Here is a 56,342-nt window from a genome sequence, read left to right as displayed (position 1 = left end):
ACTGCCGGCCTGGATCGAACAGCAACCTCGTGGGCTGTTGTTGGCGTTGGTCGCGGGTAAACCGGTGGTGGCTACCACTGCCTGCGGCCTTGGTACGGATGCTGGCTCATGGCGCTGCGTGCAGGCTGGCGACTACGCGGCGTTGCGCGTACAGATGCGGTTGGCGTTGCAGGGCGGTAGCTGAGCAGCGCCTTGCCGATTCAGTACAAATCCTGTGGGTCTACGTCCAGCGACCAGCGTACTCGCCGTGCCTGGGGTAGTGCATGGATTGTCGGCACGGTCGCATCCAGCAGGTGATGCAGTGCGCGCCGGGTACTCGCCGAGAGTAGGAGTTGGGTGCGTTGGAAACCCGCGCGGCGCGGCATTGGCGCCGGCATTGGGCCGAAGCGCTGTACCTGATCGTGCGCCGGCAGCAGCGCGCGCACTGCGGCGAGAAAAGCGTTGGCGTGTTCGACCTGCTTAGCCTCGGCGCGCAGCAGCGCCAGATGCGCGAATGGCGGGAAGCCAGCGGCTTCGCGCTGCGCCAGTTCCGCTGCGGCGAAGGCGTGGTAGCCGCCATGCACCAGAATTTCCAGTAGCGGATGACCAGGATGGTGAGTCTGCAACCAGACGTCACCGGGGCGCGTGGCGCGACCGGCACGGCCGGCGACTTGGATCAACTGTTGCGCCAGTTTCTCGCTGGCGCGAAAGTCGGCTGAAAACAGACCTTCGTCGATGCCCACCACCACGACTCTGCTCAGTTGCGGCAGATCGTGACCCTTCGCCAGGATCTGCGTGCCGACCAGGATCCCGGGGACGTTGCCGAGTGTGGCTAGTTGTGTTTCCAGCGCATCGCGGCGCTGGGTGGTGCTGCGGTCGATGCGCAGCACTGGCACCTCCGGAAAGGCCTGCACCAAACGTTCTTCCAGGCGCTCTGTGCCGATGCCCTGCGGTTGTAGCGCTAGGCTGCCGCAGTCCGGGCAGGCCAGTGGTGCTGGTTGCCGCGCACCGCAGTGGTGGCATTGCAATCGCCGGCCGCCGGCATGCACGGTCATTGGCGTGGTGTGTAGTGGTGTGCTGCAGCGTTGGCAAGGCGCGGTCCAGCCGCAGTCATGGCATAGCAGCACTGGCGCGTAGCCACGGCGGTTCTTGAACACCAAGATCTGGCCGCCCTCGGCGAGGGTGGTACCGATGCCGGCCAGCACCTCCGGCGACAGCCCGTCCTGCAGGGGGCGCTTGCGCACGTCGAGTACGCGTACCGTCGGTGGCCGCGCCTCGCCGGCGCGACGGGTCAGACGCAGGTGTACGTAGCGGCCGCTGTTGGCGTTGTGCAGGCTCTCCAGCGACGGTGTGGCGCTGCCTAGCAGCACGGGCACGTCCAGCGCCTTGGCGCGGATCAGGGCGAAATCGCGGGCGTGGTAGCGGATGCCGTCTTGCTGCTTGTAACTGCCATCGTGTTCCTCGTCGATCACGATCAGCCCAGCCTGCGGCAATGGCAAAAACACCGCCGAGCGGGTGCCGACCACCACGCGTGCTTCGCCGCGCCAAGCGGCGGTCCAGACCCGCGCGCGTTCGTTGTCGGTGAGCCCGGAATGCAGCGCATGCACCGGCACCCCCAGGCGTGCGCGGAACCGCGCCAGGGTTTGCGGAGTCAGGCCGATTTCCGGCACCAGCACCAACGCTTGGCGGCCGCGCGCTAGACAGGCGGTGATTGCCTGTAAGTAGACCTCGGTCTTGCCACTGCCGGTGACGCCGTCGAGCAGGAATGCGGAGAAGCCCGGCGCGGCGAGGAGGGCGTCGATCGCGGCTTGCTGCTCTGGGTTCGCCATCGGTCCGGTTTGCGGCTGCGGCGCGCTGGTGTCGGCCGCTACCGTGATCCGTTCGGCGTGATTGCGCTTGGCCAAGGTCCGCGCGGCGCCGCGCCAGTCGTGCATTGCCTGATCCAACTGCTCCTCGTGCAGTGGTCCGGTCGCGAGCAATTGGGCGAAGCGATGCGGGCGGGTACCGGGGCGGGTGCGGTGACCGGCGCCGGCTTCGGTCAGGCGCCAGGCCCAGGCATGGGTGTCGGGCAGCGGTTCGCCGCGGCGCAGGGTCACTGGTAGCGCGGTCGCCAATACCTCGCCCAGCGGCGCGTGGCTGTAGCGGGCCAGCCAGCGCAGCGAGTCGGCCAGTTCGCCGTGCAGCAGCGGTACCGGGTCCAGCCAAGCCAGCGCTGCACGCAGACCGGGGCTTTCCTCTGCCTCGCCAAGCGCAGCCACCACGCCGCTCATCTGGCGATTGCCGAACGGCACCTGCACGCGACGGCCGATATCGCCTTGAGTGAGGGCGCTACCCTGCGGAGGCAGGTAGTCGAACAACTGTGGCAACGGCAGTGGCAGAGCGACGCGGAGTGTGACGGCGGGAGCAGGCATCGGCCTAGTCTAGCGGTCGGCGTCGGCCGTGACGGCCCGCGCGCGTCGCCCACGATCCCTGCCAGCAAAGCGCTAAACAGGTCGTAAATAGCCGCCGTCACTAGAGAATCAAATTTATCCACACGCACTGTGGATAAGGCTGTGCATGAGCACGATGCTCCACGCTGTGAAGACGGACTCACAAGCCTCGGCAACGAGTTGGACAAAAAAGCGCCATTCGCATTTATGTCTTCAAAAACAATAACTTATCCGTGAAACATGGATGCAACACAGTGTTGCCGGGTCTTGACAAGGGAGGAGATGGCCGATTTGGGGTGCTGTGTACAACCCGCCGCTGCGATTGTGACCGGAGCACTGATTTGTGGTCCGCTGTCAAGCGCGCGGTCTGACGCGCGTCTCGCTATCATCACATCGATGATGGAGTTCCGATGACCGTTGTTTTCCCCTCTGGCGGCGCGGCTGCGCCGGCTGCGCTGTCGGCGTTCTTGCGCGGTATCGAACGCCGCGTCGCGGTTCTGGCTGAACTGCAGGGCGGCAGTCTGGAAGCCGTTGCCCCTGCGCTGGCCGCAGCGATGCGTGCCTTCGGCCGTCATGCCGCGACCCTGCCCATGACCGATTGGCCGCTGCATTTTTGGAAGTTGCTTGCGGCGGTGCCGATGCTACGCCAAGTCACTGTGACGACCGCTGGTGTCTGGCCGGTGCCGTTTGCACATCTGGCGAGGTTACAGCCAGCAGACCGCCTGGCATTGCTGTTGCGTATCGTGGCCGGGCTAGATGAGCCGCTTGCCGCACAGGTGCTGCAATTGTCCATCTCGGATTACCAGCAGGCACTGGCGCGTGCGTGTCCGCGCGATGAGGGCGGTCATCCAGATGCCGCCGCGTGGCGCGCATTGGCCGAGGCTGCGCAGCAGCATCTGCGTGATCTGCCGTCTGCAAGGCTGCAGACGCTGGCGCAACTGCGCGACGCGGCGATTGCCGAAACTACCTCGCCTGTGCGTGTTCCGCCTGTAGCCTTGCCAGCGCCGCCTGTGCGGCGCGCCGGCAAGCGTGGTGCTAGCCGCGCGCGCCTGGTTGTCGCAGTGATCGTGGTGGTCGCGGTGGGGCTGGTCGGAACCCTGTGCTGGGACCATCTGCCGACGCGACATGCCGTTGCCACAGTGGGCGACAATCTGCACCAGATGCTGGGCGATATTGGCCCGGTTCGGGTGGAGGCTTTATCGCCGGAATCGGACACCGCCACCGCCCCGCCGCTGCCGGTTGCGCAGCCTGCTGCATTGCCGGAACCGGCGGTTTACGATCTGGATTTCTACGCGTGGTATGCCGCCAGCGCCCCTGCGCCGCGGATCGAACGCAGTCCTCCCACTGCCGCCGATCTTGCCGATGCCGCAACTGCTACAGTCCTCGCGCCTGCAGTGATTGCCCCATCCTCCACGCCGTCGTCTGCATTGACCCCCGCGCAAGTTCACGAGCGTCAGCTTGCATGGCAGGCATTGGAGCCAGCCACGCAGGTGCGTCTGCGTCAGGCAGTCACCACGTTCGCCGCATTGCCAGTGGAGCAGCAGCACGCATTACGTGCGCAGTTCGCCGAGATGGACGCCATCGAGCGCCGCGGTTGGTTACTCGGCCCGGAGTTGGGCGCGGAGTTCTGGACGCTGCAACCGCTGTTCGGTTACGTGCCCGACGCCCAGCGCCAGACACTGTTGAGTCTGTTGCGTCGTATGCCGGCTGAGCAGCGCGCTCATCTGATGCTGCTCTCGCAACGTACTCCGCCGCAGGACCGGGCTGGGCTACTCAAGGATTTGCTGGCGCAGAGCAACGACAGCCGCGAAACCTGGTTGCATCAACGCGTGGTGCGTTGACCGGTCTGCGGGAAGTCCGGTCAATGCTCTGGTGCTTGCACCTTGCGTAACCCGTGTTGCGCATTTTTGAAATAATACATTTCCGTTGCGGGTAAAATGCGCTTACTCCGCCACCCGATACCGACGCTCTCCGCGTGGTCGCAGTGGTGGGATCGCTAGAGTCTTGCAATGGTTTTATCTTCCAACACGGTGGCGGTCCGTGGCAACGAGCTGCGCAGTACCGCACAGCTCGCCCTGCCGCTGGTTTTGGGTCATGTTTCCACGGGCTTGATCAGCTTTGTCGACAACGTGATCGCCGGTCATCATGGCACCCACACGTTGGCCTCGGTGACGGTCGGCACCGCCTTGCTATGGCTGCCGATGATGATTCCGATCGGTACCCTGATCGCTTTGACGGCGTTGGTGTCGCAACTGGACGGCGGTAAGCGCCATGAGCAGATCGGGCCGCTGTTCCGTCAGGCGCTGTGGTTGTCGCTGGGCATGGGAGCGTTGATGTTCGCATTCCTGAGCGTGCTGCCGATGGCGCTGCCGCGAATGGGCATCGATATCGGAATCGTATCGGGCGCGCACGATTTTCTATATGCGATCCGCTGGGGTGTGCCGGCGCTGGTGTTGTACTTCTGCATGCGCTATCTGAGCGAAGGCATGCAATGGACGTTACCGACGATGTTGCTTGGCTTCGGTGGTCTGCTGTTGCTGGCGCCGCTGGGCTACGTGTTGACCTTTGGCTTGTTCGGTCTGCCCGCGCGCGGCGCCGGTGGCCTGGGAATGGCGTCGGCGATCATGATGTGGGCGCAGGCGCTGTGCTTTGCTATCTATCTGGCGCGGGCCAAGCGTTTCGCCTCGTTACGCCTGTTCGCGCGCTGCGAGGCACCGGATCCGCGCGTGATCGTTGGATTGCTCAAGACCGGGGTGCCGATCGGCGTCACCATCCTGATGGAAGGGGGGCTGTTCATTGCCACCGCGCTGTTAATCGCGCGGCTCGGCGCGGTGCCGGCAGCCGCGCACCAGATTGCGATCAACGTGGCGCAGTTGTGCTTCATGCTGCCGATGGGCGTGGCTGAGGCGACCACGGTGCGGGTGGGGCGTGCGGCAGGTGCCGGCGATGCGGTCGGCGTGCGTGGCGCGGCCTGGGCTGGTTACGTCATCGTGCTCGGCACCCAGGCGCTGTCAGCGCTTGTGTTGCTGTTGGGTCACGATGCCATCGTCGGCATCTACACGCGCGACATCTCTGTGGCGACGCTGGCGTCCGCGTTGCTGCTGTATGCGGCCGCCTTCCAGTTCCCCGATGGTGTGCAGGTGCTGTCGGCTGGCGCACTGCGTGGACTCAAGGATACCCGTGTGCCGATGTTGCTGGCGCTGTGTGCCTACTGGGGCCTGGGCATGCCGCTCGGTGCCGGCCTGGGGTTGTGGCTGGGTTGGGGGCCGCAGGGCATGTGGATTGGTCTGATTCTTGGCCTGACGGCGGCGGCAGTGATGATGGCCGCGCGTTTGCGTTGGAGCAGTGCGCGCCTGTTCGCGGCACCTGTCACCCCCTGACTTCAGACGGATGTGCGGCGCTTGACGTAGCCGGTATGCTGCGCAGGCGCAAGACGCATTCCTTATCGGAGCTTTCCATGAACCAACCTGTGCGTCGCAGCCCCATCGTCAGCTTCTTCGTCGGCCTGTGGGATGTGATGAACTTTACCCGTCGGCTGATCTTGAACCTGGTGTTCTTCGGCTTCTTGCTCGTGCTGCTGCTGTTGGTGGTGGTCGCGATGGCGCGCGGCGATGGTGCCAAGGCCTTGCGCGACCGCACCACGCTGTTGATCGCGCCGGAGGGCAAGCTCGTTGAGCAGTTCAGCGCCGATCCGGTCAGTCGCGCGCTGGCCAAGGCGATGAACGACAAGGGCGCGCAGGAGATCCAGTTGCGCGATCTGGTGCGGGCGATTGAAGCGGCCAAGACCGACCCGAAGATCGAGCGGGTAGCACTGCGTCTGGACAAGCTGCAGCCGGGCGGCTTCGCCTCGATGCGCGAAGTGGTTGCGGCGCTGCAGGATCTGCGCAGTTCGGGCAAACAGATCGTGGCCTATAGCGACTCGCTGAATCAATCGCAGTATCTGCTGGCTGCGCAGGCCAACGAAGTCTATCTGGACCCGATGGGTTCGATGATGCTGGAAGGCTTGGGCCGCTATCGCCAGTATTTCCGCCAGGGCTTGCAGGACAAGCTCGGCGTGGATGTCCACCTGTTCAAGGTTGGCGAGTACAAGTCCGCTGCTGAACCTTACGTGCTCGACGCGGCGTCGCCTGCGGCCAAGGAAGCCGACCTGTTCTGGATGAACGATGTGTGGCAGCGCTACGTGGCCGATATCGCCAAGGCGCGCAAGTTGGTACCAGCGCAGATCAGTGCCGGCATCGACAGCATGCCCGATGGTATTGCGGCGGCGGGTGGCGATATGGCCAAGTTCGCCTTGCAGCAGAAGTTGGTGGATGGGTTGAAGACTCGCGATGAGGTCGAACACCTGCTGGCCAAGCGTGGCGTTGCCGATGCCGATACCGTCTTCCGCAACGTCGATCTGGACGGCTATCTGCAGCAATTGGAGCTACGCCGCTCGCCGATGGATGCGCGGCCGCAGGTGGCGGTGGTGGTGGCAGCGGGCGAGATCAGCGCCGGCGAACAGCCTGCCGGTCGGATTGGCGGCGAATCGACGGCGCAACTCCTGCACCAGGCGCGCGACGACGATGCGGTGAAGGCGGTGGTGCTGCGGGTGGATTCGCCAGGTGGCGAGGTGTTCGCCTCCGAGCAGATCCGCCGCGAGGTGGTGGCGCTGAAAGCCGCTGGCAAGCCGGTCGTGGTGTCGATGGGCGACTATGCCGCCTCCGGCGGCTACTGGATCAGCATGAATGCCGATCGCATCTACGCCGATCCATCGACGATCACCGGCTCGATCGGCATCTTTGGCATGGTTCCCAACATCGCCCGTGCGCTGGACAAGATTGGCGTGCATACCGATGGCGTCGGCACGACCCGCTATGCCGGTGCCTTCGATATCTCGCGGCCGATGGATCCGGTGGTGGGACAGGTGATCCAGTCGGTCATCAACAAGGGCTATGCCGACTTTACCGGCAAGGTGGCGCAGGCGCGTGGTAAGTCGGTCGAGGCCATCGATCAGGTCGCGCGGGGCCGTGTCTGGAGCGGCGCGCAGGCCAAGGAACGTGGGCTGGTCGACACGCTCGGCAGCTTCAAAGACGCGGTGGCCGACGCCGCTGCGCGCGCCAAGCTTGGCGGCCAAGACAAGTACCGAGTGCGTTACATCGAAAAGCCCGCTTCGCCATTTGCACAGTTCGTCAACGGTTTCGCCGGTAGCCGCATGGGTGCCTGGATGCTGGGTGACTCCGCGCTGGGACACGCACTGTTGGTGCGCAGCCTGCCGGAATTGGACACGCAGTTGCACTTCGTCCAGGACGCGGCCGCTAAGCGTCCGGGCGCGCCGGTGAAGGCGCTGGCCTACTGCTTCTGCGGCTTATGATCTAGCACGCAAGCGCTTCGGCGCGCCCGTGATGGGCGCGTCGTGCGAGGTTTTAACGCCGGCCGTCGTGGCCGGCGTTTTTCATTGCGCGGTGGCGTCGTCGATTGCGGCGTTCTGCGCTGCGGCGGCGCGTTCGACCGTTGCCTGCGCCTGCTTGGCACGCTCCAGTGGCTGTGCGACGGTCGCGCGCAGTGCGCTGGCCTGCGGTGCTGGCGGTGCGTCGACCGGCTTGGGCGGTTCTGGCTTGCATGCCGCCAGCATGGCCGACAGTGGCAGTGCCAACATCACCCAGCGCAGTGGTGTGGACATGGCAGCGACCTCATCGAAGGTGGGGGGTATCATCCTACGCCTCCTCCGTAGCCAAGCAGATAGGATGATGACGCAGCACCGTTGGCGCCTGGACGGACAGACCGCATTGATCACCGGTGCCAGTGCCGGCATCGGCCTGGCCATCGCACGCGAATTGCTCGGTTTTGGTGCCGACCTGTTGCTGGTGGCGCGCGATCTTGATGCGCTTGCCGCTGTCCGCGATGAACTGAGCGATGCTTTTCCAAAGCGCCGCATCTTGGCCTTGGCCGCCGACGTGTCCGACGATGAGGACCGTCGTGAGATTCTGGACTGGGTCGAGGATCATGCCGATGGCCTGCACCTGCTCATCAATAATGCCGGCGGTAACGTCAGTAAGGCCGCGGTGGATTACACCGAGGACGAGTGGCGCGGCATCTTCGAAACCAACGTGTTCTCCGCTTTCGAGCTATCGCGTTACGCTTATCCGCTCCTCGCGCAACATACCGCCTCTGCGATCGTCAATGTCGGCAGTGTGTCCGGGCTGACCCATGTACGCAGTGGCGCGCCCTATGGCATGACCAAGGCGGCATTGCATCAACTCACCCGCAACCTTGCTGCCGAGTGGGCCGAGGATGGCATCCGGGTCAACGCGGTGGCGCCATGGTATATCCGCACCCGTCGGACCTCCGGCCCACTCTCCGATCCGGACTACTACGAGCAGGTGATCGAGCGCACGCCGATGCGCCGGATCGGCGAGCCGGACGAGGTGGCCGCCGCAGTGGGCTTTTTATGTTTGCCGGCGGCCAGCTACATCACCGGCGAATGTATCGCGGTGGATGGCGGTTTCTTGCGCTACGGGTTCTAGGCTTTCCTGTCGTGGTTATGTTTGGCTGGCCTGGCGTTGTTTCGCGAGTCCTTTGCCGCGGTTGCCGTCTTTCGCGCGAGCCGGCCATGCCTGGTTTGCGTCGGCACCGGGCGAGGATGGAAGGTGCTGGGACAGCGTCGGATCGTGCGTTACGGCGACGTGGCGCAGTTGCTCGCTTCCAAAAGTTGCTGGCGGCGCTGGAACTCTTCCCGTAGTGCCTGGGCATGTTCCGGGATGGCAAAACGCCAGTGGGTTTCGGCTTCGGCTACGTAGGCCTGCCATGCTGCGCATAGCCCATCGCTGGGCACTGCCTGACATTGGTCGTGGACGACCTCGCAGGCGCTGCCGCCGGCGCGGTCGGGACTGCCGTCCAGGCTCTGGGTGGGCAAGGGGATGCAGCGTGGTGGTGGCTCGGCCACTTCACTGGTGTAACACTGCTGCTCGCGTGTTGTGCAGCTGTACAGCGCAGGCGGCGGTGGGCTTGGCGCCGCTACTGGTGCCGGTTCTGTGGTGGCGGTTGGCGACGCGGTCGCTGCAGCTGGCGGTGTTACGGCGGATGCTGATGGCTGTGGCTGTGGCTGTGGCTGCTGTGGCTTGGCCGGTTCGGTGGGTAGTGGAGCGGTGCTGACACCTTGCATGATCTTCTTTTGTTGGCGCATGCCTTTGGGGCAGGGCTGGTTCTGCACGGTCAGGTTGTCCTGCGCGTCGGTGCAGCGATAGAACACGACCGGCTCGGCGTGTGCCAACCCTGCCAAGCCCAGCAATGCGATCAAATACCTTGTGTGACGCATCAGTTGCCGCCGCAGTCCCTAGCCAAGCGCGCATCGATGCCGCGCTGTTCGGTTTCCATCGCGCGGCGCTCGCTCTGTAGCGCGCTGTTGTAGCGGCGGATCAATTCCCAGCGGCGGTCGGTCAAGCGCGCGCAGACCTCTTGTTGTGGCAGCGCGGTGCAGGTGTCGCGAACTAGGGTGCTGCCAGCCGGTACGATCACGCCAGCGCCTGGATAGACCACATGCGGTGGTGGAGGCGGTCCAGATGGGCGCGAGGCGCCGGGTGGAGGCGGTCCGGGTGGTGGGCGCTCGTCCGGGCCGCGTCCGCGTCGCCGTCCGTCCTGGCTGTCTGCGTAGCCGAATGCCCACAGCGGGATCCAGCGCGGATTGCCGGCATTGTCGTCGCTGGTATAGCGCTCGCCTTCGCTGGTGACGCACTCGTACATCGGTTGTGGCGGTTGCACGCTGACGATGCGGATCTCGCGCTGCGGTAGCGGCGCTGGGGCCGCTGCGTCACGCGCTGGATCGGTGCTGAGCGTTGTGGTCGGGCGTGTCAGCGGATCGCGCGGTCGCTGCATGTCCATCACCTGTTGCTGGCGCCCGCTTTCGCACGGAATGCTCTGTAGGCTGGTCGTGCCGGAGGTGGTGATGCAGCGGTAGATACGCACGTCGCCATCGCGGCTGTTGCTGCGCACGCTCTGCGCCCAGACGTTGCCGGTCGAGGGCAACAGGCTCAGCAACAGCAGCAAGCGTGTCAGGGTGGACATGAGCGCATCTTGCGCGCCTTCTTCGGCCGGGGAAAGAGCGGATGCGCCATCGCATCCGATCGATGCGGTCAGGATGCGACCAGGGCAAATGGTCTCAAGCCCGCAGAATCTCGCCGCTGATCGCGTCGCGGATCGGGGTCGGTTGGGCCAGACCACCCGTTTCGCCGTGGATCAGGCCGTCGAGTTCGGCCAGCAACTGCGGATCCAGTTCCTCGCGTTGCCGTGCCGGTGGTTCGCCGCCGCGGTTGGCACTGGTGGAGACTAGAGCGCCTGCCCAGTTGCGGCACAGTTCGGCCACCAGTGGATGTGCGCTGATGCGCACGGCGATGCCGTTGTGCGTGCCGGTGATCCAGGGCGGGGCCTGTGCGGCGGCGGGAAGGATCCAGGTATGTGGGCCTGGCCAAGTGGCCAATACCGTAGCGAGCCGCTCGGGCGGCAGCGCCGACAGGTCGAGCAGTGGACGCAGCGCATCGAGTTCGGCGGCGACCACGATCAGGCCCTTTTCCACTGGGCGCTGCTTGATCCGCAGCAGGCGGTTCACTGCCGTCGCGTCGTATGGATCGCAGCCCAGGCCCCAGACGGCTTCGGTGGGATAGGCAATAACGCCGCCCTGGCGCAGGACGGTGATGGCTTGGCTCAGTGACAGGTCGGTCATGTGTGCATCATGCGGTACGTGCTGGTGTTCGAACAATGCGCGCGTCTGCAGTGTGAGTGGATCTTGTGGCCGACATCGTGCCGTAACGCATGAGCATGCCTCATGGCGCGCGTGCCGACGCCCTTGCGACTGGAATCAGGCTTCTTTTTTGGCTTTGGCGACGGTCTTTTTGGCTACTTTTTTCGCTGCTTTCTTGACGGTTTTCTTCGTCGCTTTCTTGGCCGCCTTCTTCGCAGCTGGCTTGGCTGGTGTATCGGCGACGGTCTTCTTGGCCGGGCTCTTCTTCGGTGCGGCTTCCTTCTTGGCAGCGACCTTCTTGGCGCCGAATCCGCGGCGCACGGGCTTACCCGTCTCCTCCAGTAGCTTCTGTACCTCGTCCAGGGTCAGACTGGAGGGTTCGCGGTCCTTGGGGATCTTGCCGTTGAGCTTGCCATCGCTGATGTACGGGCCGAAACGGCCGTTGAGCACCTGAATATCGCTGTCGGGGAATTGCTTGATGATGCGGTTGCGCGCGATTTCTTCCTTCTCCTCGATCAGGAAGACGGCGCGGGCCAGATCAATGGTGTAGGGATCGTCTTCTTTTTTCAGCGAGGCGTAGACGCTGCCACGCTTGGCGAACGGGCCGAAGCGGCCGATACCGACACTGACGTCCTCGCCCTTGTCCTGGCCGAGCTGGCGCGGCATCAGGAACAGCTCCAACGCCTCCTCCAGGGTGATCGTGTGCATGCTCTGCCCTGGACGCAGCGAGGCGAACTTGGGCTTGTCCTCGGCGTCCTCGGCGGTGCTGCCGATCGCCGCATACGGCCCGAACCGGCCCAGGCGCACGCTGACCGGTTTGCCGGTCTTGGGGTCGGTGCCGAGCTCGCGCGCGCCGGTGGCCTCGGAGCGGTCCACCGATTCCTTTTTCTCCTCGACCAGTTCCTTGAACGGACCCCAGAACTTCTCCATCAACGGCCGCCACTCTTCTTCGCCGCGCGACACCGCGTCCAGGTCGTCTTCGAGCTTGGCGGTGAAGTCGTAGTCGACATAGCGGGTGAAGTGGCCGGACAGGAACTTGCTCACCGCACGGCCGACGTCGGTCGGGCGGAAGCGGCGCGCGTCCAGTTCCACGTACTTGCGGAATGTCAGGGTCTGGATGATCGAGGCGTAGGTCGAGGGCCGGCCGATGCCGTATTCCTCCAGCGTCTTGACCAGCGAGGCTTCGGAGTAGCGCGGCGGTGGCTCGGTGAAGTGCTGGTCGGCGTGAATACGGTCCAGCGGGATGCGGTCGCCAGGCTTCATCGCCGGCAGCTTACGGCCTTCGTCCTCGTCCTCGGCGGCCTTCTGGTCCTTGCCTTCCTCGTACACCGCCAGGAAGCCCGGGTCGATCACCGTGGTGCCGCTGGCACGGAAGCTATGCTCGCTGCCGGCAGCCAGTTCCACGGTGACGGTGTTCATCGTCGCTGGCACCATCTGGCAGGCCACGGCGCGTTTCCAGATCAGTTCGTACAGGCGGCGGCCATCGTCGTCCAGGTACTTGGCCATCTGCGCTGGTGTGCGCAGTGCGCTGGTCGGGCGGATCGCCTCGTGTGCTTCTTGCGCGTTCTTGGACTTGGTCTGGTAGGTGTTGGGCTTGTCCGGTAATGCGCTGGTGCCGAAGTCGCGCGCGATCACGTCGCGGATTTCCACCAGCGCGTCCTGCGACAGGTTCACCGAGTCGGTACGCATGTAGCTGATCAGGCCGACGGTTCCCTCGTCGCCGACGGTCACACCTTCGTACAGTTTCTGCGCCACGCGCATGGTGCGGCTGGTGGTGAAGCCGAGCTTGCGCGAGGCTTCCTGCTGCAGTGTGGACGTGGTGAACGGTGGCGCCGGACGGCGCTTGCGTTCCTTGCTGGTCACGTCGGTGACGTGCAGCGCGCCTTGTGCGGCCTTCTGCAGACGCATCCGCGCGTCTTCGGCGGTGGTGCCGTCGGTGATGGTGAATTGTTCGAATTTCTGCCCGTCGAGCTTGACCAGTTTGGCGGCGAACGGTTGCGACGGATGCGCGCATTCGGCGCCGATGCTCCAGTACTCACGCGCGAGGAAGGCTTCGATTTCCTCCTCGCGCTCGACGATCATGCGCAACGCTGGCGACTGCACACGACCGGCGGACAGGCCGCGCTGCACTTTGCGCCACAGCACCGGCGAGAGGTTGAAGCCGACCAGGTAATCCAGTGCGCGCCGCGCTTGTTGCGCATCGACCAAGTCGCCGGCGATCTGCCGCGGATGCGCCATGGCTTCCTTGATCGCGCGTGGGGTGATCTCGGTGAACACCACGCGGTGCAGCGGCTTGCCCTTGAGTAGGCCGCGCTCTTGCAGAATTTCGGCGATGTGCCAACTGATCGCCTCGCCCTCGCGGTCCGGGTCGGTCGCCAGATAGATGTCGTCGGCCGCTTTTGCGGCCTTGGCAATGGCGTCGACGTGTTTCTCGTTCTTGTCGATCAGCGCGTAGCGCATCGCAAAGCCGTCGTCCGGATCGACCGCGCCTTCTTTGGGAATCAGGTCGCGCACGTGCCCATACGAGGCCAGGACATGGAAATCCTTGCCGAGGTATTTGTTGATCGTCTTTGCCTTGGCGGGCGATTCGACGATGAGCAGGTGTTTGGACATGGGGCGTCGGGCTTCGATGGACGGGGGCGGTGGATGCCCCGGGGCGGTAGGGTGGCGCAATTGCTCCGGTTAGTGAAGCGCTGCGGTGTCGCATGGATGCCTTTACCCGGGGCAGATACCCCGAGCGTTCAGCTAGGTTGCTTATTTATTAGTGCCCATGTCTGGCGTCTGCTGTCAAGCTGGGACCGTTGCGCCATGCGGTCGGGTGCCCCGTTTTGTTGGCGTTGTTGTCACAGCGCAGAGCGCTCAGTGCAATTTGCCCTGGAAGGCTATTCTGATCAACAACAGCGCTATCACCAGTACCACCGCCGATATCAGGATGCCGAACAGCGTCAGGGTCACCACCGTGGCCGTGCCGAGCTTGCGTTGCTGCCGCTCTGGATGGTCGGTGTAGGCCCATTTGTCCACGACCAGGGTATCGCAGAGCATGTCGTGCAGGGCCTGCTTGCGCTCGGTGAAGGCGGCCATCAGGAAGCCGAGGCCGATAGTCACGCTGCTCAGCATGAAGCCGAAGTAGCGACCGATGGCCCGGGCAAAGCTGATGCGGCTGCCATCGCCGCGGACCACCTTGATGCCGATTACCATCTTGCCCAGCGTTGCCTGCTTGGTGGAGCTGTGGCACAGGCCGTAGTAGAGCGTCAAGATTGTCAGTTGCAGTAGGTATATCGCCAGCAGCATGGTGATGCCGCTGGCGGTCGAAGGATTAGGAGGATTGCGGAAGCCGTGAGCGCCAAAGAAGGCGAGCATGATCACAAACTGGATCACATTGGCGACGGTGCTGATCAGCGTGGCGTCGATCAGATAGGCGGCGACGCGCTTCCAAAAGCCGGCTTGCACCACCTCGCCGCACGAGTCACTGTCTGACCATGCGCTGGGGATCGCATAGGTGGATTGCGCCCCAACAGGTCTGGCTACTTTCCAGGCATCGGGTAGCGTCTGGTCTGACTGCGGAGCCGTTGTCGGGGTGTCTGCCATCGTGCGCGCTGGTGGCTGAGTCAGGTCGAGTTCGTCGGCGCACTCGGCCAGCTTGCGCCACTCGCTGAGGCCATCCCGCCAAACCAGAGTGGACAGGTTGATCTCGCCGCGTTGGAAGCACTGTTGCAAGTCGGTGGCTGGCATCGGTCCATGTTGCTGCTGCGCCGCATCGGCGTAGTACCACTCACGCATGTGTATCCCCGGATTGTTGTTGAAAAAAGTGTGCTGTTCACTGGCCGTGGCACTGAGTAGGCAGGTCACGGTGGTTTAGGCTGGTGCCTTGGCACTGAGCAGGCAGGTCGTGTTGGTTTAGGCTGGAGCTGCAGTGCCACGTGGAGCTTCGCGCATCGTAGTCCAGCCACAGTGCTTTGCCATCGAGCCTGGTGCGGTTGGGTGTGCGCAGTGTGGCTTCCAGGCCGCAGTGGCCGTTGTCGAGGCGGCCGATGCGGATCTGGCCGATCAAAGGCATGGTGTCGTGTTGTGACATGCCGAAATCAATATCGCTATTCGTTGCGCAACGCGGATGTTGTGTAGCGAACTTGGCGATTTCGGTCTGTAGTGGTGTCAGGCTGCCCAGTGCCAGGATGACCTGTGAGCGCGCCAGATAGCTTTGATAAAGCGGTATGGCGATGGCGGCGAGAATGGCCAGTACCGGTATCAGTGCGACGCTCGCACCGACTGCGACGATGGCGGCGATAGCGCAACCGGGCAAACCACGGTGCCGTGCAGGTGCCTTCGTCGTTGGGCTGGATGCGCGTGCATCCAGCGGCGGCAATGGTGGTGGTGTCGCCGGGAGGCGTAGCTCAAGCTCTAAAGCGACGGTATGCAGTGGCTGCCACGAGGTCATGCCCTCGCGCCAGACCAAGTTGTCGCGAGTTAGTAAGCCTTCGTCCAGGCGTGTGCGCAGCGTTTGTGCACTCAGCGGGCCGTGCCGCTCGCGTGCTGCGTCTATGTAATGCCAGAGAATGTTGGCGTCTTTTGTGTGCATCCGTGCAATCGCCGTCTAGTGTCTCAGTGCAGTGGCTCGGGTTCGTCGACGAACATCTGCGTCTCCATCCATGCGTAGGCTGCCTCGGCGCCGGGCTGGTTGAACAGAACCATCAGCACCACCCATTTCAGGTCGTCCAGATCCAGTTCGTCCTGGTCCAGTGCCATGGCGCGGTCCAGCACCAACTCGCGCTGGTCGCTGTCCAGGATGCCGTGTTGTTCCAGGAACAGCAGAAAACCGCGGCATTCCACATCCAGCTTATCCAGCTCCGGTCCGTGATAGAGCCGGATCGGGCCGTCGATACGCGGTTGCGCTACCGCCGGGCGCTGATCTGCCAGGGCATCGAGCCAGTCGAACGCCTTGCTGATTTCGGTGGGGCTGAAACCTGCCTGGATCAGGCCATTCTGGAGGGAGTCGCGATCACGAACCGGGTCCGCGTCTTCGCTGAAATAGTGTTCGAACAGGTACAGCAATACATCCAGAATGCTCTCTTTCATTGCCCCTCGGCCTGCGTCGGCAGACGCTGTGGAGGTGAAGAAACTAGGTTTTGCGGGTGTAACGACCGCGTTCAACCGCCACGTAGCCATCCAGTTCCATGGTCAGCAGCATGGAGGACACCGCTGCAGCCGTCAATCCGCTGCGTATGATCAGCGAATCCATACAGATGGGGTCATGTCCCAACGCCTGCCACAAGCGCTGGTAGTCGGGGTCGGGGAAGTCTGGCGTGGCACGGTGGTCGCTGCCATTTCCTTTTCCTTGGATGGGGGTGGACAGGCGTCCACGCAAGGCGTCTGCCAGTTCGGCGGCTAATGGCGCGATACCGGTCAGGACCTCCTCGGCGCTTTCCACCAGCCCGGCGCCATCGCGAATCAGGCGATGGCAGCCGCGTGCCAGGGGGTTGTGGATCGAGCCGGGAAGTGCGAAGACCTCGCGCCCGGCTTCGCTGGACAAGCGCGCGGTGATTAGTGCGCCCGAGCGTGTGGCGGCCTCGATGACGACGGTTGCCAGGCTCAGCCCGGCGATGATGCGGTTGCGGGCCGGGAAGTGGCCGGCTCTTGGTGGTGTGCCGGGCGGATATTCGCTGATCACCGCGCCATGTGCCGCAATGCGCTCGCGCAGTTCCGCGTTTTGGCGCGGGTAGGCTAGATCAGGGCCGGTGCCGACCACGGCGAGGGTGAGGCCGCCCTGGTGCGATAGTACGGCGGTGTGTGCGGCGGCATCGATTCCGGCAGCCATGCCGCTTGTCACCGCGATTCCTGCTGTCGCTAGCGCTAGGGCGAAGCATGCGGCATTGTCGCGCCCGCCTGCGCTGGGAGCGCGGCTGCCAACGATAGCCACTGCCGGGTGCCACATGACGGAGGGGTCGCCGTCCACGTACAGCGCTAATGGTGGGTTCGGTATGCGCAGCAGCAGTGCCGGGTAATCCGGGTCGTGGCAGCCGAGCAGGTGTCGGCGTGGCCCGGCCAGCCAACGTTGTGCGGTATCGAGTGCGTCTTGATCGGGCTGGCGCAGCGCTGCGATCTGTGCCGGTTCTAGGCCGGCAGCGCGCCAGGCGATGGGTCCCGCATCCAGGGCGGCTGCAGGACTGCCGTGGTGCTGTAGCAAGTGCCGGCGTGGGGCGCAGGCACCGCCTGCCAGCGATAGTGCCAGCAATGCGGCATTCTCGTCGTCCGGGTGTGGAGATTGGGGTGCGTGGGACATGCACCCAGACTGGGCCGCGAAGGCAGGCGGCGCACTCGGGCGCAGCCTGTTTCTATCGTAGGACTACTCCGCGTGCGCGGCTCAGTGTGCGTCCGGATGCTTGGCGTCGTAGCCGATGCGAGTGGGTTTGATGCCGTCCATCACCAGCGCATAGCTGACCTTGTCGAAGGTGCGGAACACCATGGCATGGGCGGCGTATTCGTCCGGCAGCGCCACGCTGCCGCTACCGCCGGTGAATCCGTCGTTGGCGCGCGAGGTGTTGGGGCGAGCTAGGCGGTCGTTGACTCGCGTGCCATGACGCCACAGCGAGACCACGCTGCCGTTGTCGATGCCCTCGCGGCGGCCACCGGACAGGGCGATTACATCGCGTGGGCCGGCTACGCTGAACGCGTCAGCCACCGCCAGCACGCGAATTCCGGCCGCCAGTGCCTGCTCGGATGCTGGATGCGGTACGAATTGCAGATCGTATGGATGTGCCTCGACCGCGATCAAACGGTCGCCGGCGCGCACTTCGCGCGCGCTGTCCTGCAACAACAGGGTGGTGGCCTGGTTGTCGTTGCCTGACGCGTGCGTGACAGTGCCAATGTTGACCTGGGCCAGTTCGTAGCCCAGTGATTCACGGCGCTTGTCCGGTGGCACGAAGTTCTGCCAGAGGTTGCCGCTGCCCGGGATGCTGTGGCCTGTGCTGTCGAGGTCGTCGCTGAGCTTGGGCAGGACGTAGCGCACGGTCGGGCGCACGATGGCATAGCGCTGTCCGACCTGGGACGTCCCCAGCCCGACGGCGTAGACCAGTTGTCCGGTGGTGGCGCGCATGCGGTTGTCTTCAAGGCCGACCACATAGGGCAGGCCGTCGATGCGGTCGACCACGCGCAGATTCTTCAGGAACGGTTCGACCTGGGAGAGTGGGATCGCATCGATCGGTGCCTCCTGGCGTGGCCCTGGTTTGATCTCGGCGTGGGCGACCCGATCCAGATAAGCCAGGCTGAGAACGTCGCCGGGGTAGATCAGATGCGGATTGCGTACCTGGGGGTTGGCCTGCCAGATTTCCGGCCACAACCATGGTTTGCCTAGGAAGCGCCCGGCAATGTCCCAAAGGGTGTCGCCTTTGCGCACCACATAGGTATCTGGATGCTCGGCGGCGATGCTCGCGGAAGCGGCGTAGATCGCCACGGTGAACATCGCGACGGCGACGACCGTGCGGAGTCGATTTAACATAAGGACGGAGCCTGATTCCCCAACAGGTTGGCGCACTATAGTCCAGAATCATGGGCGCGGCGCAAGCGCCCAGCTCAGAAACGGGTAGAATCTGCGAGGTCTTGCCGAATTGTCCGGCGCCCCCATCTTGGGTACCGCTATGGCCCTGCTTCCTATTCTCGAGTTTCCAGATTCGCGCCTGCGTACCAAGGCCGAGCCCGTCGATCCTGCCCAAGTCACCAGTGCGGCCTTCCAGCATTTGCTCGACGACATGTTCGACACCATGTACGACGCGCCCGGTATCGGCCTGGCGGCCAGCCAGGTGGACGTGCACAAGCGCTTCATGGTGATCGATGTGAGCGAGGAGAAGAATGCCCCGCAGGTGTTCGTCAATCCGCAGATCGTGCAGCGCGAAGGCGAGCAGGTGCACCAAGAGGGCTGTCTGTCGGTGCCTGGGATCTACGCCGATGTGACCCGCTCCGAGTCCATCACCGTGCGCTACCTCGACCGTCAGGGCCAGCCACAGGAGTTGACCACCGACGGCCTGCTGGCAGTGTGCGTGCAGCACGAGATGGATCACCTCGACGGTAAGTTGTTTGTCGACTACCTGTCCCCGCTCAAGCGGGAAATGGTGCGCAAGAAGCTGGCGAAAGCACGCAAGCACGTGGCCTGAGAGCTTGGCAGTGCCCAGTCTCGTGTGGGCGCGGTAGCGCCGCTGTTGGGTTGGGCACGGTCTGCCCTGGCGCATTTCTCTTTTCCTTTTTCGACATCCTTTGCCAATGAGAATCGTCTTTGCCGGTACGCCGGATTTCGCCGTGCCGTCGTTGCGTGCGGCCGCGCAGCGCCATGAGGTCGTCGCGGTCTATACCCAGCCGGACCGGCCTGCTGGTCGTGGTCGTGGTGTGACCCCCTCGCCGGTCAAGTTGGAAGCGGTGGCACGCGGTATTCCGGTGTTGCAACCGAAGACCCTGCGTGCGCCGGAGTCGCTGCAGGCTCTGCGCGCGCTGCGGCCGGACCTGATGGTGGTGGTCGCCTATGGCCTGATCCTGCCCAAGGCGGTGTTGGCCATTCCGACTCACGGCTGCTGGAATGTGCATGCCTCGCTACTCCCGCGTTGGCGTGGCGCCGCGCCGATCCAGCGCGCGATCGAGGCCGGGGATGCCGAGACCGGTGTGTGTCTGATGCAGATGGACGTCAGCCTGGACACCGGTCCGGTGCTGCTCTCGCAGCGCACTCCGATCGACGAAGCGGAGACCGGCGGGCAATTGCATGATCGCCTGGCTGTACTCGGTGCGCAGGTGTTGTCCGATGGTCTGGGACTGCTGCGTGCGGGATTGCGCCCGGTGGCGCAGCCGCAGCCAAAGACGGGTGTCACCTACGCGCACAAGCTGGACAAGGCGCAGGCGCGGTTGGATTGGCAGCAATCGGCAGCGCATCTGGCGCGGCAGGTGCGTGCCTTCACCCCGTGGCCGGTCGCTGAAGTTGTGCTGGCTGGCGAGCGGGTGCGAATACACGGCGCAATCGCCCTCGATCTGGCGCATAAGCAGCAGCCTGGCACCTTACTGACCGCGTCCAAGCAGGGCATCGACATCGCGTGTGGTCAGGGGGCGTTGCGCCTGCTTTTACTGCAGCGCGAGGGAGGTAAGACGATTACCGCAGCCGACTATCTCAACGCGCGACGCGATCTGCAGGCATCGGTCTGAAGGGGCGAGTGCTGCGATGAGCGTGACGTCATCTCTCCCATTGCCGCCTGGCGTGGCGCCACGCGTTATCGCTGCCCGGGTGTTGGTGGCGGTGATGGATCGCGGTCGCTCGTTGAAGGCCGAACTTGCCGCTGCGCTGCCGGGGTTGCCCGATGCGCGGGACCGCGCGTTGGTGGAGGCGATCTGCTTCGCCGTGTTGCGCCGGCGTCCTGCCTACGAGGCGGCGCTGCGGTTGTGGCTACAGAAGCAGTTGCCGCAACGCGATGCCGAATTGCGCGCCTTGTTGCTGGCTGGCTTCGCCCAGCTCGACGTGCTGGGGTTGGCACCGCATGCCGCGCTGTCGGCGACAGTCGAGGCGACGCGTGCGCTGGAGCGGCCGCGTCAGGCCGGGTTGGTCAATGCGTTGCTGCGGCGTGCATTGCGCGACGGGTTGCCGGTGGTTGCCGCCGATGCCGGTTGGCCACTGTGGTTGCGTGATGCGCTGTGCGCCGACTGGCCTGAACACGCCGAGGCGATCTTTGTCGCCAGTCAGCAACCTGCGCCGCTATGGCTGCGGGTCAACCGCCAGCGCGGCACGCGCGCGGCCTACCTGCAGGCGTTGGCCGATGCCGGCATCGCAGCGCAGGCAGCGCCGACACTCGCCGATGCGATTTGTCTGCATGTGCCGGTGGCAGTGAGCGCCTTGCCTGGTTTCGCCGACGGCTGGGTCTCGGTACAGGATGCCTCCGCGCAACAGGTCGCCGATGTGCTGGCGCCTGCACCGGGTGCGCGCGTGCTCGACGCCTGCGCCGCGCCTGGGGGCAAATCCGCGCATTTGCTCGAACGCGATCCGACGCTGTGCCTGACCGCGTTGGACGTGGACGCCAGGCGTCTGCAGCGCGTGCGCGAGACATTCGAGCGTATCGGGAGCGGGACGCAGGCTCGGTTGCAGGCCGCCGACGCGGCGCAGCCGCAGACATGGTGGGATGGGGTGCCGTTCGACGCGGTGCTGCTGGATGCGCCGTGCTCGGCCACCGGCATCGTGCGGCGTCAGCCGGACGTACTGTTGCACCGGCGACGCGAGGACCTGATCGCGTTGCAAGCGTTGCAGGCGCGCCTGCTGGATGCCGGTTGGCAGGTGCTGCGGCCGGGCGGAGTGCTGGTCTATGCCACCTGTTCGTTGCTGCAGGATGAGAATGCGCGGCAGTTGCAGGCGATGTTGGCGCGGCACGCGGACGCGGTGCTGGAGGATCCGGGCGCGGCTTGCGGGCATCCCAGTGGTGGCGGCCGCCAGCGTCTGCCTGGCGAGGAGGGCGCCGATGGGTTCTTCTACGCACGTTTGCGCAAGACGGCATGAACCGGCCCCGGTATCATCGCGCCCCATGCTGAAGACCCGCGCGTCCCGAGAGTTCTGGTTACTGGCTGTGCTGGCCTTGCTGGTGCTCGGGGCCGGCCTTGGTCTGCGCGATCCGCATCCGGCGGACGAGCCGCGCTTTGCGTTGGTCGCCAAGCAGATGGTGGAAAGTGGCGATTGGTTGTTCCCGCGTCGCGGGACCGAGTTGTACTCGGACAAGCCGCCAATGCTGATGTGGCTGCAAGCCAGCGTCTACACGTTGCTGGGGAACTGGCGGGTGGCGTTTCTGCTGCCGTCGTTGCTGGCGGGATTGGGCACGTTGGCCTGCGTCTACGATCTGGGCCGGCGCCTGTGGACGCGTCGGGTCGGAATGTACGCGGCTTACGCGTTGTTGTTCGCCCTTCAATTCACCTACCAGGCGAAGAGGGCGCAAATCGATCCATTGGTGGTGTTCTACATCACCCTGGCCAACTACGCGCTGCTGCGCCACCTATTGCGTGGCCCGGATTGGCGGCTGTGGGCGTTAGGGTGGTTCGCTGCGGGCCTGGGTACGATCACTAAGGGCGTGGGTGCGCTGGCGTTGCTGATGGTGCTGCCGGCCGCAGCGGCCTCGCTGGCGCACTGGCGCGGTTGCCTCGTCGGTGTGCGTGATCGGCGCTTCTGGTTGGGGCCATTGGCGTTTCTGGTGGCGGTGTCGCTTTGGCTGGTGCCGATGGTGACGACTGCGTTGTCGGCGCACGCGCCGGAATACCGCGCCTATCTCAACGACATCCTGTTCCGGCAGACCGCCGGGCGCTATGCCAAGTCCTGGGACCACGCGCACGGGCCGCTGTACTTTTTCGGGGTGATGCCAAGCATGTGGTTGCCGGTGCTGCTGGCCTTGCCTTGGGCGATCCCGGCCTGGGCACGACGCCTGCGTCGGCGCGATCCACGTTACCTGTTGCCGCTGGTGTGGTGGGGGCTGATCGTGTTGTTCTTCTCGATCCCGAGCGGTAAGCGTGATGTCTACGTTCTGCCGGCGTTGCCGATGCTGTGCCTGGCGATGGCACCGCTGCTCCCCGGGTTGTTACGCAAGACTGGGGTCAAGCATGTGTTGCGCGCTTTTACCGCGTTGCTGACCTTGGTCATCGGCGGTGTCGGTGTGGCGATCCTGCTCCATCATGGCTTCCGCGCGCGAATGATGGAGGAGCGCGGTATCGATTTGGCCGCCGTGCAGTTCCTGGGCTGGACGCTGTTGGTGATCGGGTTGTGGGGCGTGATCAGCCTGATGGTCTTTGCGCGGCGGCGTCCTGAACTGGCGATGGTGTCGCTGCTGACCCTGGTCTGGATGCTGGCGGGGTTGCTGGTCTATCCGCTGATCAACGTGTCCAGTTCTGCGCGTGGGGTGATGGACGCGGTCGGGCGCCGGATCGGCCCGAATGCCGAACTTGGTTTGGTCGCATGGAAGGAGCAGAACTTGCTGATGGCCGACCGGCCTGCTGTTACCTTTGGCTTTGTTGTGCCATGGGACGAGCAATTGCGTCGTGGCATCGCCTGGCAGGTGCAGGCACCGCAACGGCGCTGGCTGCTGGTCCAGGACACGGCGATGCTGCGTTGTATCGAGCGTCGCGCTAGTACTTTGGTCGGTGCGTCCAATCGGCGGATGTGGTGGTTGGTTCCCGCCGCTGCGGTGCATGGTCCGTGCCAGGTCAACGACGATGACCGTGATCGCCTGCGCGAGCAGGAAAAGGACCGTTTCGAATGAGCTGTGCTCACACTCCTTGCTGGTGCCGCGGAGTCGGTGGCGGCGCGTGCGCTGCGCGGCAGGGAGGCGGTGCATGCGGCCGCGCCTGATCCGCGTCATCAGCCGTGATAACGGAAGCGGATTGAGTCGCGATTTGCAGTTGGTCGCCGAAACTTTACGCAGCAGCGGTCGCTATCGGGTCGAGGTGCTGGGGTTCGGCACCGTGCGCCTGTCCAATCGGTTGCGCGAACTGCGTCTGTGCTTGCACAGCTTGCTGTGTGGCCGCGCCGATCTGCAGATCTTCCTCGAGCGTGTGTATCCGCGCTGCTTGGTTAGTGGCCGCTGCAACGCGTTGGTACCCAATCCGGAATGGTTCCTCACCAAGTGGCTACGCTGGCTGCCTCGCTTCAAACAGGTGCTGTGTAAGACCCGTCAGGCCGAGCAGCGCTTCGCTACGATGGGGCCGGCGACCGCCTTCATCGGTTTCTGCAGCGACGATTGCTACTGCCCGCAGGTGCCGCGCGAGCGCGCCTGCTTGCATGTGGCAGGGCGCAGTACGGCCAAGGGTACTGCAGTATTACTGCAGACTTGGGCGAAGCATCCTGAATGGCCGCGGCTGACGGTGGTGCAGAGCGCGAAGCGGCCGCATTCCATCCAGGCCGAGAACATCGATTATCTGACGGGTTATCTGGATCAGGGCGAATTGCGCCGCCTGCAGAACGCGCACCGTTTCCACCTGTGTCCGTCCGAGGTCGAGGGCTTCGGTCACTACATCATGGAGGCGATGAGCGTCGGCGCGGTGGTGATTACCACCAATGGCGCGCCGATGAACGAACTGGTGACTGCCGAGCGTGGGCTACTGGTCGATCCGGTCGGTGAGGGCGTTGACAACCTCGGTGTGCGCTATCGCATCGACGTCGCTGGTATCGAACGCGCAGTCGCGCAGGCCCTGGCGCTGTCGCCGATGCAGTGCGATGCCCTTGGCACGGCGGCGCGCGGGTTCTTCGAATTGCGTCGACGCGAGTTTGGCGAATGCCTGCATGCTGCCGTGGCCGATTTGCTCGGTGAGGTTTTGCCGCCTGATCCGCCAAGCCGCAGTGATGCCGACCTTGAACAGGTCAGGTCGGGTTGGGTTTCCGACTTGGATCATCCTGGATCCTGAATTTCTTCTAGCTGTCCTTTCGATGCCCCGATCCAGCGTGCCCCGCCATACCGTTTTCGTTCCCTTTCGCCAGGCACTTGCTGAACGTGGAGCAGCCCTGGCGTTGTTGTGCCTGCCGGCGCTGGTGTTGAGCCTGCGCAGCGGGCTGCTGCCGTTCGGTCTGTTGCTGCTGATCACCAGCCTGCTGGCGCTGCCTTGCCTGGGGCAGGCGGTGCGGCCGTTGCAGCCCTCGCTGCGCTGGCTATGGATCCTGGCTGTGTTGGTGATCGGGGTGTCGCTGTACTCGGTGCTTCACTTCGGGCAGCCGCTGAAGGAAATGGATAACCGCACCCGCTTTTTGGTGTTGCCGTGGACGGCACTGTGGGTGTACGCGTTACGCCCGCCGCAGCGACTGTTGTGGTGGGGAGCGTTGCTCGGCATCTTCGGTGCACTGCTGCTGGCCAGCGTGCAGGTGCTGCAGGGCCAGCCGCGCGCCGAGGGCTGGAGCAACGCCATCGTGCTGGCCGATGTGGTGCTGGCGCTGATGGTGTTGGCGGTATTTTGCCGTCCGCGCGGTTACTGGCCGTGGGCGATCATCGCCATCGTGGCCGGTGGTGCGACCATCCTGCTCAGCGGTAGTCGCGGCGTATGGCTGGGCGTGCTGCTGCTGCTGCTGGTCACCGCGCTGTGCGGCACGAGTTGGCGCAGTGGCGTAATCCGGCTCTTGATGTTGGGCGCGCTCGCCGCGCTGGCGGCGATTGTGGTCTTGAACGTCCCCGCGCTGACCCGTCAGACCCGCCTGAGCGAATTGCATCGCGACGTGCAACGCTACGAGCAAGGCGATAGCGATTCCTCAGCGGGTGCGCGCATCGAGCGCTTGCAGGTGGCAGCGGCGACTTTCATCGAGCACCCATTGCTCGGTGTTGGCGTGGGTCGTTTCGATACGGCCATGTTGCGCTTGCCGGACTGCCGGCGTGCTACCTGGGTGGAGCGCTGCCATCTGGGGCACGCACACAACGATCTGGCCGAGTGGAGTGCGACCCTGGGCATCCCGGGCACAGTGTTGATCCTGATGATCTATGGCGTGCCGATGTGGCTGCTGGTGCGCCTATACCGACGGCGTCCGCAGCACGAGTTCCATGGCCCTGCGGCGGCGGGGATCATGGTGGTTGTGGCCTATGTGTTGTGTGGCATGACCCAGTCGATGTTTGCGCACCAGGTGACGACCGGGTTTTACGTCGCGTTGGTCGGTGTGTTGATCGGCTTGGCGGCGCGCGAGGCCGCCGATGCCTCGGGCGCGACCGCTGAAGGCGCGGCGCGAAGCCGGTAGACTGCCATCCCGCATCTCGCGGTGTGGCGCCTGGCATCGCTTGTCGTCCGCATCGCACTTTCCGGATACCGCGTGCCATGGCCGACCCCGGCGTGACCACCTTGCCTCTTAGCCTGGTGGTGATGACTTACAACGAAGCCGCCAACATCGCGCGCTGCCTGGACAGCGTGCCGTTCGCTGGCGACAAGCTGGTGGTGGACTGCGGCAGTACCGATGACACCGTCGCCATCGCCCGCGCACACGGCGCACGCGTGGTCGAGCAAGCATGGCTGGGCTTCGGTCCGCAGCGTAATTTCGCCTCCACGCAGGCCGCATACGATTGGATTCTCGTGCTGGATGCCGATGAGTTTCTGTCCGATGCCCTGCGTGCCGAATGCCTGGCGCGGCTACCGTCGCTGTTGCGCGACAATCGCGTGGATGCGGTGTGGCTGCGGCGCAGTACCTGGTACATGGGCGCGCCGATGCGCTGGTACAAACCGATGGTCGGCGAGCGTCTGGCGCGTCTGTACCACCGTGGGCGGGCGTGCTGGAGCGATGCGCGCGTGCATGAGTCGCTGCGCTTCGATGGCGCCAGCGCCGAATTTGCGCCACCGTTCCATCATCTGCATAACCCGACCTTGGTGCATAAGCAGCTCAAGGTGCTGCGCTACGCTGAATTGAAGGCGCTTGGCTGGCGCGATAAACGCAAGCCGGTGAGAATGTGGCAAAGCCCGTTGGTGTTTGTCGGCGCGTTTTTGAAGGATTATCTGCTGCGTCGGGCGTGTCTGGATGGCTGGAGAGGCTTCGTCGTTGCGCAGACTGCAGCCAGCTATGCGCTCTACAAGCGCATGCGTTACTACGAGATGCAGTACAACCCTGACTCGGTGGAACAGGCGCGGACGCAACTGCAATGGCACGATCTGGAGCACTGATGAGCAAGCACTATCTGCTGTATGGATCCGAACGCTACGCGCTGGCGATCCTGCGCCCATTACAGGCGGCGATCCGCGCGCGTGGCGATCAGGCGGCGTGGTTCTTCGATGGCCCCGGTGCCGAGGATTTGAGTGCCGACGAGCGTCATCTGGCGACGGTGCAGGAGGTGTTGGCGTGGAATCCGTATGCGGTGATCACCTCCAGTAACGCGGTACCGCATTTTTTCCCGGGAGTGAAAGTCGAGACCTTTCATGGTTTCGACGCAGGCAAGCCCCGTCACATTTACGTTCGCGGGTTTTTCGATCTGTACTGCACCACTGGCCCGCGCGACACGCAGGCGTTCGGCGCGCTGGCGGGCAAGCTTGGCCATTTCGCGGTCAAGGAAACCGGTTTTCCCAAGCTCGATCCCTTTATGCGCGAGATTGGTGCCGAGCTTGTCCCGGTGCGGCAGCCGCCGGTGATTCTGTATCACTCCACGTTCTCGCCGTCGTGGAGTGCGGCCGGTCTGCTCTACGATGAGGTGGAGCGGCTCTCGCGCAGCGGCGAGTGGCGCTGGATCGTCACCTTTCATCCCAAGATGGACCCGGCGATGGTCGCGCGTTATCGCGCGCTGGAGAGTGAATTTTTGCGCTTCGCCGAGAACGACAATATTTTGGAACTGTTCCCGCAGGTGGACATGATGTGCTCGGATACCTCGTCCGCGCTCAACGAGTTCTTGCTCACCTACAAGCCGGTGGTGACCTTCAAAAACCGACGTCCGGGCCCGCAACTGATCGACATCGACGATCCAGCGCAGTTCGAGCCTGCCATCCGCCGCGCGCTACAGCGCCCACCGGAATTGATGGCGGCAGTACGCGCATTCGCCGATGGCCTGCATCCGTACCGCGATGGCCTGTCCAGCGAGCGCGTGCTGCGGGCGATTGATGACTTTGTCGCCGAGGGCGGACGCAATCCCCGGCGCAAACCGTGGAATTTCTGGCGCAAACTGAAGATCCGTCGCCGCATCGGCTATTGGGGGCGTGGTGCGGGGCGCTGAGGGGGCTGGCGCTGCTTACCAGCCGAGTGCAGTCGGCGCTGGTCCAATGGCCGAGATCGAGCCTGTGCCTGGTCTGCGGGCAGTAATATTGCGGCAGCCGTGTTTCGCCGTGGCGGGTGTCGGTCGTATGCAGTCCAGCGTCGCAGTGCTGCAGCTAAAACGAAGGACACTGCATGGGCCATGCGCGTTCTACTATATCGAGATATTTTATAATCAAAACGCCGCCAAGGCTCTAACGGTGACCATATGACAATAGTCTTGATGCTGCTAGGAACCCTTGTTGGTGTTCTGTTGTGCAGAAGAAATTGCAAGAAAACAGCCTTCGCTGTGTGGTCAGCAACTGCTTGCGCGCTGATCGCAATCGCATGTGGACCAGTGGCTCAAGTATTGGTGGATGACATGCAGGCGGACTATAGGGTCCTTGCTCGCCCTCAGTGGGGTGCTAAAAATGCAATCTTGGTACTTGGCATGGGAACCGAACGCATCAATGGTGCGGACTCGCCTGAGGTCGGGTCCTTTGCCTATGCACGCCTGGTGAAAGGGTTGGAGCTGTATCGCGAATGCAAAATGGCTTTGGCAGATTGCCGTGTGCTGATCAGCGGCGGCGACATGCAGAAACACGGTCGTTCTGAAGCGGCGGTTTATGCCGAGTCAATGGTGCGGATGGGTGTCAGTAAAACAGACTTGATCCTTGATGAGCGCAGCAAAAATACTTGGGAGAACGCTCGCAACTCTGCAGCGATCCTGAAAGTAATCAAGCCTGACCGAATAGTGCTGGTGACTTCAGGCGTGCACATGCGGCGTTCTCTTGAGTATTTCGCGCACTTTGGGGTCAAGCCGACGCCTGCTAGGAGCGACTACATTAATGCGATCCCATCGTTCATCCCGCTGTCGATTAATTTGACAATCGCGGATATGGCACTGCACGAATATCTTGGCATTGCGCGATTCCATATTTACAACGTGCTTGGGTTGAACAAGGCATCTGTCGATGCAGGATAAAGTGTAAGACGGCGCAACGACATTGGCGTGTCGCCGCCAAAGTCTTTTCATGCATTAAAACCTGTCACGTCTTGGTGGCGCTATATTTGTGATCCGACATTAACGGGTGGCCCGCAGCAACGCGTCCACGTCCAGCGCATGACCTGCGCGGGCAGCTTTGGTGCGTAGATAGCCTTCGTTCTCGGCGGTGATTGCGCCGGTGATCGGAAGACGTTCGGTGACTTCGATACCGGCCGCGCGCAGACGCTCGGCCTTGGAGGGATTGTTGGTCAGCAGGCGCACCCGCGCGATGCCCAGCCCACGCAGCATCGCCACCGCGCCGGCGTAGCGGCGCTCGTCAGCGCCGAAGCCCAGTTGCGCGTCGGCGTCGATGGTATCCAGTCCGTCGTGTTGGTAGCCGTAGGCGCGCATTTTGGTGGCGATGCCGGTACCGCGACCTTCCTGGTCCAGATACAGCAGCACGCCGCCACCGAGTTGCTTGAGCATGGCCAGGCCATGCCGTAATTGATCGCCGCAATCGCATTTGAGCGAACCGAACAGGTCGCCGGTCAGGCAGGACGAGTGCACTCGCACGGGCACCGGTGCGGTCAGGTCGGGTTGGCCGATCACGATCGCGACCTGGTCGCGTTGCGCCACACCGCCACGAAACACGACGAATTCGCCGGGGCCGAGGTCGCGCAGCGGTACCTGGGTACGGGTGACCAGTTCGTAACGGTCGGTGGCGGCCAAGGCGCAGGTGTGTTCCAGGTCCGCCAGTTGCAGTGCCTGGCAGCCTTGGAATGCGCTGTCGTCACGGTCGAGTTCGACGGCGACGATGGCTGGCAGCAGCAAGCCTAGCCGCGCGATCTCGGCGGCGCCGGCATCGAGGGCGTCGCCCGGTTGCCAATGCGCGGGGGCCGGGCTGTCACGCAAGTAGGCCAGCGTCGCCAGGGCCTCGTAGGACTGTCCGGCCAGGGCGACGCGTGCGCCCTGCGGCGCGCGCAGGCCCAGCACCTGTGCTCGGGTGGGCGTCACGAACAGGTAGTGCCGTTGCGCCGCAGCCTGGGCGAAATGTTGGTAAGACTGCTCGGTGCTGCTGTCCAGCGCCATGACCGCACGCAGACGGCCGCTGTGGTCCTGGATCAGCACGGGGCGTCCGGCACGTAGTTCCGAGGCCGCGCGTTCGCTGCGGATCGCGGCAGGGTCGCCGAAAGTGTGCGCGGACATGGCGGGTGGACGGGTCATGCATGATTCCAGATGGGGGGCGACGACGGCGCTTCAAGGCCGCCATGGTCCTGAGGTGGCGCGCGGTGGCGATGGGCGCGCGTGCCATTGTCGCGCGCTTTGCGTGCAGCGCCAGCGTGTATGGAGTGGAACGCACTGTGCCTGCTCGTGCGGGCCCAGTGATGCAACCGGATGCGCCGAATGCGGTAGCGCGACTGCGGAGAGCGGCGGTGTTCAAGTGCTGCCGATTGGTTTCTACTGTGCCCCATCCCGCCCAGCAGCGTTCCGCATGCATCTTGTTCACTGCACCGAGCCGCGCCATGCGATGGCGATCCTGGAAATCTTCAACGAAGCCATCGTGCATTCCACCGCGCTCTACGATTATCGTCCGCGCCCGCCGGAGAGCATGGCGGCCTGGTTCGCGGCCAAGCAGGCCGGCGCATTGCCGGTGCTTGGGCTCGAAGACGCCGCCGGTACCTTGCTCGGTTTCGCCACGTATGGTCCCTTTCGCGCTTGGCCCGCGTTCAAGTACAGCGTCGAGCATTCGGTCTATGTGCATTGCGCGCATCGCGGCAAGGGGGTTGGGCGGCGCCTGCTGCAGGCGCTGATCGACACCGCGCAGGCGCGCGGAGTGCATGTGCTGGTCGGAGGCATCGACGCCAGCAATGCCGGCAGTATCGCGTTACACGAACAACTGGGTTTCGTGCATGCCGGCACCGTGCGCGAAGCCGGCTTCAAGTTCGGGCGCTGGCTGGACCTGGCGTTCTATCAGCGCATCCTCGCTGGCCCCGCCGATCCGCAGGACGATTGATCGCGCGTTTCGGTTTGCCGGCTGTGTTCAGTGCGGATGTCGGGCGGTCGCGTAGGGATTGGGTTCGCTCGGGTCAGGGCGCAGGGTGTAGCGTTTGTAGGTCCACTGATATTGGGCTGGATCGCGTCGAGCCACGCGCTCGACTCCGGCGTTGAGCGCGGTAGCCGCGCGCAGCGGGTCCGCATCGGCGATTGCCGGGGGCGGCGGCTGCACGTGCAGGGCGAATTCCAGCTCGTTGCCCACGCGTTCGCACCAGGCGAACAGCACAGTCGCGCCGGTACGCTCGGCCAGACGGTTGACCAGGGTCATGGTCAGCGCTGGCACCCCGAAGAAGGGGGCGAACACCCCGTCGCCGGCTTTGGGCTGCTGGTCGGGGAGGATGCCGACCGCGCCGCCGTCCTTGAGTACCTTGAACAACTGGCGTACCGCTGGCCCTTCCGCACGCACCTGACGTACCCCCTCGCCGTGACGTACCCGTTGCAGGAAGGCGTCACCGATGGCCGACTCCGGGACGCGGTAGACGATGGTGATGTCCCCGCGTGAGGCCAACCATTGGTTGAGCAATTCCCAATTGCCGAAGTGCGGTGCGGCCACGATCACCCCACGGCCGCAGGCCAGTGCGGCGTCGTAGAGTTCCTGGCCGTGGCGCTGGCGTAGTCGTGCCAGGTTCTGCGCGGGCGGTCGTGTCCACAACACCAGGGTTTCGAATGCCTGCCGTGCGGTGGAGCGCAGCACGTCGTGGTGCAGGGCGATACGCTCGCTGGGCAGCAGTTCGGGATAGGCCAGTTCCAGGTTGCGTCGCACCACCCGGCTTTCGCGCGCGTCCATGCGCCGCCACAACCAGGCCAGACCATCGGCCAGGTGGCGTAGCCATGGCCAGGGCAGGCGTGCCACAGCGGCGGCGCAGCGGTACAGCAGGGAAGCGCATATGGCGGGTTTCATCGGTGCAGTTTATCCGTTTGGCAGCGCGCACCCGGCTGGCTGGCATGGGGGCGGTCCTCGCGCGGGGTGAGCCGGCGTCCCTCAGCCGTGTCAGTTGACGAGGTCGTGGGTGGGGTGACAGTGGGGTGGCGAAGTCGGATGCTTTTGCGTCCCCAGTTCAGTGTTCGGCGGTTGCGCATGCTCTCCTTGATCCAACGTGTTACCCAGGCCTCGGTCAGCGTCGACGCAGAGGTGATCGGTCGGATCGGCCCCGGCCTGCTGGCGCTGGTGGCGGTGGAGCCGGGAGACCACGAGGCTACGTTCCGACGCATGGCCGAACGCCTGCTCGGCTACCGGGTATTCGCCGATACCAGCGGGCGCATGAACCGCTCGTTGCGCGAGACTGCTGGAGGCCTTTTATTGGTCAGTCAGTTCACGCTGGCGGCCGATACGGACACGGGGATGCGCCCCAGCTTCACTACCGCAGCGCCCCCTGCCGAGGCTGAACGCGGTTTCAATCGCTTGCTGGAGTTATGTCGGGCGCAGCACCCGCCAGGGGTGGAAAACGGTCGCTTTGGCGCGCATATGGTCATCAGCCTCGTCAATGACGGCCCGGTCACGTTCCTGCTGCGCGCGTAGAGCGTGTGATGTGCGTTGATTCGAAGTGAGATGCGCCAGCGCCGCTTTCCTGGTGAAGCAATTCAGGCACGTGGTCCGGCAACCGGCTGTCCGGGCTGTTATAATGCTAGGTTCACTCCTTCATCTCTATGCCGGTGGCGCGCGCACTCATGGCCAACGAACGTCCTGCCCAGCAATCCGACATCAAGCAACTGATCAGCAAGGGCCTGGAACAGGGCTATCTGACCTACGCCGAAGTCAACGACCATCTTCCCGACGATCTGGTCGATCCCGAACAGATCGAAGACATCATCGGCATGATCAACGGCATGGGCATTGATGTCCATGAAGTCGCGCCCGATGCCGAGACGCTACTGCTCAACGACGGCAACACCGGCAACCGCGAAGTCGACGATACCGCTGCCGAAGAAGCCGCCGCCGCGTTAACCGCGCTCGACACCGAGGGCGGCCGTACTACCGATCCGGTGCGCATGTACATGCGCGAGATGGGCACAGTAGAACTGTTGACCCGTGAAGGCGAAATCGCGATCGCCAAGCGCATCGAGGAGGGTCTGAGCCAGGTTCAGGCCGCGCTCGGCGCGTTCCCGTTGGCGGTGGAGACCCTGCTCGAAGATTACGAACAACACAAGGAAGGCAAGAAGCGGCTGGCTGAGATCGTGGTCGGTTTCAACGATCTGGTCGAAGAAGAGCCGGCGCCGGTGGTGGTGGCCGAGGACGATGGCGCGGCCGATGCCGATGCCGACGAGGATGAAGACGCCGATGTCGATGCCAGCGAAGAAGATGCGGGCCCGACCGGTCCGGATCCGGTCGAGGTCGCGCGGCGCATGGAAGTCTTGTCCACCGAGTACGTCAAGTTCAAAAAGGCCTATGCCAAGAACGGCGCCGAACATAAGCTGGTCGCCAAGCTGCGCAACGACATTGCCGAAGTCTTTGTCACCTTGAAGTTGCCGCTGCCGCTGACCGACGCCCTGGTGCGCAAGCTGCGCGATGCCATGGCGCAGGTCAAGGAGCACGAGCGTCGCGTGTTGCACCTGGCGACCCACGTGGCGCGCATGCCGCGCAAGGATTTCATTCGTTCCTGGGAAGGCAACCAGACCAACGTGGCCTGGGTCGATGACGCACTCAAGCGCAAGCAGAAGTGGTCTTCGGCGCTGCGCGACGTCAAGGATCAGATCATCGCCGAGCAGGAGGCCACCGTGGAGGTGGAGCAGTCCACCTACCTCAGCCTGACCGAGTTGAAGGAAATCAGCCGGGCAATGGCCTATGGCGAAGCCAAGGCGCGCAAGGCCAAGAAGGAAATGGTCGAGGCCAACTTGCGCCTGGTGATCTCCATCGCCAAGAAATACACCAACCGTGGCCTGCAGTTCCTCGACCTGATCCAGGAAGGCAACATCGGTTTGATGAAGGCGGTGGACAAGTTCGAATACCGTCGCGGCTACAAGTTCTCCACGTATGCCACTTGGTGGATCCGTCAGGCGATCACCCGCTCGATCGCCGATCAGGCGCGCACCATCCGCATCCCGGTGCATATGATCGAGACGATCAACAAGCTCAACCGCATTTCCCGGCAGATGCTCCAGCAGTATGGCCGCGAGGCCACGCCGGAGGAGCTGGCCAAGGAAATGGACATGCCCGAGGACAAGATCCGCAAGGTGATGAAAATCGCCAAGGAGCCGATCTCGATGGAGACGCCGATCGGCGACGACGAGGATTCGCATCTGGGCGACTTCATCGAGGACACCAACGTGGAGTCCCCGATCGAGAACACCACCAACATCAACCTCTCCGAGACCGTGCGCGACGTGCTGGCCGGGCTGACGCCACGCGAGGCCAAGGTGCTGCGCATGCGCTTCGGCATCGACATGAATACCGATCACACGCTCGAAGAAGTCGGTAAGCAGTTCGACGTCACCCGCGAGCGTATCCGTCAGATAGAGGCCAAGGCGCTGCGCAAGTTGCGGCACCCGAGCCGTTCGGAGCAGCTTCGCAGCTTCCTCGATATCGACTGATCGCACACGTTACGGCGTACTAAGCAAAAGCCCCGCTCAATGCGGGGCTTTTTGTTGACTCACGCCAATCGGCTCGACACGGTGTTGGTGCGCGATTGGCATGCGGACACATGCCAATCGCAACGCGCCCGCCCGGCGGCGACGCAGTCGTTTATTGGCGACTGTTACTTCAGCGCCTTAAAGCGCAGCCGCTTGGGACCGGCATCGTCGCCGAGACGGCGCTTCTTGTCTTCTTCGTATTCGCGGTAGTTGCCCTGGAAGAACTCCACGTGCGAATCGCCTTCGAAGGCGAGGATGTGCGTGGCGATGCGATCCAAGAACCAACGGTCGTGCGAAATCACGAAGGTGTTGCCCGGGAACTCCAGCAGTGCGTCTTCCAGTGCGCGCAGGGTTTCAATGTCCAGATCGTTTGAGGGTTCGTCGAGCAACAGCACGTTGCCGCCCTGCAATAAAGTCTTGGCCATGTGCAGGCGGCCGCGCTCGCCGCCGGAGAGCGAACCGACCAGTTTTTGTTGATCCTGGCCCTTGAAGTTGAAGCGTCCGATGTAGGCGCGCGACTGGATTTCCACGCCATTGATGTTGAGGATATCCAGGCCGCCGGAAATTTCCTGGAACACGTTGTGGTTGCCTTGCAGCGTGTCGCGGCTCTGGTCGACGTAGGACAGTTGCACGGTCGGGCCGACCACGATCTGTCCTGCGTCGGGTTTTTCCTGGCCGGTGATCATCTTGAACAGCGTGGATTTACCCGCGCCGTTGGGGCCGATGATGCCGACGATGGCGCCTGGCGGGATGATCATCGACAGGTTGTCGATCAGCAGGCGGTCGCCGAATTTCTTCGATACGTTCTTGAACTCCATCACCGCGTTGCCCAGGCGCTCGCCCGGTGGGATGAACAGTTCGTTGGTCTCGTTGCGCTTTTGATAATCGACCGATTGCAGTTCTTCCAGGCGGGCCAGGCGCGCCTTGCCCTTGGTGCGACCACCCTTGGCGTTCTGCCGCGACCATTCCAGTTCCTTCTGGATCGCCTTCTGCCGGGCCTTTTCCTGGTTGTCTTCCTGCTTGAGGCGCTCGTCCTTCTGCATCAGCCATTCGGTGTAGTTGCCCTTCCACGGAATGCCGCGGCCACGGTCCAGTTCCAGAATCCACTCGGCCGCGTTGTCGAGGAAGTAGCGGTCGTGGGTGACGGCCACCACGGTGCCGGCGTAGCGCGCCAGGAATTGCTCCAGCCATTCCACCGACTCGGCGTCGAGGTGGTTGGTGGGTTCGTCGAGCAGCAGCATGTCCGGTTTTTGCAGCAGCAGCCGGCACAGCGCCACGCGGCGCTTTTCGCCGCCGGAAAGATTGGCGATCTTGGCTTCCCACGGCGGCAGGCGCAGCGCGTCGGCGGCGATGTCGAGCTGATTCTCCAGCGTGTGCGCATCGCCTGCGGCCAGGATCGCCTCCAGGCGCTCCTGCTCCTTGGCCAGGGCATCGAAATCGGCGCCTTCTTCGGCATAGGCGGCGTATACGGCTTCCAGGGCGGCCTGTGCTTGCAGCACCTCGCCCACGCCTTCCTCGACCGACTCGCGCACGGTCTTGTTGGGATCCAACTCCGGCTCCTGCGCCAGGTAGCCGACCTTGGTGCCGGGTTGTGGCCGTGCCTCGCCCTCGAAATCGGTATCCACGCCGGCCATGATCTTCAGCACAGTCGATTTGCCGGCGCCGTTGAGGCCAAGCAGACCAATCTTGGCGCCGGGGAAGAACGACAACGAGATGTCTTTGATGATCTGCCGCTTCGGCGGCACGATCTTGCTGACCCGGTTCATGGTGTAGATGTATTGCGACATGGGGACTCCGTAGCGCATGCCGATGCCCGACCGGGGTGGCCGGACAGCGGCAGAAAAGGGATGGCGAACAGTATAACGGCAAGGCCGATTCGGCTGCGGCGGCGCTGTGGTTGTGGCGCTCGAATGAATGTCGGCTTAGCTCGTTCCAGCAAGATGAATACGTAATCGGTTGCAGCAGGAGGCGGTTCAGACGTGTGCGGTGTTAATGCACTCGCCACATCACGTGATGGAGTTGCCATGAACCTCAAACGCGTTGCCACCCTTGTCCTTTCCTCAGCGTTGGCGCTGGGTTGTATGGCGCCCCCGGCGTTTGCCTGGGAGACTTATGGTCCGTATCGCGATTGGGACGGTCGCGGTTGGCACGACGTCGACCGCGACTCCTATTGGCGCGAACGCGAACGTGAACATGAGCGGCACCAGGCGCGCCGCGCCTACGAGCGCGGCTACCGCGACGGCTATCGTGAGCGCCCGGACGTTGTCTACTACCGCCCCCGGCCGGCGTACTGGACGCGCGGCCAGCGCTACTACGGTCCCAACTACGTGGTCTACGACTACGACCGTTACCGGGTCAATCGTCCGCCCTATGGCTATCGCTGGGTCCGCGATGATCGTGGTGACCTGCTGTTGGTCGCGATCGCTACCGGCGTCATCGCCGACTTGGTCATCAATGGCCGTTGAGCAATCGTTCCGGGAGTGTGGCGGCGGTCGTGAAGGCCGTCGCCATCTCGGTTCGCGCTTGGGGCCGTGCGCGGCTTAAACTAGCGCTCTGCCTTTTGTCGATCCTTCCGGAGACCCGATGTTCCCGCGCGACGCCCGTATCGAAACCTACGATCCCGAACTTGCTCGGGCCATTGCCGCCGAAGCCGGCCGCCAGGAAGATCATGTTGAATTGATCGCCAGCGAAAACTACTGCAGCCCACTGGTGATGGAAGCACAGGGCAGCCAACTCACCAACAAGTACGCCGAAGGCTATCCGGGCAAGCGCTATTACGGTGGTTGCGAGTTCGTCGATGTTGCCGAGCAGTTGGCGATCGAGCGGGTCAAGCAACTGTTCGGCGCCGATTACGCCAACGTGCAGCCGCACAGCGGCTCACAGGCCAATCAGGCGGTGTTCCTGGCGTTGTTGCAGCCTGGCGATACCATCCTGGGCATGTCGCTGGCGCACGGCGGCCACCTGACCCATGGTGCCAAGGTCAACGCTTCCGGCAAGCTGTTCAACGCGGTGCAGTACGGCGTCAACGACCAGGGGCTGATCGACTATGACGAAGTCGAGCGGCTGGCCCTGGAACACAAGCCGAAGATGGTGATCGGCGGCTTCTCCGCCTACTCGCAGGCCATCGACTGGGCGCGTTTCCGCGCCATCGCCGATAAGGTCGGTGCCTATTTCCTAGTGGACATGGCGCATGTGGCCGGGTTGGTCGCCGCTGGTGTCTATCCGAACCCGCTGCCGCATGCGCATGTGGTCACTTCCACCACCCACAAGACCTTGCGCGGTCCGCGCGGCGGCATCATCGTGGCCCAGGGCGCGAGCGAGGAACTGGCCAAGAAACTGCAGTCCATCGTGTTTCCCGGCATCCAGGGTGGCCCGCTGATGCATGTGATCGCGGCCAAGGCGGTGGCGTTCAAGGAAGCGCTGGAGCCGGAGTTCAAGACCTATCAGCAACAGGTAGTGAAGAACGCCCAGGCGATGGCCAAGACGCTGATCGCGCGCGGCTACAAGATCGTCTCCGGCGGTACCGAAAACCATCTGATGCTGGTGGACATGATCGGCAGGGACGTGTCCGGCAAGGACGCGGAGGCCGCGCTGGGCAAAGCCCACATCACCGTCAACAAGAACGCGGTGCCGAACGATCCGCGCTCGCCGTTCGTGACCTCTGGCCTGCGTCTGGGGACCCCGGCGATCACCACCCGCGGTTACCTGGAGCAGGACAGCATCGACCTGGCCAACTGGATCGCCGACGTGCTCGATGCCCCGACCGACGAGACGGTACTGGCCCGCGTGCGCGAGGCAGTGACTGTGCAGTGCAGGAAATATCCGGTTTACGGATGAGCGATGCCATCGCCGATAGACGCATTTGGACATGGCGGATCTATCTTGTTCTGGCGCTCTTGTTTGGTGTGCCGCCAGCGATTGTTGGCGGCGCTATTACGCTTATAGGGGCAATTGTCACTCTGTTTGCTTTGCTGGTGAGCCCGCAGCAAGGACCAATAGAAATTTTTATTTGGTCCGTAGCCGGTCTGGTGGGTGTTGTTACCTGGTGCCGTTTGTCTTACGCCTACCTGTGGTGGGGATTGCGGCAATTGCGCCAAGTCTCCATCCGTTGGTATGTTGGGCTTTTGATCGGGATTGGTGCTGCTTTGCTAATCGTTTGGTTGCGTCTGCAAGCGGTCTTTTCGGATCAGCGACCCATCGGAGTTCATCCATTAGGGTGGGACGATCTGATAGTCATTTTGGTTGGCCCAGGGCTCATCATTCCCGCGTTGTACCTGCTTTGGCTTCGCCTGATTTCGTGCCGTAAGTTGCCGATTCAATGATTTGCATCGCCACGCGGCTGGCGTATTGCCGTGTGCGGTGGTTTTCGCGATTACACTGCCGATCGACCTCATGGAAACTACCGACGTCCTATGCACTGCCCGTTCTGCCAGCACAGCGATACCCGGGTGATCGATTCGCGCGTGTCCGAAGATGGCGCTACGATCCGTCGGCGTCGCGAATGCGAGGCGTGCGGCGAGCGTTTCAGTACGCTGGAAACGGTCGAACTCAAGTTGCCGACCGTGGTCAAGAGCGATGGTAGTCGCGAGGCGTTCGACGCGCGCAAGTTGCGCACCAGTTTCGATCGCGCGCTGCAGAAGCGGCCGGTGGGTGAGGAGCAGATCGAAGCGGCGGTGCGCGCGGTGATGCATCAGGTGCGCATGTCCGGCGAGCGTGAACTTCAGTCGATTCGGGTCGGTGAGTACGTGATGGGGGAACTGCGCAAGCTCGATCATGTCGGCTATGTACGTTTTGCTTCGGTCTATCGCAGCTTCCAGGACGTGGCCGATTTTCGCGAGGAGATCGAGAAGCTTGAGCGCGAACTGCCAGTGGGCAGCGAACAATTGCCGCTATTGGACTTCGTGCGCACTGGCAAGGCGGGCGATAAGCCCGGCAGGCGCTGAAGCGCATGCGCATCGTCTGTCTGGCCGATGCGGCCCAGCATATTCCGGCCCTGGCGCAGGAGCACGAACAGGCATTCGGTACGCTGCTGGGCGATTGTCGTCTGGCCGAAACCGAAGCCGATCTGCGCAGCCATCGCTGCGATACTCGCATCCCGACCAGTTGGATTGCCCTCGATGGTCAGGCATGGCTGGGTTCGGTCAGCCTGCTACAGAACGAGGCGTCATGTGTTCGCCCGTTTTCGCCGTGGCTGGCGAGTTTGTACGTGCGCCCTCATGCGCGTGGTAGCGGTGTCGGTGCCGCGTTGCTTGCGCATGGCGTGCAGGTGGCGGCGCGGTTGTCGGTGCAGTGGCTGTACCTGTATTGCGAACCGCCGCTGGTGGCGTTCTACCAGCGGCTGGGTTGGCAGCGCTACGCGGATCTACCATTTGGCCTGTTACAGGTTGTGGTGATGCGCATCGATACTGCTGGGTGTGCCGCATGAGCGACTTCTCCGCCGACGATCATCGCTGGATGGCGCAAGCCCTGCGCTTGGCCGAGCGTGGCGCTTACACCACGCGTCCGAACCCGATGGTCGGCTGCGTGATCGTGCGCGATGGTGAACAGGTCGGCGAGGGCTTCCATCAGCGCGCCGGTGGTCCACACGCGGAGGTGTTCGCGTTGCGTGAGGCCGGCGCGTGTGCCCGTGGCGCCACCGCTTACGTCACCCTGGAGCCGTGCGCGCACTACGGCCGCACTCCGCCATGCGCGCTGGCCTTGATCGAAGCCGGCGTGGCGCGGGTAGTGGCGGCGATGGCCGATCCGTTCCCGCAGGTCAATGGCGGCGGTTTCGCGTTATTGCGTCAGGCGGGGATTGCGGTGCAATCGGGCTTGATGGAGCAGCAGGCGCGCGCGCTCAATCGCGGTTTTCTGTCGCGGGTGGAGCGCGGGCGGCCATGGCTGCGGGTCAAGTTGGGGGCCAGCCTGGACGGGCGCACCGCGCTGGCCAGTGGCCAATCCAAGTGGATCACCGGGGCCGCAGCGCGGCAGGACGTGCAGCACTGGCGCGCCCGTGCCGGGGCGATTCTCAGCGGTGCAGGTACCGTATTAGCCGATGACCCTGCGTTGACTGTACGCCTGGACGAGGCGGTCGAGGTGCTGCCGCCGTTGCGCGTGGTCCTTGATGCGCAGTTACGCAGCTTGGCGCGGAGCAAGGTGCGTGACGGCGCCGCACCGACGCTCTACCTGCACGCGCCCGCGTCAGTACCGCCGACACTGCCCAATGCCGAGTTCGCCGCTGTCGCGCTGCACGAGGGACGTCTGGATCTGGACGCGGTGCTGCGCCTGCTGGCCGCACGCGGGATCAACGAGGTCCAGGTCGAAGCCGGTGCGACGCTGGGCGGCGCGTTGCTGCGCGCCGGCCTGGTCGATGAGGTACTGGTGTATCTGGCGCCGGTGCTGCTCGGTGACGCCGCACGCCCGTTGCTGGCCGGGCTGCAGATCGACACCCTGGCGCAGCGTCGTTCATTGCAATGGCTGGACGTGCGTCAGCTTGGCGAGGACCTGCGTCTGCTGTTGCGTCCGGTTGCTGTAGACGCTACATCTGCCTAGCGGCGCAAGTGGGTGTTCTCGCTCAGAAGGTTGCCGCGACGATCACGACGCTGCGTCCCATCGTTGCCGTAGCGTCGCCTGTTAGAATGCGTCGGCCGGTTCGCCGGCGACCACAAACGTCTTCAGGGCGGGGTGCGATTCCCCACCGGCGGTAGGTGCGTTCGCGCACGAGCCCGCGAGCGCTTCCCAGGGCCGCCTGCGCGGCGATGGCAAGGTCAGCAGATCCGGTGCGATGCCGGAGCCGACGGTATAGTCCGGATGAAAGAAGACGGCTGACGCGCAGCTTCGCGGCTGTGCGTGCGCCTGTTTGCCTTGTGGCGTTTTTCGCTCACTGTATTGCGAGAAACGGATATGTTCACTGGAATCATCGAAGGCGTCGGTCATCTTGCCGCGCGTGCGCCACAGGGCGGCGATGTTCGCTTCACCTTCGCGACCGGCAGCCTGCCGTTCGCCGATGTGCAACGCGGCGAGAGCATCGCGGTCAACGGCGTGTGCCTGACGGTGATCGCCTTCGATGCTGGTTCGTTCCAGGCCGACGCTTCCACCGAAACTCTGGCCCTGACCACGCTCGGCACGCTGGCCGAAGGTGCGGCGCTGAATCTGGAACGGGCGATGCGCCCCACCGACCGTCTCGGTGGGCATCTGGTCAGCGGTCATGTCGATGGTCTTGGTCGGGTGTTGGCGATTCACGCCGATGCGCGCGCGCAGCGCTGGCGTTTTGCCGCGCCGTCGGCGCTGCTGCGCTATATCGCCAAGAAGGGCTCGATTTGTGTGGACGGAGTCAGCCTTACCGTCAATGCGGTCGATGCCGATGGCTTCGAGGTTGCACTGATCCCGCACACCGTGACGCACACCGCGTTCGCGCAGACCACGCTGGGCATGCCGGTGAACCTGGAGATCGACTTGGTCGCGCGTTACGTCGAACGTCTGCTGCAGGGCCGCCAGGACTGATCCCGGCCATTGCGGTTTTTTCGCCGTAGTGCGTCGATGCCTGCGGTGCCCACCGTCTTACGCGAGTCGCCGCATGTCCCCTTCCACTCTCCCGAGTCTGAACTTCGCCTCTGTCCCCGAGCTGCTGGAAGAACTGCGCTCCGGCCGCATGGTGGTGATCGTCGACGACGAGGACCGCGAAAACGAGGGCGACCTCATCATGGCCGCCGAGCTGGTCAAGCCCTCGGACATCAACTTCATGGTCACCCACGCGCGTGGCCTGGTGTGCCTATCGCTCACCCGCGAGCGCTGTACGCAGCTCGGCTTGGCGCCGATGGTCCAGCACAACACCGCGCAGTTCCATACCAATTTCACTGTCAGCATCGAGGCCGCCGAAGGGGTGACCACCGGCATTTCCGCTTACGACCGCGCACATACCGTGCGCACTGCGGTCAAGCCCGATGCCAAGCCGCACGACCTGAGCCAGCCGGGTCACATCTTCCCGTTGATCGCCCACCCTGGCGGTGTGCTGACCCGTGCCGGCCACACCGAGGCCGCCAGCGATCTACCGATGCTGGCTGGGCTGGAACCGGCCGGCGTGCTGGTGGAAGTGCTCAACCCCGATGGCAGCATGGCGCGGCGTCCGCAACTGGAGGCGTTCGCACACACGCACGGGCTGAAAATGGGCTCCATCGCCGATCTCATCGCCTACCGTCTGGCCACCGAACACACCGTCGAGCGTATCGACGAGCGTCCCATCGCCACCGAGTTCGGCGATTTCACCCTGGTGACCTACCGTGATCGCATCGCCCACGATCTGCACTTCGCCCTGGTGCGCGGTCCGTTGGACGCAGACACGCCCACCCTGGTGCGGGTACAGGTGGAGAACCCGCTGGCCGATCTATTGCACTGGCGTCGCGAGGATTTCGGCGTGGCCGCCAGTGACGCGCTCCGTGCCATCGCCACTGCCGAGCGCGGGGTGATGGTGGTGCTATCGGCGCCGCGCGACAGTCAGGCGTTGCTGGCGCGGCTGCGTGCGCAACCGGAGGCCAGTCATGGCAAGGATGTGGGCCAATGGCGCCGCAATGGCGCCGGTAGTCAGATTTTGGCCGACTTGGGCCTGGGCAAGCTGCGCGTGCTCGGCACGCCGCGCCGGCAGATCGGCCTGGCCGGCTTCGGCCTGGAGGTGGTGGAGCATGTGGAGGTCGAGCCGGGCTTGGGAACTCGCGGTCCGGATTCAGGAAACGGGTGATACCCGCATCGGCATGGCGGATCGGTGCGCCGTGCGTTCGCCGGTCCCGAGTCCTGGCTGCCCGCCTGCTAAACTTTCCCGCCCTCTGAACCCGACACCGCCATGACCCACTACGAAGGCGATCTTCGCGCTCCCGCATCGGCCCGTTTCGCGATTGTTGCCAGCCGCTGGAACGCCCGCATCACCGACGTGTTGGTCGCTGGCGCGCGCGCGAGTCTGGCCGGCAATGGCATCGCCGAGGATGCGGTGGACGTGATTCGCGTGCCCGGCGCATGGGAGCTGCCGCTAGCCGCCGCGCATCTGGCGGCCGCCGGTCACCACGCGGCAATCATTGCGCTGGGCTGCGTGATTCGTGGCGACACCCGTCACTACGAACACGTCGCCGACGGTTGCGCGCAGGGCCTGCTGCGGGTGTCGCTGGATTTCCGCATCCCGGTGCTCAATGGCGTGCTGGCCGTGGAGCGCGTCGAAGACGCCGAAGCACGCGCCGGTGGCAGTCACGGCAACAAGGGCGAGGAAGCGGCGCTGGGTGCGCTGGAAATGGTCAATTTGCTGGAGCAACTGCCGTGAGCAAGTTCGCTGGGCACAGGCCTCCCCGCCGCGACGGTGTCGATCCGGTGCTGCGTTCGCGCGCACGGCGACGCGCGCTGCAGGCGATCTACGCCTGGCAGATTTCCGGCGGCAATGCGCAGCATGTGATCGCCCAGTTCGCCCACGAACAGGCACATGAGGTTGCCGACCTGGTGTATTTCGAGAATCTGGTCGAGGGCGTGCTCAAGCATCGCGCCGAACTGGACACGGCGCTGGTCGGCTACCTGGATCGCACCGTGGAGGAGGTGGATGCGATCGAGCGGGCGGTGCTGCGTCTGGCCGCCTACGAATTGCTGTATCGGATGGACGTGCCGTATCGCGTGGTCATCAACGAAGCGATCGAGACCGCCAAGCGGTTCGGTTCCGAACATGGCCACACCTACGTCAACGGCGTGTTGGACCGTGCCGCGCTGGAATGGCGCGCGGTCGAATCGGGCGGTTGAGCATGAGCGCCGGGACCCGGCAGCGCGGGCCTGGGATCGGCCAGCACGTTCAGTGTGGCAACCGCGAGTTGCTGGCGCGCCGCGCGATGCGTGATCCATGGCGATGGCCGAGTTCGATTTGATCGAGCGGCTGCGCGCGCGCAGTGGTACGCGCGCGGACGTAGCCTTGGGCATTGGTGACGATGCCGCGCTGCTGTGCGTGCCGGCGGACGAACGATTGGCTGTCACCACCGACACGTTGAACGTCGGCGTGCATTTTCCCGCCGAGACTGCGCCGACGGACCTGGGTTGGAAAACGCTGGCGGTGAACCTCTCCGACCTCGCCGCGATGGGCGCACAGCCGCGCTGGTGCACGTTGTCGTTGTCGTTGCCGCAGGCCGATCCGGCCTGGGTGGACGGCTTCGCCGATGGGTTCTTCGCGCTGGCCGCGCTGCATGACATCGTGCTGGTGGGAGGCGACACCACGCGCGGGCCGCTGGCATTGTCAGTCACCGCGCTCGGCAGTGTGCCAGCGACGCAGGCATTGCGTCGCGATGCCGCGCAGCCGGGTGACGACGTCTGGGTCACCGGACAGCCAGGAGAAGCCGCTGCTGCGTTGGCGCTGTGGCAGGCCGGGCGGTTGGATGTAGCGCAGCCTGCCACCGATCCGGTCCACGAACACCTGCGTCAACGTTTGCTGCGGCCCACGCCACGCGTGCAGGCCGGACACTGCCTGCGCGGTCTGGCGCGGGCCTGCGTGGACATCTCCGATGGTCTGCTGGCCGATCTGCAACATCTGTGCATGCGCAGCGGTGTCGCGGCCGAGCTCTCCCTGGCGGCGCTGCCGGTCGTCGCCGCTCCTGCGCAGGCGAGTGCAGCGCAGGTACATGCCTGGCAACTGGGTGGTGGCGACGACTACGAGCTGTGTTTCACGGCTCATCCAGCGCAGCGCGCAGCGATTATCCAGGCGCTACAGAACTGTGCAGTGGCGGCGACGCCGATTGGGCGCATCGTGGCCGGCAGCGGCATCGTCGTGCGCGATGCGGACGGTCGGCCCTGGGCGCCGCCGCGAAACGGCTACGTGCATTTCGCCGCATAGCGTGTCCTGTGGCCCCGATGGGCGGGGTGTGCCGAGCAGAATATTGGCCGACGTCAACGATGCTGGGTTGCAGCGGTTCCATGGCAAGCAACGTGGCGACCTTGGCGATCCAGTGCGATGTGCGGGTGAGTGATCCGTTGCAGCGTCTGGCTGCGCCGCTCACGACCGCCATTGGCTTGGCCGAGCGCATCGACATCGCGGTTCGGCGCGGCCCGGTGCGCGAACGAGTAAATGGAATTTATGAAAAATTTACTCAAATCGGTTTGCGTTTTGCAACGAAGATATTCGGCGATTTCTATACTTTCCGGGCTGCTGCAGGAGGCGTGGAATCGATGGCTGGATGCGTGCGCTTGGCGCTGACGGTGATGTGGCTGTGGATCCAGCGCAGCGCACCGCGCGCGGGTGCCACGCCGAATCCGGTACATCCGCCGCAACGGTTCGGTGTGCGGCTGGTTGCGATGGTGGCCGCCGTTGCAACCGAGTCGATGCACCGATGCCATGGGTTGCTGTCCACTTGCGGTGTCATTTCCCTGTTGCGGTCAGGTTAAGCGCCGCGCGCCGGTTCGGCGTGCGCGTCTGACGGCTGCGCAGGATCGCGCGATGACGATGGCATGTCGTTGTGGCGCGCTATTCCCGTTTGTTCCACCTATCAACCAAAGAGGACGGCTCGTTGCGAGCCGATGTTGCGATGTCCATGAAGATGCATCCCTTATTCGTATCCCTGGCCCTGCTCTGCGCCGGCAAGGCGGTTGCGGCTGACGTCACCGCTCCCTTGTCGGTGGTCATGCCAACGATGCTGCAGGAAAGCGCCGTTGCGGCGCAGCCGGTGAGTACAGACTGCTCCAACGGTTTCTTCTCGCGCTTTGTGGCCGCGTATCGCGAAGATGCCCAGCCTGCAGATCCGAATGCGCCGGCTCCGGCGCGGCGCGGCATGGAGTCGCCATTCTCTTCTCCCCCATTCCCGTCGGCGGAATGGCAGCTTGGCGGAGTGGACTATCCGGTCGGCGCGCCCAACGAGAATGCGCAGTATCCGCTGGAAAAGGCGCTGGCGTGTACGCATGTCGGACACTGGATGCAGGATCATCGGATCGAGCTGTACGGCTGGATCAATCCTTCGCTCAACGCCAGTACATCCAGGTTCTCGAACTATCCGTTGTCCTACGACGCGCGGCCCAATCGTGGTGAGTTCAATCAGTTCTTGCTGCGGTTGCAGCGCCTGCCGGACACGGTGCAGACCGATCACCTCGACTGGGGCTTCCACTTGGACGATCTGTTCGGCTACGACTATCACTTCACCACGATGAAGGGCGTGACCAGCGATCAGCTCCTGAATCATCCGCGGCCCAAGAGCGCGTTGAACGGCAAGACCTACGGCAACGACCCGATGATCGCCTATGTCGATCTGTACGTGCCTTGGGTTGCGCAAGGCATGGTGGTTCTGCTCGGTCGGTATCTGTCGTTGCCGGACATCGAGGCGCAGTTCTCGCCCAACAATTACCTGTTGACCCACTCCCTGTTGTACACGGTCGATGCGTATACCGATATGGGTCTGCTTACCACCACCAAGCTCAACGATCAGTGGACTTTGCAGTTGGGCGTGCATGGTGGCGATGACACCGCGCTGTGGGATTCCAACAGCCGCTTGAGTGCGCAGGTCTGCGTACGCTGGGTGTCCAAGAGCAACAACGACATGTTGTATCCGTGCGTGGAGTCGTACAACAACGCCTCGCAGACCTACAACAACCTGCAGGAATTCGTGTTGACCTGGGGCCACCGTTTCTCGCCGCGTGTGCATACGCTCACCGAGGCGTACCACATCTATGTGCGTAATCAGGCGCTGACCACCGATCCGTGGCAGTCGCAGGCGCCAACCGGCAGGCCCGGTTATCCCTTGGGCCAAGCGCCGAATTTCCCGCTGGGACGCAATTCGGCGGACGCCATCGTCAACTACTTCAACATTCAGTTGGATGCGAAGAACATGATGTCCATTCGTAACGAATTCTTCCACGACCATGTTGGGCAGCGCACCGGCTTTGCCACGCGTTATTCGGAGCATACGATTGGCCTGACGCACTGGGTGTCGCAGGATCTGGAGATTCGCCCCGAGCTGCGCTACGAGAGGGCTTACGATTTTCCGGCTTACGATGGCGGACACAAGAGCCATCAGACCACCGCGCTGCTCGACGCGATCCTGCATTTCTAAGCGGGCTGCGACGACTGCGCCGGGGGAAGCGTCGTCGTCGCGAGTAGCGGCATCGCAGCGCCGTTGAAAGACCGTCGTGCGGCCAATGCCGCGCGACGGTGCGGCCTCGTATGGGGTGTATGGGTGGCTTGGGGCACAGTGGCCTCCCGGCGCGCGATGCACGTATGCACGGGCCGGCTTTACGCAGAATTTATGTCGCCTGCGTGGGTTTGCCACGGAGAGTTTATGGCGCTGGCGTCGATAATATCGACCTGGGCCTAGAGGTCCGTCCGACGTCTTTGCTTATGTTTTCTGCATGTTCTTTCAGTCTCCACCCGGCGCGTTCGTTGCCCGGTGGTTTTGCTTGCGATTCGCGGCCTGCCTTGTATGCGGGCTGCGTGTCTGTACGGAGTTGACACCATGAGCGGTTGGCTTGCATTTGTTTGCGGCGTGGCGGTGATCGTCACTGCTGGCTACCTGTTGTACGTGATCCTGCGTCCCGAAGATTTCTGAGCCGAGTGCCAAGTTCATGATCGATACCTTATTTGTCTATGCGCTCGCTGTGCTGCTGGGATGGCCCTTGGGTCTGTACCTGGCCAAGGTGATGCGCGGCGCGCCGATGCGCGGCGATGCGCTGTTCGGCTGGATCGAACGCCCGCTGTATCGCCTGCTGGGCACCGATCCGGCGCGTGGCATGCACTGGCGCGGCTATACGGCTGCGTTTCTGCTCAGCAATCTGGTGCTGGGCGTGCTGGTGTTTGCGCTGTTCGTCACCCAGGCCTGGCTGCCGTTCAATCCCGACGCAGTGCCGAACATGCGCTGGGACGTGGCCCTGCATACCATGGTCTCGTTCCTGACCAATACCGACCAGCAGCATTACTCCGGACAGGCGCAGTTGTCGTATCTGTCGCAGGCGGTGGGCGTGGTCGGCCTGCAGTTCATTACCCCGATGATGGGCTTGGCGCTGGTTGCGGCGACGCTACGTGGGCTGTTCGGTGGGCGCGGGCATGCGGCTGCGGCGAATGTAAGTGCGAGCGCGTCCTCGACCGCCGAACCGCCGCACGCTGAGGCGGATATCGGCAATTATTGGGCGGACGTGATTCGTCCGACACTGCGTTTCCTGTTGCCGCTGTGTCTGCTGTGGACGCTGTTGCTGACCCAGCAGGGCGTGCCCTCTACGTTGGCTGCCGGTCCCGCTGCCACGCCGATTGATGCGAGCGCCGGATTGCAGACGCAAAAGATTCCACTCGGGCCGGTTGCGGCGATGGTGGCGATCAAGCAGCTCGGCACCAATGGTGGTGGCTGGTATGGTCCCAACAGCGCGATGGCGCTGGAAAATCCCACCCCGTTCTCCAACCTGCTGGAAGCGTTGGCGATCGTGCTGATTCCAGTGGCGGTGGCGTTCATGGTCGGCCCGTTCACCGGGCGGCGTAAGTTCACGGCATTGGTGTTCGGCAGCATGCTGGTGATGTCGCTGCTGTCCACGGGCGCTTCCATGTGGGCCGAAGGCCACTCGGCCAGCACCGCCAGCGCGGCGTTGATGGAGGGCAAGGAAGTGCGCTTCGGCGTGGATGCGTCTGCGGCGTGGTCGTCGCTGACCACGCAGACATCCAATGGCTCGGTCAACGCGATGCACGATTCGCTGGCACCGCTGACCGGCGGCGTGGCGATGATCAACATGCTGATCAACGGCATCTGGGGCGGCATCGGCTGTGGTTTGCAGCAGTTCCTGGTCTATCTGTTGCTGAGCGTGTTCCTGGCCGGGCTGATGACTGGACGTACACCGGAGTTGTTCGGGCGCAAGATCGAGGCTGCCGAGGTCCGTTTGCTGGCGCTCTTGATCCTGCTGCAGCCGCTGGTGTTGCTCGGCTTCACCGCTCTGACCCTGGTCATGCCGGCGGCGACCATCGCCAATTCCAATCCTAGCTTCCACGGCATCAGTCAGGTTTTCTACGAGTACACCTCGGCGTTCGCCAATAACGGTTCGGGCTTTGAAGGGCTGGGCGATGGCATTCCGTGGTGGAACCTGACCTGCACTATCGTGCTGCTTCTGGGCCGCTATCCTGCCTTGATCGTGCCATTGATCGTGGCCGCGCAGATGGCGCGTAAGCGCGCGGCGCCAGAAACCGGCGGCAGTCTGCATGTGGAAACACCGACTTTCGCGCTGACCTTGATCGCGGTCATCGCGGTCCTGACTGTTCTGCAATTTACGCCTGCCCTGGTGTTGGGACCGATCGCCGATCACCTGACCCTGGCCGCGCACTGAGACGACGACGATGAGCACCTCACAGGTTTCTTCTTCCGTGGCGACTTCCTCCACGCGTAGCTCCGGTCTGTTCGACGCCGCCGCGCTGCGTGCGGCGCTGCGCGACAGCGTGTTGAAATTGTCGCCGCGCCATCTACTCGGCAGCCCGGTGATGGCGGTGGTCTTCGCCGGCACGTTGTTGTCGGCATTGATCACGCTGGCTGGGCAGGGGCCGGCTGGTTTCGGTTGGGCGGTGACGGCGATTCTGTTGATCACCGTGTTGTTCGGCAACTTCGCCGAAGCGGTCGCCGAGGCGCGCGGTCGCGGCCAAGCCGCCTCGCTGCGGCGCGCGCGCAAAGACCTGGTGGCGCGCCGCGTCGCCAGTGCGCGGCTGGACGGCGAAGTCAGCATTCCTGCCGCCGAGTTGCGCCCGGGTGATTTGGTGGTGGTGTCCGCCGGCGAGTTGATTCCCGCCGATGGCGAGATCGTGCACGGCCTGGCAACGATCAACGAAGCTGCGGTCACTGGCGAGTCGGCCCCCGTATTGCGCGAAGCTGGCACGGATCGTTCGGGCGTCATCGGCGGCACCAAGGTGCTGTCCGACGAGATCGTGGTGAAGGTCACTGCCGAGCCTGGGCATAGCTTTCTGGATCGCATGATCGCGCTGGTGGAAGGCGCCAATCGGCAGAAGACGCCGAATGAAATCGCCCTGACCATGCTGCTGGCGGCGATGACCCTGACCTTCCTGATCGTGGTGGCGACACTGCCGGCGATTGCCGCCTTCGTCGGTGTGCGGGTCGATCCGCTGCTGCTGATCGCGCTGCTGGTGTGCTTGATTCCCACGACCATCGGCGGGCTGTTGCCGGCGATTGGTATCGCCGGTATGAACCGCGCGCTGTCGGCCAATGTGCTGGCCAAATCGGGCAAGGCGGTGGAAGTGGCTGGCGACGTGGATGTGCTGCTGTTGGACAAGACCGGCACCATCACCCACGGCGATCGTCAGGCCACCGTGTTCCATGTCCTCAGCGGGGTCGACATGGCGCAGTTGCGCGAAGCGGCGATGCTGTCCTCGCTGGCCGACCCGACCCCGGAAGGCAAGTCGATCGTGCGTCTGGCGCGTGAGCAAGGTCTGCCGCCAGCCGATCCGCAGGATGCCAATTTCGTTGCCTTCACCGCGCAGACGCGCATGTCCGGGGTGGATCTGCCGGCGCAGGGCGAGCACGCGCCGCGCTCGATCCGCAAGGGCGCCGCCGATGCGCTGATCCGCCACGTCACCGCGCTCGGTGGGCAAGTGCCGGCGGAGTTGAAGAGCCGTGTCGAGCAGGTCGCACGCAGCGGTGCCACGCCGCTGGTGGTGGCCGAGGGCCGGCATGTACTCGGCGTGGTCGAGCTGTCGGACGTGGTCAAGCACGGTGTGCGGGAGAAATTCGCACGGCTGCGCGCGATGGGCATCAAGACCGTGATGATCACCGGCGACAACCCGCTCACCGCTGCGGCGATTGCCGCCGAGGCCGGCGTGGACGACTACATCGCCGAAGCCACGCCCGAAGACAAACTGGCGCGCATCCGTCAGGAACAGGCCGGTGGGCGGTTGGTGGCGATGGTCGGCGACGGCACCAACGATGCGCCGGCGCTGGCTCAGGCCGATGTCGGCCTGGCGATGAACTCGGGCACGCAGGCCGCCAAGGAAGCCGGCAACATGGTCGATCTGGATTCGGATCCGGCCAAACTGTTGGCGGTGGTGGAAGTGGGTAAGCAGCAATTGATTACCCGCGGCGCGCTGACCACGTTCTCGTTGGCCAACGATGTGTCCAAATATTTCGCGATCCTGCCGGCGTTGTTCGCCGCCTCGATCCCGCAGATGGCGGCGCTGAACGTGATGCGTCTGTCCAGCCCGGCGCATGCGGTGTTGGCCGCGTTGATCTTCAACGCGCTGGTGATTCCCGCGTTGATCCCGCTGGCGCTGCGCGGCGTGCGCTTCACGCCGTCCTCGGCGACTTCGCTGCTGCGCCGGAACATGCTGATCTACGGCGTTGGTGGCGTGCTGCTGCCGTTCGTCGGGATCAAGGCGATCGATCTGCTGCTGGTGGCGCTGGGCTGAGCCTGGCGCTGTTTTTCCCGACTCTTCCGGAACTGCTGCAATGAACGTTTCTTCTGCTTCTCCACGCGAACCGATGCGTCTGCGCGCGGTGTTGGTCTTGCCGTTGCTGGTGCTGGGCGCAGCGGCGTTGTACTCGCTGATCGCCACCGTGCTGGCGGGGGCGCTGTTTCCCGCGCAGGCCAATGGCAGCCTGCGCGAACGCGACGGACACGTGATCGGCTCGGTGCTGGTGGCGCAGCCTTTCGCTGCGGCTGGTTATTTTCAGCCGCGTCCCTCCGGCGCCAAGTACGATCCGATGTCTGCCGCCGGTAGCAATCAGGCGCGTAGTAATCCGGATCTGATCAAACGTCTGGACGAAACACGCCACGCGATTGCGGCGCGCGAGGGCATCGCCCCGGAGGCCGTGCCGGATGATCTGCTGACGCAGTCCGGCAGTGGCCTGGACCCGGAGATCAGCGTGGCTGCTGCGCAGGTGCAGGTGCAGCGTGTCGCTGCGGCACGCGCACTCGCGCCGCAGCGTGTTGCTGCTTTGGTTGCCGCTCATGTGCAGCCGCGTCAGTTCGGCCTGCTCGGCGAGCCACGGGTGAACGTGCTGGAGTTGAATCTGGCGCTCGATGACGCTGTTGCAATTGCGGCGGGTTCTCAGGGACACGGCGCGCAGCAAGCGCAATCACCGCCGCGATAAGGCGCCGGTAACGGTGCCGGCGCTGTTACGCTGTCGCCACGTTCGATTCCCAGACTTTTCATGTCCGACCTCCGCACCCAACAGGCCGATGCTTTGATCGGCGAACTCCAGCGCGAACGCGGTGGGCGCTTGACGGTATTCCTCGGCGCAGCGCCCGGCGTCGGCAAGACCTATGCGATGTTGTCGCGTGCCCGGCAGTTGCAACAGCAGGGGAGCGCGCTGGTGATCGGCGTGGTCGAGACCCATGGCCGCGTCGAAACCGCGGCGCTGCTGGAAGGGCTCACCGTGCAGCCGCGGCGGCGGGTGGAGTATCGCGGCCGGACCTTGGATGAGATGGATCTGGATGCGCTGTTGGCGCTGCGTCCACCGTTGGTGCTGGTCGACGAATTGGCCCATCGCAATGCGCCGGGGAGTCGCCACGAGCGCCGCTGGCAGGACGTGGAAGAACTGCTCGATGCCGGCATCGACGTTTACAGCACGGTCAACATTCAACACCTGGAAAGCCTCAACGATGTGGTCCATCGCATCACCGGCGTGCGTGTCAGCGAGACCGTGCCCGATGCGATGTTCGACCGTCTGCGCGATATCGTGCTGGTCGATCTGCCACCGCGCGAACTGATCGAGCGCTTGCAGCAAGGCAAGGTATATCTGCCCGAACAAGCGGGCCAGGCCTTGCAGGCGTTTTTCTCGCCCTCGAATCTGGCGGCGCTGCGCGAACTGGCGATGCAGACGGCAGCCGACCGCGTCGACAACGATCTGCGCGATGTGCAGGCCGCACAGGGGCGTCCCGGGGTCGCGCTGCGGCGGCGGGTGATGGTGGCGATCGATGGATGCGGTCAGTCCGATTATCTGGTGCGGGTAGCACGGCGTGTGGCCGAGCGCCGTGGCGCGCCGTGGACCGTGGTCACTGTGCAGACCCAGGCGCAGCCTGAGGAAGCCTGGCAATTGGAAATCGACCGTGCCTTCGCGTTGGCGCGTCGGCTCGGTGGCGATGCCGCGCTGTTGCGCGGCAGCAGCGTGGCCGATGCCTTGCTCGATCACGCCGCGCGCAATGGTGTGTCCAGTTTGTTGCTCGGTCGCACGCGCGAGCGACCGCTGGCGCGGATGATCAACCGGACGCTGACCCAGCAACTGCTGCAGCGCGGCGCGCACTACGAACTGGTGATCATCAGCTCGCCGGAGGCGCGTGCGCGCTCGCGGCGGCGCTGGCGCAGCCCCGGCCATTGGTTGTCGCGCGATGATCTTGCGTTCGCCACCGTGGCTTCCGCACTGGCGGTGGTGGTGGCATGGATTGCCGAGCGCTGGGTCGGTATCGATGATCTGTCGATGGTGTTCATCGTCGCGGTGGTGATGGTCGCGGCGAAGACGCGTATGGCGGCGGCGGTGCTGGCGGCACTGTTGAGTTTTTTCGGTTACAACTTTTTCTTCATCGAGCCGCGCTTCACCTTCCAAATCGGCACGCGTCAGGGCGTGGTCACGGTGTTGTTGTTCCTGGTCGCCGCGCTCGTCGCTGGACGGCTGGCCTCGCGCCTGCGCAGCCAGGTGCTGGCCTTGCGCGCGGCCAATGCGCAGACCACCGCATTGCAGCGGCTTGGCCGCGAATTGACCAGTGCCGCCGACCTCGGCCAGGTGCTGGATGCGGGACGTCGCGCGTTGGCCACCACGCTCGATGCGGAGGCCTGGGTGCGATTGCAGCCGCTGGAAGCCGCGCATGCCGGCGCCGATGACTATGCGCCGTCGATGGCGGCGGTGGATCGCAGTGCCGCCGACTGGGCGCAGCGCCACGGTCAGGCCACTGGACGCTTCACCGATACCCTGGCCGGTGCCAGTTGGTGGTTTTTGCCGGTGCGCCACGAGCGTGGCGCGATCGGTGTGGTCGGCCTGCGCTTTGCCGCCGGAGTGCACCGTCCTGGCCTGGAACAACAACGTCTGGCCGAGGCGATGGTCGAGGACATCGGCCAGGCGGCGCTGCGCACGCGCTTGGTCGCCGACTTGGAAAGCGCGCGCGTCAGCGGCGAGACCGAGCACCTGCGTTCGGCGTTGCTGTCGTCGGTGTCGCACGATCTACGCTCGCCGCTGGCCGCCATGATCGGCGCGGCCAGCAGCCTGTCCAGCTATGGTCAGGCGATGAGCGCCGAAGACCGCCGCAGCCTGCTGGACACCATCCAGATGGAAGGCGAGCGACTGGATCGCTACATCCAGAATCTGCTGGACATGACCCGGCTCGGCCACAACGGGCTGACCTTGAACCGCGACTGGATCGGCGTGGACGAACTGATCGGCTCGGCGGCGCGGCGTCTGCAGCGCTACCAGCCACAGGTGCTGTTGGACATCGTCCTGGCGGCGGACCTGCCCACGCTCTGGGTGCATCCGGCATTGGTCGAACAGGCGGTCTTCAACGTGCTGGAGAACGCGGCCAAGTTCTCGCCCCCGGAGACGGCGATCCGAGTCGCGGCGATGATGGTGGAAGGACGCTTGCGGATCGACATCGCCGACCGTGGCCCGGGCATCCCCGAGGACGAACGCGCGCGTATTTTCGATATGTTCTACAGTGTCGAACGCGGCGACCGTGGTCGCCACGGCACCGGCCTGGGGCTGACCATCTGCCAGGGCATGATCGGTGCCCACGGCGGCAGCGTCGAAGCGTTGCCCGGTCCGGATGGTCGCGGCACCACGATTCGCATTACCCTTCCATTGATCGAACCCGTTGCCCCTCCGCGCCGCCCAGATGCCGACTGAGTCCCACGCCGATCCGATTCCGCCGCCGCGTATTCTGGTGATTGACGACGAGCCGCAGATTCGTCGCTTCCTTGACATCAGCCTGCGCGCGCAGGGCTACCGCGTGCAGCAGGCGGCCACCGGTGCCGAAGGCTTGGCGCAACTGGCCGCGCATGGTGCCGAATTGGTGGTGCTGGATGTTGGCCTGCCCGATCAGGACGGACACAGCGTGCTGCGCGAACTGCGGCAATGGTCGTCGGTACCGGTGATCATGCTGACGGTGCGTGCCGGGGAGACGGAAAAAGTGCAGGCGCTGGATGCCGGTGCCAACGACTATGTGACTAAGCCGTTTGGCGTACAGGAATTGATGGCGCGCATCCGCGTGTTGTTGCGGATGCAGCCGACGGCGGGCGAGGCCGAGCCGGTGTTCGACGACGGCCATCTGCACATCCATCTGGGGCTGCGCGAGGTCCGCCTGGAGGGCGAACCGCTGCCGCTCAGCCGCAAGGAGTACGCGCTATTGGCGCTGCTGCTGCGCCACAGCGGTCGGGTGGTGACGCAGCCACAGTTATTACGCGAATTGTGGGGCCCCACGCACCAGGACGACACCCATTACCTGCGCATTCTGGTCGGCAAGTTGCGGCAGAAACTCGGCGACAGTGCGGTGGCACCACGCTACATCGCCACCGAGCCCGGCGTGGGACTGCGTTTCATCGGGATGTCGTGCAGCGCATAGCGTTGCCTTTGCCCGGATACATCCGCAGCAGCGTTTTAGAGTGGCCGACAACACAACTGCGTCGCCGCCACACGGGTGCTGCCAGTGTTTGGAATTCGCACTAACCCACGCGCACGGCGGCTCCTGCGCGCTGTCCGCGCCCAATCGATAGCGATGCGCGAGGCTTTGTTATCCACTCTTAGTCGCCAGGTGGTGTGGAAGTAAGCTGTACTGCGCACAGATATTTATCGCTGCCTCGCACACCGCTCAAACATTGCATTGCATTGCATTGCATCGCATCAGCGATCCGGCAACACCTTCCCTGGGTTGAGAATGCCGTCGGGGTCCAGGGCGCGCTTGATCGCACGCATCGCATCCAGGGTCGCCGTGTCGAAAGCCTGGGTCATGTAGTCGCGCTTAGCAACGCCGATGCCGTGCTCGCCTGAGAGCGTACCTTCCAGAGCCAGCACCAGCCCA

Annotated in this window: 51 protein-coding genes, 1 pseudogene and 1 riboswitch (2 of these 53 only partly in view); of the genes and pseudogenes, 36 read left to right on the top strand and 16 right to left on the bottom strand. The window is 64.1% G+C overall.

The genetic code is table 11. The features are described 5' to 3' along the window. On the top strand, positions 1-184 hold the final stretch of the coding sequence (locus XALGPE39_RS13380) for a VanW family protein (protein ID WP_235429819.1). Its footprint begins 1,550 nt before the window's first position; 184 of the gene's 1,734 nt are visible here — the last part of the coding sequence; the start codon falls outside the window, past its left edge; the stop codon is at positions 182-184. Between the two features lie 16 nt (positions 185-200). Here XALGPE39_RS13380 and XALGPE39_RS13375 read toward each other — a convergent pair whose 3' ends face one another. Continuing rightward, positions 201-2,390 carry a primosomal protein N' gene (locus XALGPE39_RS13375; protein WP_045728604.1) on the bottom strand — a complete coding sequence of 730 codons (2,190 nt, stop codon included), beginning with the start codon at positions 2,388-2,390 and terminating at the stop codon, positions 201-203. 428 nt (positions 2,391-2,818) lie between these two features. Here XALGPE39_RS13375 and XALGPE39_RS16510 point away from each other — a divergent pair, with 428 nt between their 5' ends. The 3 genes from XALGPE39_RS16510 (at position 2,819) to sppA (ending at position 7,758) form a co-directional block, all read left to right on the top strand. Next, complete coding sequence (locus tag XALGPE39_RS16510) at positions 2,819-4,249, top strand: hypothetical protein (protein ID WP_052690082.1); 1,431 nt, start codon at positions 2,819-2,821, stop codon at positions 4,247-4,249. 168 nt (positions 4,250-4,417) lie between these two features. Then, positions 4,418-5,788 carry an MATE family efflux transporter gene (locus tag XALGPE39_RS13365; protein WP_045728603.1) on the top strand — a complete coding sequence of 457 codons (1,371 nt, stop codon included), beginning with the start codon at positions 4,418-4,420 and terminating at the stop codon, positions 5,786-5,788. A gap of 77 nt (positions 5,789-5,865) precedes the next feature. Next, complete coding sequence (gene sppA / locus XALGPE39_RS13360) at positions 5,866-7,758, top strand: signal peptide peptidase SppA (protein WP_045728602.1); 1,893 nt, start codon at positions 5,866-5,868, stop codon at positions 7,756-7,758. Between the two features lie 81 nt (positions 7,759-7,839). On the opposite strand, the gene XALGPE39_RS13355 is transcribed toward sppA, so the two are convergent. Further along, positions 7,840-8,100, bottom strand: a complete 261-nt coding sequence (locus XALGPE39_RS13355) for a hypothetical protein (RefSeq protein ID WP_235429818.1) — start codon at positions 8,098-8,100, stop codon at positions 7,840-7,842. Between the two features lie 34 nt (positions 8,101-8,134). Between XALGPE39_RS13355 and XALGPE39_RS13350 the strand changes: the two genes are divergently transcribed. Beyond that, on the top strand, positions 8,135-8,911 hold the full coding sequence (locus tag XALGPE39_RS13350) for an SDR family oxidoreductase (RefSeq protein ID WP_045729216.1): 777 nt from the start codon (positions 8,135-8,137) through the stop codon (positions 8,909-8,911). A gap of 149 nt (positions 8,912-9,060) precedes the next feature. Here XALGPE39_RS13350 and XALGPE39_RS13345 read toward each other — a convergent pair whose 3' ends face one another. From XALGPE39_RS13345 to XALGPE39_RS13305, 10 genes and pseudogenes are all read right to left on the bottom strand, one after another. Further along, positions 9,061-9,702, bottom strand: coding sequence for a hypothetical protein (locus XALGPE39_RS13345; protein WP_045728600.1), 642 nt, complete (start codon positions 9,700-9,702; stop codon positions 9,061-9,063). Beyond that, positions 9,702-10,448, bottom strand: coding sequence for a hypothetical protein (locus XALGPE39_RS13340; protein WP_045728599.1), 747 nt, complete (start codon positions 10,446-10,448; stop codon positions 9,702-9,704). Before XALGPE39_RS13340 ends, XALGPE39_RS13345 begins: the two co-directional genes overlap by 1 nt. A 94-nt stretch (positions 10,449-10,542) precedes the next feature. Beyond that, complete coding sequence (locus XALGPE39_RS13335; protein ID WP_045728598.1) at positions 10,543-11,103, bottom strand: Sua5/YciO/YrdC/YwlC family protein; 561 nt, start codon at positions 11,101-11,103, stop codon at positions 10,543-10,545. Between the two features lie 135 nt (positions 11,104-11,238). Further along, on the bottom strand, positions 11,239-13,734 hold the full coding sequence (locus XALGPE39_RS13330) for a DNA topoisomerase I (protein WP_045728597.1): 2,496 nt from the start codon (positions 13,732-13,734) through the stop codon (positions 11,239-11,241). 246 nt (positions 13,735-13,980) lie between these two features. Further along, positions 13,981-14,709, bottom strand: a complete 729-nt coding sequence (locus tag XALGPE39_RS13325; protein ID WP_235429913.1) for an RDD family protein — start codon at positions 14,707-14,709, stop codon at positions 13,981-13,983. A gap of 48 nt (positions 14,710-14,757) precedes the next feature. After that, positions 14,758-14,901 (bottom strand): annotated as a pseudogene (locus XALGPE39_RS16595) (DUF4339 domain-containing protein); the annotation flags it as partial. 37 nt (positions 14,902-14,938) lie between these two features. Continuing rightward, a complete protein-coding gene (locus XALGPE39_RS13320) occupies positions 14,939-15,697 on the bottom strand; it encodes a GYF domain-containing protein (protein WP_045728595.1) in 759 nt (252 codons plus the stop codon). A gap of 23 nt (positions 15,698-15,720) precedes the next feature. Further along, on the bottom strand, positions 15,721-16,194 hold the full coding sequence (locus tag XALGPE39_RS13315) for a DUF494 family protein (protein WP_045728594.1): 474 nt from the start codon (positions 16,192-16,194) through the stop codon (positions 15,721-15,723). A 43-nt stretch (positions 16,195-16,237) separates the two neighbouring features. Beyond that, a complete protein-coding gene (gene dprA / locus XALGPE39_RS13310; RefSeq protein ID WP_045728593.1) occupies positions 16,238-17,398 on the bottom strand; it encodes a DNA-processing protein DprA in 1,161 nt (386 codons plus the stop codon). 81 nt (positions 17,399-17,479) lie between these two features. Further along, positions 17,480-18,613: a LysM peptidoglycan-binding domain-containing protein gene (locus XALGPE39_RS13305; protein WP_045728592.1), complete on the bottom strand. Its 1,134-nt coding sequence runs from the start codon at positions 18,611-18,613 to the stop codon at positions 17,480-17,482. A gap of 139 nt (positions 18,614-18,752) precedes the next feature. Here XALGPE39_RS13305 and def point away from each other — a divergent pair, with 139 nt between their 5' ends. The 9 genes from def to XALGPE39_RS13255 all read left to right on the top strand — a co-directional run bounded on the left by def (position 18,753) and on the right by XALGPE39_RS13255 (position 28,772). Beyond that, on the top strand, positions 18,753-19,265 hold the full coding sequence (def, locus tag XALGPE39_RS13300) for a peptide deformylase (protein ID WP_045728591.1): 513 nt from the start codon (positions 18,753-18,755) through the stop codon (positions 19,263-19,265). A 106-nt stretch (positions 19,266-19,371) separates the two neighbouring features. Beyond that, on the top strand, positions 19,372-20,295 hold the full coding sequence (fmt, locus tag XALGPE39_RS13295; protein WP_045728590.1) for a methionyl-tRNA formyltransferase: 924 nt from the start codon (positions 19,372-19,374) through the stop codon (positions 20,293-20,295). A 16-nt stretch (positions 20,296-20,311) separates the two neighbouring features. Next, entirely contained in the window at positions 20,312-21,631 is a 1,320-nt protein-coding gene (gene rsmB / locus XALGPE39_RS13290) for a 16S rRNA (cytosine(967)-C(5))-methyltransferase RsmB (RefSeq protein ID WP_045728589.1), read from the top strand. A 25-nt stretch (positions 21,632-21,656) separates the two neighbouring features. Then, the gene (locus XALGPE39_RS13285) at positions 21,657-23,372 is read left to right on the top strand and encodes a glycosyltransferase family 39 protein (RefSeq protein WP_045728588.1); all 1,716 of its coding nucleotides are present in this window, start codon (positions 21,657-21,659) and stop codon (positions 23,370-23,372) included. Between the two features lie 73 nt (positions 23,373-23,445). Further along, complete coding sequence (locus tag XALGPE39_RS13280) at positions 23,446-24,513, top strand: glycosyltransferase (protein WP_045728587.1); 1,068 nt, start codon at positions 23,446-23,448, stop codon at positions 24,511-24,513. Between the two features lie 37 nt (positions 24,514-24,550). Next, a complete protein-coding gene (locus XALGPE39_RS13275; protein WP_235429817.1) occupies positions 24,551-25,822 on the top strand; it encodes an O-antigen ligase in 1,272 nt (423 codons plus the stop codon). A 77-nt stretch (positions 25,823-25,899) separates the two neighbouring features. After that, positions 25,900-26,733: a glycosyltransferase family 2 protein gene (locus XALGPE39_RS13270; protein ID WP_045728585.1), complete on the top strand. Its 834-nt coding sequence runs from the start codon at positions 25,900-25,902 to the stop codon at positions 26,731-26,733. Beyond that, positions 26,733-27,770, top strand: a complete 1,038-nt coding sequence (locus XALGPE39_RS13265; RefSeq protein WP_045728584.1) for a CDP-glycerol glycerophosphotransferase family protein — start codon at positions 26,733-26,735, stop codon at positions 27,768-27,770. The genes XALGPE39_RS13270 and XALGPE39_RS13265 overlap by 1 nt, the downstream gene beginning before the upstream one ends. A 246-nt stretch (positions 27,771-28,016) precedes the next feature. Beyond that, on the top strand, positions 28,017-28,772 hold the full coding sequence (locus tag XALGPE39_RS13255; protein ID WP_045728582.1) for a YdcF family protein: 756 nt from the start codon (positions 28,017-28,019) through the stop codon (positions 28,770-28,772). Positions 28,773-28,871: 99 nt separating this feature from the next. On the opposite strand, the gene ribA is transcribed toward XALGPE39_RS13255, so the two are convergent. Beyond that, on the bottom strand, positions 28,872-29,996 hold the full coding sequence (gene ribA / locus XALGPE39_RS13250) for a GTP cyclohydrolase II RibA (protein WP_045728581.1): 1,125 nt from the start codon (positions 29,994-29,996) through the stop codon (positions 28,872-28,874). A 268-nt stretch (positions 29,997-30,264) separates the two neighbouring features. Between ribA and XALGPE39_RS13245 the strand changes: the two genes are divergently transcribed. Further along, complete coding sequence (locus XALGPE39_RS13245; RefSeq protein WP_045728580.1) at positions 30,265-30,786, top strand: GNAT family N-acetyltransferase; 522 nt, start codon at positions 30,265-30,267, stop codon at positions 30,784-30,786. 27 nt (positions 30,787-30,813) lie between these two features. Here XALGPE39_RS13245 and XALGPE39_RS13240 read toward each other — a convergent pair whose 3' ends face one another. Beyond that, a complete protein-coding gene (locus tag XALGPE39_RS13240) occupies positions 30,814-31,728 on the bottom strand; it encodes a lauroyl acyltransferase (protein WP_045728579.1) in 915 nt (304 codons plus the stop codon). Positions 31,729-31,905: 177 nt separating this feature from the next. Here XALGPE39_RS13240 and dtd point away from each other — a divergent pair, with 177 nt between their 5' ends. After that, on the top strand, positions 31,906-32,346 hold the full coding sequence (dtd, locus tag XALGPE39_RS13235; RefSeq protein WP_045728578.1) for a D-aminoacyl-tRNA deacylase: 441 nt from the start codon (positions 31,906-31,908) through the stop codon (positions 32,344-32,346). Between the two features lie 149 nt (positions 32,347-32,495). Next, the gene (rpoD, locus tag XALGPE39_RS13230; RefSeq protein WP_045729215.1) at positions 32,496-34,355 is read left to right on the top strand and encodes an RNA polymerase sigma factor RpoD; all 1,860 of its coding nucleotides are present in this window, start codon (positions 32,496-32,498) and stop codon (positions 34,353-34,355) included. A 164-nt stretch (positions 34,356-34,519) separates the two neighbouring features. Here rpoD and ettA read toward each other — a convergent pair whose 3' ends face one another. Beyond that, positions 34,520-36,181 (bottom strand): energy-dependent translational throttle protein EttA, encoded by a 1,662-nt coding sequence (gene ettA, locus XALGPE39_RS13225; RefSeq protein WP_045728577.1) that lies wholly within the window; start codon positions 36,179-36,181, stop codon positions 34,520-34,522. A gap of 237 nt (positions 36,182-36,418) precedes the next feature. Here ettA and XALGPE39_RS13220 point away from each other — a divergent pair, with 237 nt between their 5' ends. The 19 genes from XALGPE39_RS13220 (at position 36,419) to XALGPE39_RS13125 (ending at position 55,886) form a co-directional block, all read left to right on the top strand. Next, positions 36,419-36,859, top strand: a complete 441-nt coding sequence (locus XALGPE39_RS13220; RefSeq protein ID WP_045728576.1) for an RcnB family protein — start codon at positions 36,419-36,421, stop codon at positions 36,857-36,859. Between the two features lie 118 nt (positions 36,860-36,977). Then, entirely contained in the window at positions 36,978-38,231 is a 1,254-nt protein-coding gene (gene glyA, locus XALGPE39_RS13215) for a serine hydroxymethyltransferase (protein ID WP_045728575.1), read from the top strand. Further along, positions 38,228-38,716 carry a hypothetical protein gene (locus XALGPE39_RS13210; RefSeq protein ID WP_045728574.1) on the top strand — a complete coding sequence of 163 codons (489 nt, stop codon included), beginning with the start codon at positions 38,228-38,230 and terminating at the stop codon, positions 38,714-38,716. The genes glyA and XALGPE39_RS13210 overlap by 4 nt, the downstream gene beginning before the upstream one ends. A gap of 90 nt (positions 38,717-38,806) precedes the next feature. Beyond that, positions 38,807-39,337, top strand: coding sequence for a transcriptional regulator NrdR (nrdR, locus tag XALGPE39_RS13205; protein ID WP_045728573.1), 531 nt, complete (start codon positions 38,807-38,809; stop codon positions 39,335-39,337). Between the two features lie 5 nt (positions 39,338-39,342). After that, on the top strand, positions 39,343-39,819 hold the full coding sequence (locus tag XALGPE39_RS13200) for a GNAT family N-acetyltransferase (RefSeq protein ID WP_045728572.1): 477 nt from the start codon (positions 39,343-39,345) through the stop codon (positions 39,817-39,819). Then, positions 39,816-40,925 carry a bifunctional diaminohydroxyphosphoribosylaminopyrimidine deaminase/5-amino-6-(5-phosphoribosylamino)uracil reductase RibD gene (gene ribD, locus XALGPE39_RS13195; RefSeq protein WP_045728571.1) on the top strand — a complete coding sequence of 370 codons (1,110 nt, stop codon included), beginning with the start codon at positions 39,816-39,818 and terminating at the stop codon, positions 40,923-40,925. Before XALGPE39_RS13200 ends, ribD begins: the two co-directional genes overlap by 4 nt. A 114-nt stretch (positions 40,926-41,039) precedes the next feature. Next, positions 41,040-41,199, top strand: a riboswitch (FMN riboswitch). A gap of 77 nt (positions 41,200-41,276) precedes the next feature. Further along, complete coding sequence (locus tag XALGPE39_RS13185; RefSeq protein WP_045728569.1) at positions 41,277-41,876, top strand: riboflavin synthase; 600 nt, start codon at positions 41,277-41,279, stop codon at positions 41,874-41,876. Positions 41,877-41,973: 97 nt separating this feature from the next. Continuing rightward, positions 41,974-43,107: a 3,4-dihydroxy-2-butanone-4-phosphate synthase gene (gene ribB / locus XALGPE39_RS13180; RefSeq protein WP_045729214.1), complete on the top strand. Its 1,134-nt coding sequence runs from the start codon at positions 41,974-41,976 to the stop codon at positions 43,105-43,107. Between the two features lie 102 nt (positions 43,108-43,209). Further along, the gene (ribH, locus tag XALGPE39_RS13175) at positions 43,210-43,677 is read left to right on the top strand and encodes a 6,7-dimethyl-8-ribityllumazine synthase (protein WP_045728568.1); all 468 of its coding nucleotides are present in this window, start codon (positions 43,210-43,212) and stop codon (positions 43,675-43,677) included. Continuing rightward, positions 43,674-44,141: a transcription antitermination factor NusB gene (nusB, locus tag XALGPE39_RS13170; protein WP_045728567.1), complete on the top strand. Its 468-nt coding sequence runs from the start codon at positions 43,674-43,676 to the stop codon at positions 44,139-44,141. The genes ribH and nusB overlap by 4 nt, the downstream gene beginning before the upstream one ends. Before the next feature lie 103 nt (positions 44,142-44,244). Then, on the top strand, positions 44,245-45,219 hold the full coding sequence (gene thiL, locus XALGPE39_RS13165) for a thiamine-phosphate kinase (protein ID WP_045729213.1): 975 nt from the start codon (positions 44,245-44,247) through the stop codon (positions 45,217-45,219). 80 nt (positions 45,220-45,299) lie between these two features. Continuing rightward, a complete protein-coding gene (locus XALGPE39_RS13160) occupies positions 45,300-45,767 on the top strand; it encodes a hypothetical protein (RefSeq protein WP_161795346.1) in 468 nt (155 codons plus the stop codon). Positions 45,768-45,907: 140 nt separating this feature from the next. Then, positions 45,908-47,422 carry an outer membrane beta-barrel protein gene (locus tag XALGPE39_RS13155; RefSeq protein WP_045729212.1) on the top strand — a complete coding sequence of 505 codons (1,515 nt, stop codon included), beginning with the start codon at positions 45,908-45,910 and terminating at the stop codon, positions 47,420-47,422. A gap of 399 nt (positions 47,423-47,821) precedes the next feature. Then, positions 47,822-47,914, top strand: coding sequence for a potassium-transporting ATPase subunit F (locus tag XALGPE39_RS13150; RefSeq protein ID WP_012917303.1), 93 nt, complete (start codon positions 47,822-47,824; stop codon positions 47,912-47,914). 16 nt (positions 47,915-47,930) lie between these two features. Beyond that, on the top strand, positions 47,931-49,667 hold the full coding sequence (gene kdpA, locus XALGPE39_RS13145) for a potassium-transporting ATPase subunit KdpA (protein WP_045728565.1): 1,737 nt from the start codon (positions 47,931-47,933) through the stop codon (positions 49,665-49,667). A gap of 10 nt (positions 49,668-49,677) precedes the next feature. After that, positions 49,678-51,747 carry a potassium-transporting ATPase subunit KdpB gene (gene kdpB / locus XALGPE39_RS13140; protein WP_045728564.1) on the top strand — a complete coding sequence of 690 codons (2,070 nt, stop codon included), beginning with the start codon at positions 49,678-49,680 and terminating at the stop codon, positions 51,745-51,747. A gap of 40 nt (positions 51,748-51,787) precedes the next feature. Continuing rightward, positions 51,788-52,432, top strand: coding sequence for a potassium-transporting ATPase subunit KdpC (gene kdpC, locus XALGPE39_RS13135; RefSeq protein WP_045728563.1), 645 nt, complete (start codon positions 51,788-51,790; stop codon positions 52,430-52,432). A 60-nt stretch (positions 52,433-52,492) separates the two neighbouring features. Next, positions 52,493-55,171, top strand: a complete 2,679-nt coding sequence (locus tag XALGPE39_RS13130) for a sensor histidine kinase KdpD (RefSeq protein ID WP_045728562.1) — start codon at positions 52,493-52,495, stop codon at positions 55,169-55,171. Next, complete coding sequence (locus XALGPE39_RS13125) at positions 55,161-55,886, top strand: response regulator transcription factor (RefSeq protein ID WP_045728561.1); 726 nt, start codon at positions 55,161-55,163, stop codon at positions 55,884-55,886. Before XALGPE39_RS13130 ends, XALGPE39_RS13125 begins: the two co-directional genes overlap by 11 nt. Positions 55,887-56,164: 278 nt before the next feature. On the opposite strand, the gene XALGPE39_RS13120 is transcribed toward XALGPE39_RS13125, so the two are convergent. Continuing rightward, positions 56,165-56,342 carry the 3' portion of an FAD-linked oxidase C-terminal domain-containing protein gene (locus XALGPE39_RS13120; protein ID WP_045728560.1) on the bottom strand. The gene runs 1,208 nt beyond the window's last position, so only the last 178 of its 1,386 coding nucleotides appear in the window; the start codon falls outside the window, past its right edge; its stop codon occupies positions 56,165-56,167.

This window comes from Xanthomonas sp. GPE 39, from assembly GCF_000963005.1.
Taxonomy (GTDB): domain Bacteria; phylum Pseudomonadota; class Gammaproteobacteria; order Xanthomonadales; family Xanthomonadaceae; genus Xanthomonas_A.
The sequence above is the reverse complement of the archived record's forward strand: the minus strand, read 5'-3'. Positions and strand labels throughout refer to the sequence as shown.

Excerpts from the sequence above, each read along its gene's own strand:
- XALGPE39_RS13150 (WP_012917303.1), top strand. The coding sequence starts at position 47,822 with ATGAGCGGTTGGCTTGCATTTGTTTGCGGCGTGGCGGTGATCGTCACT.
- XALGPE39_RS13245 (WP_045728580.1), top strand. The coding sequence starts at position 30,265 with ATGCATCTTGTTCACTGCACCGAGCCGCGCCATGCGATGGCGATCCTG.
- XALGPE39_RS13365 (WP_045728603.1), top strand. The coding sequence starts at position 4,418 with ATGGTTTTATCTTCCAACACGGTGGCGGTCCGTGGCAACGAGCTGCGC.
- kdpA (WP_045728565.1), top strand. The coding sequence starts at position 47,931 with ATGATCGATACCTTATTTGTCTATGCGCTCGCTGTGCTGCTGGGATGG.
- XALGPE39_RS16510 (WP_052690082.1), top strand. The coding sequence starts at position 2,819 with ATGACCGTTGTTTTCCCCTCTGGCGGCGCGGCTGCGCCGGCTGCGCTG.
- dtd (WP_045728578.1), top strand. The coding sequence starts at position 31,906 with ATGCTCTCCTTGATCCAACGTGTTACCCAGGCCTCGGTCAGCGTCGAC.
- dprA (WP_045728593.1), bottom strand. The coding sequence starts at position 17,398 with ATGTCCCACGCACCCCAATCTCCACACCCGGACGACGAGAATGCCGCA.
- rsmB (WP_045728589.1), top strand. The coding sequence starts at position 20,312 with ATGAGCGTGACGTCATCTCTCCCATTGCCGCCTGGCGTGGCGCCACGC.
- kdpB (WP_045728564.1), top strand. The coding sequence starts at position 49,678 with ATGAGCACCTCACAGGTTTCTTCTTCCGTGGCGACTTCCTCCACGCGT.
- XALGPE39_RS13240 (WP_045728579.1), bottom strand. The coding sequence starts at position 31,728 with ATGAAACCCGCCATATGCGCTTCCCTGCTGTACCGCTGCGCCGCCGCT.
- XALGPE39_RS13255 (WP_045728582.1), top strand. The coding sequence starts at position 28,017 with ATGACAATAGTCTTGATGCTGCTAGGAACCCTTGTTGGTGTTCTGTTG.
- XALGPE39_RS13345 (WP_045728600.1), bottom strand. The coding sequence starts at position 9,702 with ATGCGTCACACAAGGTATTTGATCGCATTGCTGGGCTTGGCAGGGTTG.
- ribD (WP_045728571.1), top strand. The coding sequence starts at position 39,816 with ATGAGCGACTTCTCCGCCGACGATCATCGCTGGATGGCGCAAGCCCTG.
- XALGPE39_RS13335 (WP_045728598.1), bottom strand. The coding sequence starts at position 11,103 with ATGACCGACCTGTCACTGAGCCAAGCCATCACCGTCCTGCGCCAGGGC.
- XALGPE39_RS13265 (WP_045728584.1), top strand. The coding sequence starts at position 26,733 with ATGAGCAAGCACTATCTGCTGTATGGATCCGAACGCTACGCGCTGGCG.
- XALGPE39_RS13285 (WP_045728588.1), top strand. The coding sequence starts at position 21,657 with ATGCTGAAGACCCGCGCGTCCCGAGAGTTCTGGTTACTGGCTGTGCTG.
- ribA (WP_045728581.1), bottom strand. The coding sequence starts at position 29,996 with ATGACCCGTCCACCCGCCATGTCCGCGCACACTTTCGGCGACCCTGCC.
- XALGPE39_RS13320 (WP_045728595.1), bottom strand. The coding sequence starts at position 15,697 with ATGCACACAAAAGACGCCAACATTCTCTGGCATTACATAGACGCAGCA.
- XALGPE39_RS13200 (WP_045728572.1), top strand. The coding sequence starts at position 39,343 with ATGCGCATCGTCTGTCTGGCCGATGCGGCCCAGCATATTCCGGCCCTG.
- glyA (WP_045728575.1), top strand. The coding sequence starts at position 36,978 with ATGTTCCCGCGCGACGCCCGTATCGAAACCTACGATCCCGAACTTGCT.
- XALGPE39_RS13125 (WP_045728561.1), top strand. The coding sequence starts at position 55,161 with ATGCCGACTGAGTCCCACGCCGATCCGATTCCGCCGCCGCGTATTCTG.
- XALGPE39_RS13160 (WP_161795346.1), top strand. The coding sequence starts at position 45,300 with ATGGCAAGCAACGTGGCGACCTTGGCGATCCAGTGCGATGTGCGGGTG.
- XALGPE39_RS13210 (WP_045728574.1), top strand. The coding sequence starts at position 38,228 with ATGAGCGATGCCATCGCCGATAGACGCATTTGGACATGGCGGATCTAT.
- XALGPE39_RS13325 (WP_235429913.1), bottom strand. The coding sequence starts at position 14,709 with ATGGCAGACACCCCGACAACGGCTCCGCAGTCAGACCAGACGCTACCC.
- XALGPE39_RS13155 (WP_045729212.1), top strand. The coding sequence starts at position 45,908 with ATGTCCATGAAGATGCATCCCTTATTCGTATCCCTGGCCCTGCTCTGC.
- sppA (WP_045728602.1), top strand. The coding sequence starts at position 5,866 with ATGAACCAACCTGTGCGTCGCAGCCCCATCGTCAGCTTCTTCGTCGGC.
- nrdR (WP_045728573.1), top strand. The coding sequence starts at position 38,807 with ATGCACTGCCCGTTCTGCCAGCACAGCGATACCCGGGTGATCGATTCG.
- XALGPE39_RS13340 (WP_045728599.1), bottom strand. The coding sequence starts at position 10,448 with ATGTCCACCCTGACACGCTTGCTGCTGTTGCTGAGCCTGTTGCCCTCG.
- XALGPE39_RS13350 (WP_045729216.1), top strand. The coding sequence starts at position 8,135 with ATGACGCAGCACCGTTGGCGCCTGGACGGACAGACCGCATTGATCACC.
- ribH (WP_045728568.1), top strand. The coding sequence starts at position 43,210 with ATGACCCACTACGAAGGCGATCTTCGCGCTCCCGCATCGGCCCGTTTC.
- rpoD (WP_045729215.1), top strand. The coding sequence starts at position 32,496 with ATGGCCAACGAACGTCCTGCCCAGCAATCCGACATCAAGCAACTGATC.
- XALGPE39_RS13305 (WP_045728592.1), bottom strand. The coding sequence starts at position 18,613 with ATGTTAAATCGACTCCGCACGGTCGTCGCCGTCGCGATGTTCACCGTG.
- XALGPE39_RS13315 (WP_045728594.1), bottom strand. The coding sequence starts at position 16,194 with ATGAAAGAGAGCATTCTGGATGTATTGCTGTACCTGTTCGAACACTAT.
- def (WP_045728591.1), top strand. The coding sequence starts at position 18,753 with ATGGCCCTGCTTCCTATTCTCGAGTTTCCAGATTCGCGCCTGCGTACC.
- kdpC (WP_045728563.1), top strand. The coding sequence starts at position 51,788 with ATGAACGTTTCTTCTGCTTCTCCACGCGAACCGATGCGTCTGCGCGCG.
- XALGPE39_RS13185 (WP_045728569.1), top strand. The coding sequence starts at position 41,277 with ATGTTCACTGGAATCATCGAAGGCGTCGGTCATCTTGCCGCGCGTGCG.
- XALGPE39_RS13130 (WP_045728562.1), top strand. The coding sequence starts at position 52,493 with ATGTCCGACCTCCGCACCCAACAGGCCGATGCTTTGATCGGCGAACTC.
- XALGPE39_RS13355 (WP_235429818.1), bottom strand. The coding sequence starts at position 8,100 with ATGATACCCCCCACCTTCGATGAGGTCGCTGCCATGTCCACACCACTG.
- XALGPE39_RS13375 (WP_045728604.1), bottom strand. The coding sequence starts at position 2,390 with ATGCCTGCTCCCGCCGTCACACTCCGCGTCGCTCTGCCACTGCCGTTG.
- fmt (WP_045728590.1), top strand. The coding sequence starts at position 19,372 with ATGAGAATCGTCTTTGCCGGTACGCCGGATTTCGCCGTGCCGTCGTTG.
- XALGPE39_RS13280 (WP_045728587.1), top strand. The coding sequence starts at position 23,446 with ATGCGGCCGCGCCTGATCCGCGTCATCAGCCGTGATAACGGAAGCGGA.
- XALGPE39_RS13270 (WP_045728585.1), top strand. The coding sequence starts at position 25,900 with ATGGCCGACCCCGGCGTGACCACCTTGCCTCTTAGCCTGGTGGTGATG.
- thiL (WP_045729213.1), top strand. The coding sequence starts at position 44,245 with ATGGCCGAGTTCGATTTGATCGAGCGGCTGCGCGCGCGCAGTGGTACG.
- XALGPE39_RS13330 (WP_045728597.1), bottom strand. The coding sequence starts at position 13,734 with ATGTCCAAACACCTGCTCATCGTCGAATCGCCCGCCAAGGCAAAGACG.
- ettA (WP_045728577.1), bottom strand. The coding sequence starts at position 36,181 with ATGTCGCAATACATCTACACCATGAACCGGGTCAGCAAGATCGTGCCG.
- XALGPE39_RS13220 (WP_045728576.1), top strand. The coding sequence starts at position 36,419 with ATGAACCTCAAACGCGTTGCCACCCTTGTCCTTTCCTCAGCGTTGGCG.